57 protein-coding genes, 1 other RNA gene and 1 pseudogene (1 of these 59 cut by a window edge) are annotated in these 57,671 nt (G+C 33.8%); 30 read left to right on the forward strand and 29 right to left on the reverse strand.

The features are described 5' to 3' along the window. Positions 1 to 742, reverse strand: the 5' portion of a protein-coding gene (locus tag M0214_RS00795; RefSeq protein ID WP_248723576.1) for a DUF2851 family protein. Its footprint begins 530 nt before the window's first position; 742 of the gene's 1,272 nt are visible here — the first part of the coding sequence; its start codon is at positions 740 to 742; its stop codon lies off the left edge, out of view. 53 nt (positions 743 to 795) lie between these two features. On the opposite strand from M0214_RS00795, the gene M0214_RS00800 reads away from it, so the two are divergent. After that, positions 796 to 1,191, forward strand: a complete 396-nt coding sequence (locus tag M0214_RS00800; protein WP_248724982.1) for a DUF2721 domain-containing protein — start codon at positions 796 to 798, stop codon at positions 1,189 to 1,191. Positions 1,192 to 1,201: 10 nt separating this feature from the next. Further along, the gene (locus M0214_RS00805; RefSeq protein ID WP_248723577.1) at positions 1,202 to 1,732 is read left to right on the forward strand and encodes a CIA30 family protein; all 531 of its coding nucleotides are present in this window, start codon (positions 1,202 to 1,204) and stop codon (positions 1,730 to 1,732) included. 57 nt (positions 1,733 to 1,789) lie between these two features. Here the strand turns inward: M0214_RS00805 and M0214_RS00810 are convergent, their stop codons facing one another. Further along, positions 1,790 to 3,043 (reverse strand): ABC transporter permease, encoded by a 1,254-nt coding sequence (locus tag M0214_RS00810; protein ID WP_248723578.1) that lies wholly within the window; start codon positions 3,041 to 3,043, stop codon positions 1,790 to 1,792. A gap of 20 nt (positions 3,044 to 3,063) precedes the next feature. Between M0214_RS00810 and M0214_RS00815 the strand changes: the two genes are divergently transcribed. Next, the gene (locus tag M0214_RS00815) at positions 3,064 to 4,314 is read left to right on the forward strand and encodes an exo-beta-N-acetylmuramidase NamZ domain-containing protein (RefSeq protein ID WP_248723579.1); all 1,251 of its coding nucleotides are present in this window, start codon (positions 3,064 to 3,066) and stop codon (positions 4,312 to 4,314) included. A gap of 31 nt (positions 4,315 to 4,345) precedes the next feature. On the opposite strand, the gene M0214_RS00820 is transcribed toward M0214_RS00815, so the two are convergent. From M0214_RS00820 to M0214_RS00835, 4 genes are all read right to left on the reverse strand, one after another. Further along, positions 4,346 to 5,170: a glycerophosphodiester phosphodiesterase family protein gene (locus tag M0214_RS00820; protein WP_248723580.1), complete on the reverse strand. Its 825-nt coding sequence runs from the start codon at positions 5,168 to 5,170 to the stop codon at positions 4,346 to 4,348. A 24-nt stretch (positions 5,171 to 5,194) separates the two neighbouring features. Further along, positions 5,195 to 5,632, reverse strand: a complete 438-nt coding sequence (locus tag M0214_RS00825; protein ID WP_248723581.1) for a hypothetical protein — start codon at positions 5,630 to 5,632, stop codon at positions 5,195 to 5,197. A gap of 7 nt (positions 5,633 to 5,639) precedes the next feature. Next, on the reverse strand, positions 5,640 to 6,476 hold the full coding sequence (locus tag M0214_RS00830) for a sterol desaturase family protein (protein WP_248723582.1): 837 nt from the start codon (positions 6,474 to 6,476) through the stop codon (positions 5,640 to 5,642). 66 nt (positions 6,477 to 6,542) lie between these two features. After that, positions 6,543 to 7,034 carry a YkgJ family cysteine cluster protein gene (locus tag M0214_RS00835; protein ID WP_248723583.1) on the reverse strand — a complete coding sequence of 164 codons (492 nt, stop codon included), beginning with the start codon at positions 7,032 to 7,034 and terminating at the stop codon, positions 6,543 to 6,545. A 126-nt stretch (positions 7,035 to 7,160) separates the two neighbouring features. On the opposite strand from M0214_RS00835, the gene M0214_RS00840 reads away from it, so the two are divergent. Further along, positions 7,161 to 7,859, forward strand: coding sequence for a bifunctional 2-polyprenyl-6-hydroxyphenol methylase/3-demethylubiquinol 3-O-methyltransferase UbiG (locus M0214_RS00840; protein WP_248723584.1), 699 nt, complete (start codon positions 7,161 to 7,163; stop codon positions 7,857 to 7,859). Positions 7,860 to 8,859: 1,000 nt separating this feature from the next. Here the strand turns inward: M0214_RS00840 and M0214_RS00845 are convergent. Next, positions 8,860 to 10,590 carry a TonB-dependent receptor gene (locus M0214_RS00845; RefSeq protein ID WP_248723585.1) on the reverse strand — a complete coding sequence of 577 codons (1,731 nt, stop codon included), beginning with the start codon at positions 10,588 to 10,590 and terminating at the stop codon, positions 8,860 to 8,862. Between the two features lie 160 nt (positions 10,591 to 10,750). Then, positions 10,751 to 13,780, reverse strand: coding sequence for a tetratricopeptide repeat protein (locus M0214_RS00850; protein ID WP_248723586.1), 3,030 nt, complete (start codon positions 13,778 to 13,780; stop codon positions 10,751 to 10,753). 226 nt (positions 13,781 to 14,006) lie between these two features. Between M0214_RS00850 and M0214_RS00855 the strand changes: the two genes are divergently transcribed. The 5 genes from M0214_RS00855 (at position 14,007) to M0214_RS00875 (ending at position 18,413) form a co-directional block, all read left to right on the forward strand. Continuing rightward, the gene (locus tag M0214_RS00855) at positions 14,007 to 14,690 is read left to right on the forward strand and encodes a cell division ATP-binding protein FtsE (RefSeq protein ID WP_248723587.1); all 684 of its coding nucleotides are present in this window, start codon (positions 14,007 to 14,009) and stop codon (positions 14,688 to 14,690) included. A gap of 177 nt (positions 14,691 to 14,867) precedes the next feature. Continuing rightward, complete coding sequence (locus tag M0214_RS00860) at positions 14,868 to 15,437, forward strand: class I SAM-dependent methyltransferase (RefSeq protein WP_248723588.1); 570 nt, start codon at positions 14,868 to 14,870, stop codon at positions 15,435 to 15,437. Beyond that, positions 15,434 to 16,402: a class I SAM-dependent methyltransferase gene (locus M0214_RS00865; RefSeq protein WP_248723589.1), complete on the forward strand. Its 969-nt coding sequence runs from the start codon at positions 15,434 to 15,436 to the stop codon at positions 16,400 to 16,402. Before M0214_RS00860 ends, M0214_RS00865 begins: the two co-directional genes overlap by 4 nt. 182 nt (positions 16,403 to 16,584) lie before the next feature. Beyond that, positions 16,585 to 17,478, forward strand: coding sequence for a glycosyltransferase (locus M0214_RS00870; RefSeq protein WP_248723590.1), 894 nt, complete (start codon positions 16,585 to 16,587; stop codon positions 17,476 to 17,478). Continuing rightward, positions 17,478 to 18,413 (forward strand): glycosyltransferase family 2 protein, encoded by a 936-nt coding sequence (locus tag M0214_RS00875; protein WP_248723591.1) that lies wholly within the window; start codon positions 17,478 to 17,480, stop codon positions 18,411 to 18,413. The genes M0214_RS00870 and M0214_RS00875 overlap by 1 nt, the downstream gene beginning before the upstream one ends. Here the strand turns inward: M0214_RS00875 and M0214_RS00880 are convergent. Then, positions 18,375 to 18,797: an FdtA/QdtA family cupin domain-containing protein gene (locus M0214_RS00880; RefSeq protein ID WP_248723592.1), complete on the reverse strand. Its 423-nt coding sequence runs from the start codon at positions 18,795 to 18,797 to the stop codon at positions 18,375 to 18,377. The two genes, M0214_RS00875 and M0214_RS00880, sit on opposite strands and share 39 nt — an antisense overlap. A 19-nt stretch (positions 18,798 to 18,816) precedes the next feature. Next, entirely contained in the window at positions 18,817 to 19,662 is an 846-nt protein-coding gene (locus M0214_RS00885) for a glycosyltransferase family 2 protein (RefSeq protein ID WP_248723593.1), read from the reverse strand. Positions 19,663 to 19,697: 35 nt separating this feature from the next. On the opposite strand from M0214_RS00885, the gene M0214_RS00890 reads away from it, so the two are divergent. After that, the gene (locus M0214_RS00890; RefSeq protein WP_248723594.1) at positions 19,698 to 20,846 is read left to right on the forward strand and encodes a glycosyltransferase; all 1,149 of its coding nucleotides are present in this window, start codon (positions 19,698 to 19,700) and stop codon (positions 20,844 to 20,846) included. 2 nt (positions 20,847 to 20,848) lie between these two features. On the opposite strand, the gene M0214_RS00895 is transcribed toward M0214_RS00890, so the two are convergent. From M0214_RS00895 to typA, 6 genes are all read right to left on the reverse strand, one after another. Then, positions 20,849 to 21,367: an acyltransferase gene (locus tag M0214_RS00895; RefSeq protein WP_248723595.1), complete on the reverse strand. Its 519-nt coding sequence runs from the start codon at positions 21,365 to 21,367 to the stop codon at positions 20,849 to 20,851. Between the two features lie 56 nt (positions 21,368 to 21,423). Beyond that, positions 21,424 to 22,704 (reverse strand): O-antigen translocase, encoded by a 1,281-nt coding sequence (locus M0214_RS00900; protein WP_248723596.1) that lies wholly within the window; start codon positions 22,702 to 22,704, stop codon positions 21,424 to 21,426. Between the two features lie 7 nt (positions 22,705 to 22,711). Next, on the reverse strand, positions 22,712 to 23,815 hold the full coding sequence (locus M0214_RS00905) for a DegT/DnrJ/EryC1/StrS aminotransferase family protein (protein ID WP_248723597.1): 1,104 nt from the start codon (positions 23,813 to 23,815) through the stop codon (positions 22,712 to 22,714). Further along, positions 23,812 to 24,786 (reverse strand): GNAT family N-acetyltransferase, encoded by a 975-nt coding sequence (locus M0214_RS00910; protein ID WP_248723598.1) that lies wholly within the window; start codon positions 24,784 to 24,786, stop codon positions 23,812 to 23,814. Before M0214_RS00910 ends, M0214_RS00905 begins: the two co-directional genes overlap by 4 nt. Positions 24,787 to 24,807: 21 nt before the next feature. After that, positions 24,808 to 26,106, reverse strand: coding sequence for an O-antigen translocase (locus M0214_RS00915; RefSeq protein WP_248723599.1), 1,299 nt, complete (start codon positions 26,104 to 26,106; stop codon positions 24,808 to 24,810). Between the two features lie 351 nt (positions 26,107 to 26,457). Continuing rightward, a complete protein-coding gene (gene typA, locus M0214_RS00925; RefSeq protein ID WP_248723601.1) occupies positions 26,458 to 28,257 on the reverse strand; it encodes a translational GTPase TypA in 1,800 nt (599 codons plus the stop codon). 91 nt (positions 28,258 to 28,348) lie between these two features. On the opposite strand from typA, the gene kdsA reads away from it, so the two are divergent. Both kdsA and M0214_RS00935 read left to right on the forward strand, forming a co-directional pair. Continuing rightward, the gene (gene kdsA, locus M0214_RS00930) at positions 28,349 to 29,167 is read left to right on the forward strand and encodes a 3-deoxy-8-phosphooctulonate synthase (protein ID WP_248723602.1); all 819 of its coding nucleotides are present in this window, start codon (positions 28,349 to 28,351) and stop codon (positions 29,165 to 29,167) included. 72 nt (positions 29,168 to 29,239) lie between these two features. Further along, positions 29,240 to 30,082, forward strand: coding sequence for a hypothetical protein (locus M0214_RS00935; protein ID WP_248723603.1), 843 nt, complete (start codon positions 29,240 to 29,242; stop codon positions 30,080 to 30,082). Positions 30,083 to 30,084: 2 nt separating this feature from the next. Here the strand turns inward: M0214_RS00935 and M0214_RS00940 are convergent, their stop codons facing one another. Next, complete coding sequence (locus tag M0214_RS00940; protein ID WP_248723604.1) at positions 30,085 to 30,462, reverse strand: DUF1801 domain-containing protein; 378 nt, start codon at positions 30,460 to 30,462, stop codon at positions 30,085 to 30,087. A gap of 96 nt (positions 30,463 to 30,558) precedes the next feature. Here M0214_RS00940 and M0214_RS00945 point away from each other — a divergent pair, with 96 nt between their 5' ends. From M0214_RS00945 to M0214_RS00975, 7 genes are all read left to right on the forward strand, one after another. After that, positions 30,559 to 31,167, forward strand: a complete 609-nt coding sequence (locus M0214_RS00945) for a hypothetical protein (RefSeq protein WP_248723605.1) — start codon at positions 30,559 to 30,561, stop codon at positions 31,165 to 31,167. Between the two features lie 274 nt (positions 31,168 to 31,441). Continuing rightward, complete coding sequence (locus M0214_RS00950; RefSeq protein ID WP_248723606.1) at positions 31,442 to 31,738, forward strand: transcriptional regulator; 297 nt, start codon at positions 31,442 to 31,444, stop codon at positions 31,736 to 31,738. 50 nt (positions 31,739 to 31,788) lie between these two features. Then, positions 31,789 to 33,171, forward strand: coding sequence for a DUF4153 domain-containing protein (locus tag M0214_RS00955; RefSeq protein ID WP_248723607.1), 1,383 nt, complete (start codon positions 31,789 to 31,791; stop codon positions 33,169 to 33,171). Then, positions 33,172 to 33,462: a hypothetical protein gene (locus M0214_RS00960; protein ID WP_248723608.1), complete on the forward strand. Its 291-nt coding sequence runs from the start codon at positions 33,172 to 33,174 to the stop codon at positions 33,460 to 33,462. Positions 33,463 to 33,544: 82 nt separating this feature from the next. Then, a complete protein-coding gene (locus M0214_RS00965) occupies positions 33,545 to 34,174 on the forward strand; it encodes a vancomycin high temperature exclusion protein (RefSeq protein WP_248723609.1) in 630 nt (209 codons plus the stop codon). After that, positions 34,171 to 34,545 (forward strand): DUF2809 domain-containing protein, encoded by a 375-nt coding sequence (locus tag M0214_RS00970; RefSeq protein ID WP_248723610.1) that lies wholly within the window; start codon positions 34,171 to 34,173, stop codon positions 34,543 to 34,545. The genes M0214_RS00965 and M0214_RS00970 overlap by 4 nt, the downstream gene beginning before the upstream one ends. Beyond that, complete coding sequence (locus M0214_RS00975; protein WP_248723611.1) at positions 34,538 to 35,194, forward strand: DUF1361 domain-containing protein; 657 nt, start codon at positions 34,538 to 34,540, stop codon at positions 35,192 to 35,194. Before M0214_RS00970 ends, M0214_RS00975 begins: the two co-directional genes overlap by 8 nt. Positions 35,195 to 35,260: 66 nt before the next feature. Here the strand turns inward: M0214_RS00975 and M0214_RS00980 are convergent, their stop codons facing one another. Further along, positions 35,261 to 35,770 carry a hypothetical protein gene (locus M0214_RS00980; RefSeq protein ID WP_248723612.1) on the reverse strand — a complete coding sequence of 170 codons (510 nt, stop codon included), beginning with the start codon at positions 35,768 to 35,770 and terminating at the stop codon, positions 35,261 to 35,263. 244 nt (positions 35,771 to 36,014) lie between these two features. On the opposite strand from M0214_RS00980, the gene ssrA reads away from it, so the two are divergent. Then, positions 36,015 to 36,410, forward strand: a transfer-messenger RNA (tmRNA) gene (ssrA, locus tag M0214_RS00985). A gap of 41 nt (positions 36,411 to 36,451) precedes the next feature. Here the strand turns inward: ssrA and M0214_RS00990 are convergent. The 6 genes from M0214_RS00990 to M0214_RS01015 form a co-directional block, all read right to left on the reverse strand. Beyond that, positions 36,452 to 39,022, reverse strand: a complete 2,571-nt coding sequence (locus M0214_RS00990; RefSeq protein ID WP_248723613.1) for a hypothetical protein — start codon at positions 39,020 to 39,022, stop codon at positions 36,452 to 36,454. 187 nt (positions 39,023 to 39,209) lie between these two features. Beyond that, entirely contained in the window at positions 39,210 to 39,479 is a 270-nt protein-coding gene (locus M0214_RS00995; RefSeq protein ID WP_248723614.1) for a hypothetical protein, read from the reverse strand. Between the two features lie 227 nt (positions 39,480 to 39,706). Next, on the reverse strand, positions 39,707 to 40,108 hold the full coding sequence (locus M0214_RS01000; protein WP_248723615.1) for a rhodanese-like domain-containing protein: 402 nt from the start codon (positions 40,106 to 40,108) through the stop codon (positions 39,707 to 39,709). Between the two features lie 2 nt (positions 40,109 to 40,110). Beyond that, positions 40,111 to 40,428, reverse strand: coding sequence for a rhodanese-like domain-containing protein (locus tag M0214_RS01005; RefSeq protein WP_248723616.1), 318 nt, complete (start codon positions 40,426 to 40,428; stop codon positions 40,111 to 40,113). Positions 40,429 to 40,536: 108 nt separating this feature from the next. Beyond that, positions 40,537 to 41,157 (reverse strand): thioredoxin family protein, encoded by a 621-nt coding sequence (locus M0214_RS01010; RefSeq protein WP_248723617.1) that lies wholly within the window; start codon positions 41,155 to 41,157, stop codon positions 40,537 to 40,539. Between the two features lie 6 nt (positions 41,158 to 41,163). Further along, positions 41,164 to 41,736, reverse strand: coding sequence for a TlpA family protein disulfide reductase (locus tag M0214_RS01015; protein WP_248723618.1), 573 nt, complete (start codon positions 41,734 to 41,736; stop codon positions 41,164 to 41,166). 229 nt (positions 41,737 to 41,965) lie between these two features. Between M0214_RS01015 and M0214_RS01020 the strand changes: the two genes are divergently transcribed. From M0214_RS01020 to M0214_RS01060, 9 genes and pseudogenes are all read left to right on the forward strand, one after another. After that, a complete protein-coding gene (locus tag M0214_RS01020; RefSeq protein ID WP_248723619.1) occupies positions 41,966 to 43,372 on the forward strand; it encodes an anthranilate synthase component I family protein in 1,407 nt (468 codons plus the stop codon). A gap of 308 nt (positions 43,373 to 43,680) precedes the next feature. Further along, complete coding sequence (locus M0214_RS01025; RefSeq protein ID WP_248723620.1) at positions 43,681 to 44,247, forward strand: aminodeoxychorismate/anthranilate synthase component II; 567 nt, start codon at positions 43,681 to 43,683, stop codon at positions 44,245 to 44,247. 333 nt (positions 44,248 to 44,580) lie between these two features. Further along, positions 44,581 to 45,573: an anthranilate phosphoribosyltransferase gene (trpD, locus tag M0214_RS01030; RefSeq protein WP_248723621.1), complete on the forward strand. Its 993-nt coding sequence runs from the start codon at positions 44,581 to 44,583 to the stop codon at positions 45,571 to 45,573. Between the two features lie 53 nt (positions 45,574 to 45,626). Beyond that, entirely contained in the window at positions 45,627 to 46,412 is a 786-nt protein-coding gene (gene trpC, locus M0214_RS01035; protein ID WP_248723622.1) for an indole-3-glycerol phosphate synthase TrpC, read from the forward strand. A 17-nt stretch (positions 46,413 to 46,429) separates the two neighbouring features. After that, positions 46,430 to 47,017, forward strand: a pseudogene (locus tag M0214_RS01040) (phosphoribosylanthranilate isomerase); the annotation flags it as partial. Between the two features lie 33 nt (positions 47,018 to 47,050). Further along, on the forward strand, positions 47,051 to 48,235 hold the full coding sequence (gene trpB / locus M0214_RS01045; protein ID WP_248724916.1) for a tryptophan synthase subunit beta: 1,185 nt from the start codon (positions 47,051 to 47,053) through the stop codon (positions 48,233 to 48,235). A 404-nt stretch (positions 48,236 to 48,639) separates the two neighbouring features. Then, entirely contained in the window at positions 48,640 to 49,404 is a 765-nt protein-coding gene (gene trpA, locus M0214_RS01050) for a tryptophan synthase subunit alpha (protein WP_248723623.1), read from the forward strand. 54 nt (positions 49,405 to 49,458) lie between these two features. Next, positions 49,459 to 50,544, forward strand: a complete 1,086-nt coding sequence (locus M0214_RS01055; RefSeq protein ID WP_248723624.1) for a T9SS type A sorting domain-containing protein — start codon at positions 49,459 to 49,461, stop codon at positions 50,542 to 50,544. Between the two features lie 51 nt (positions 50,545 to 50,595). Further along, positions 50,596 to 51,885, forward strand: coding sequence for a deoxyribodipyrimidine photo-lyase (locus M0214_RS01060; RefSeq protein ID WP_248723625.1), 1,290 nt, complete (start codon positions 50,596 to 50,598; stop codon positions 51,883 to 51,885). A 1-nt stretch (position 51,886) separates the two neighbouring features. Here M0214_RS01060 and M0214_RS01065 read toward each other — a convergent pair whose 3' ends face one another. The 4 genes from M0214_RS01065 to M0214_RS01080 all read right to left on the reverse strand — a co-directional run bounded on the left by M0214_RS01065 (position 51,887) and on the right by M0214_RS01080 (position 55,674). Continuing rightward, complete coding sequence (locus M0214_RS01065) at positions 51,887 to 52,798, reverse strand: TIGR01777 family oxidoreductase (protein WP_248723626.1); 912 nt, start codon at positions 52,796 to 52,798, stop codon at positions 51,887 to 51,889. A 110-nt stretch (positions 52,799 to 52,908) separates the two neighbouring features. After that, complete coding sequence (gene mnmD / locus M0214_RS01070) at positions 52,909 to 53,640, reverse strand: tRNA (5-methylaminomethyl-2-thiouridine)(34)-methyltransferase MnmD (RefSeq protein ID WP_248723627.1); 732 nt, start codon at positions 53,638 to 53,640, stop codon at positions 52,909 to 52,911. Positions 53,641 to 53,642: 2 nt separating this feature from the next. Beyond that, complete coding sequence (locus M0214_RS01075; RefSeq protein WP_248723628.1) at positions 53,643 to 54,137, reverse strand: DUF4920 domain-containing protein; 495 nt, start codon at positions 54,135 to 54,137, stop codon at positions 53,643 to 53,645. Positions 54,138 to 54,336: 199 nt separating this feature from the next. Further along, positions 54,337 to 55,674 (reverse strand): hypothetical protein, encoded by a 1,338-nt coding sequence (locus M0214_RS01080; RefSeq protein WP_248723629.1) that lies wholly within the window; start codon positions 55,672 to 55,674, stop codon positions 54,337 to 54,339. A 327-nt stretch (positions 55,675 to 56,001) separates the two neighbouring features. On the opposite strand from M0214_RS01080, the gene M0214_RS01085 reads away from it, so the two are divergent. Further along, positions 56,002 to 57,066 carry a branched-chain amino acid aminotransferase gene (locus M0214_RS01085; RefSeq protein ID WP_248723630.1) on the forward strand — a complete coding sequence of 355 codons (1,065 nt, stop codon included), beginning with the start codon at positions 56,002 to 56,004 and terminating at the stop codon, positions 57,064 to 57,066. Between the two features lie 139 nt (positions 57,067 to 57,205). Here M0214_RS01085 and M0214_RS01090 read toward each other — a convergent pair whose 3' ends face one another. Further along, a complete protein-coding gene (locus M0214_RS01090) occupies positions 57,206 to 57,592 on the reverse strand; it encodes a nucleoside triphosphate pyrophosphohydrolase family protein (protein WP_248723631.1) in 387 nt (128 codons plus the stop codon). Between the last annotated feature and the right edge of the window lie 79 nt (positions 57,593 to 57,671).

Consider the following 57,671-nt stretch of genomic DNA (forward strand, 5'->3'; position numbering starts at 1 on the left):
GAAACTTGTATTCACTTTGTAAAGTCTTGAAATATGAGGTTTCTAAGTCTGATTCCAATAATCCTGCCTGACCAAACAGCAATGCTTCCAAGCTTGTTAAATTAGATTGTGTTTTCCTAATAACAGAAAAGTCAACCGACTTGGCTAAACTTAAAAATGCTTCACCATTAACCTTTAACCCAAAATTTTTGGCCAACATTTTAAACAGAACTGCCTCCCAATCGTTTCTAGATTCTTTTAGTAATTGGTTTATGGTTTCAGATTTCTGCTCTAACCTCTCAAAATACAATCGCTCTAACCAATTATCAATAACGAAATCGTCTACCTGGTCAAAACTAGCTTCACAATTAATCCATTTATTATGATTGGAATACAACTTTTCGTAGTTGACTATAATATCCCTCTCTATCAATTGCTTCAACTCTAATGCTGGAATAACCGAATTATCGCTTCTGTAAATTTCAGAATCATCTTCCCAAACCACATGTAGAATAACATTATCGTAGGACGCATCTGTTTCATGATTGTGCAGAAACCAGTCTGATGACTTAACATGCACCTCTACATTTCCCGCCCACAATTGTTCTCCAATAACAATTTTTGCATTAAAAAAATCGGGTCCAGAATCTTGATTGTGATGCCCAACAGACTGAATATCTACAAGCTCATTTTGAGTAGTCTTTAAATTGTTAAGCCGAAATTTTTTATACTTCCAGATGTAATGTAAGAATTCTTCTTGCATGCGCCTAAAATAGAAAAAGTTACATAACTTTGAAATACATTATAAACTTAGTTATGGAATCTTTAACACTTACCACACCGGCTTTACTATTCTCTGCAATTTCGCTTATTATGCTAGCCTACACCAATAGGTTTCTTGCTTATGCAGCGACCATTAGGAGTTTGCATGGTAAATATCTTAAAAACAAAGACGGTATTCTTATGGCACAAATACAGAATATAAAACGAAGACTGTATCTAACTCGTACTATGCAAATACTAGGTATTTCGAGTTTATTGCTATGTGTACTTACCATGTTTTTAATATATATAGAACAGCAAGTTTTTGCTATTTGGGTATTTGGCTTAGCACTTCTACTATTAATTGCCTCATTGGCTTTTTTGATTTTAGAAATACAAATTTCTGTAAAGGCACTGGAGCTTCATATTAGTGATATAGAGGGAAACTAATTTTAAAAAAATGAAAGTATCGATACTTTTAATCAGCTTAATGATATTTCAAAATCAAATGACAATATTCGATTCTAATAAAAATAGTAATAACAGCAACTGGCGTATTGTTGATGATGTGGTTATGGGAGGCCAATCTAATGGAACTTTTTATATAACCGATGCCGGCAAGGGAATCTTTTCTGGTAATATATCGCTTGAGAATAACGGTGGGTTTTCTATGGTACAGTATGCATTTGAAACGAAAAACATTTCTAGTTTCTCCAAGGTATCGATTTATCTGAAAGGCGATGGAAAAACGTATCAGTTTCGGGTTAAATCCAGCATTGATGATAGTTATTCATACGTAATCTCTTTTGAAACCTCTGGAGCGTGGGAGACCATCGAAATACCTTTCAATACCATGTATCCTTCATTTCGGGGGCGCAAACTAGATAAAGCAAACTATCCGGGGCAACAACTTGAAATGGTTGCATTTTTAATTGGTAACAAAAAAGAAGAACGTTTTAAATTAGAAATCGATTCGATTGTTTTAAAGTAAGTTTTCTAAAGAACTCAACTTATAAGAGTTTATGAACAGCTCCTAACCGCAATAGAATTAATCAAACCTAATTGCTTTAACAGGAGAAATCTTCGTGATGATATAGGACGGCACCAAAAGCATCAATAAACACAATACCAATGTACCAATGTTTAAAGCTATTATATAACCAGCACTAATATAAACTGGAGCCTCGGTAACATAATACACACTTGGGTCTAACGGAAAAAGTTTAAAATACTTTTGAGCAAATAGAAGCCCTAGCCCTAAAATATTTCCCCAAACCAAACCTAAAATGATTAGGTAGGAAGCGTTGTATATAAACAGTTTTCTTATGCTCCAATTATTACTTCCTAGTGCTTTTAAAATGCCTATCATTTGGGTACGTTCTAGGATTAGAACGAGCAGCGCCGTTATCATATTAATTCCAGCCACTAAAATCATAATACCAATAATTCCATAAATATTGGTATCAAATATTTTAATCCATTCAAATATAGAACTATACTTGTTTGTGATGGTCTTGGTGTTTAATACCGATGGTGTATTATCATAAATTTCATAACCCTTTTGTTCTAGTTTATCATAGTCCTCTATAAACACCTCAAAATTTCCCACCTCCGTAAAATGGCCTTCTTCATCTTTTTTCCATTTATTGATGCGCTGAATATGACGCATATTCCCTATGATAAACTGAGCATCTAAATCCTGAAAACCAGATTCATAAATCCCCACGACTTTACACTTAAGTCGGCTGGGTATTTTTTCTGGGTCGTCTTTAGAAAATAACATTTGAAATGTGTCATCCAACTGCAGTTCTAACCTATTTGCCAAATATTTGGAAATTAAAACGTCTTCACTCCATTTTTTGGAATAATCGGGCAATCTTCCTTCAACTAAAAATTCATTGAAATATTTCCAGTCATAATCCATCCCAACCCCTTTGAGGTAAGCAGCTTCAAAATCGGTATCGGTCATAATCACACCATATTTCGAAGCTACAGCTTGTATATGCGCAATACCATCTACCGTTTTAAATTCCGGATAAAATTCCTGATTTATTGAAATTGGAGTTATACTTTCTTCAGAATTGTTACTATCGTAATTCGTAATAAGTACATGTCCATTAAATGCGACCACTTTATCTCGTATTTTTTGTTGCAAACCAATACCAGTTGCAATAGCGATCATCATCACTACCATACCTATAGCAATAGCCGCGATACCAATTTTTATAATTGGAGCCGAAACACTACTTTTATACGACTTACTACTAATAATGCGTTTAGCTATAAAATACTCGTAATTCAATTTTTATAAGCGGTTTATCTATGTTCAAAAATACTGTTTTATTATTTGTTATTGTACTTATTTCTTGTGCTTCTAAAGTGAAAAAAGAGAATGAAAAAATTGATGAGACCCTGAAACAAGTTCAGGGTGATAAAGACATTGTAGTTGGTGCTAATCAAACTGAAATGTATTTGCCAATGTTAGAAGGAAAACGCGTTGGGATTGTGGCGAATCAAACCAGTGTAATATTTAAAGAAGAGATTACCACGTCGCTCAATGCTCCTCGTAATGACAGATATACCCATATGGTTGACTCCTTACTTACATTAAACATTGCTATTAAAAAAGTATTTGCCCCAGAACACGGCTTTAGAGGAAAAGCAGATGCTGGTGAGCATGTTGAAGATGGCTTCGATACCAAAACAAATTTGCCCATTGTGTCCCTTCATGGAAAAAATAGAAAACCCACGCAAGAACAACTTCAGGATTTAGATGTTGTTATTTTCGATATTCAAGATGTTGGCGTTCGGTTTTACACCTATATTTCAACGCTTCACAACGTTATGGAAGCCTGTGCTGAAGTTAATGTACCTGTCCTCATTTTTGATAGACCAAACCCCAACGGACATTATGTTGACGGGCCAACTTTAAACATTGAAAACCAAAGTTTTTTGGGAATGCACCCAATTCCTTTGGTTCATGGTATGACCATTGGCGAATATGCTCAAATGATTAATGGAGAAAAATGGTTAGCTAACGGTTTACAATGCAACATTAGCATAATTCCAGTAAAAAACTATAATCATAATACGCCTTATAGTTTACCGATACGCCCTTCCCCAAATCTTCCAAATGACCAATCCATAAAGCTATACCCCAGTTTAGGTCTTTTTGAAGGCACCAACATTAATGCCGGAAGAGGTACTGAACATCAATTCCAACGCTATGGAGCACCATTTTTAGACAAGAAAAATATGAGTTTTACTTACACGCCCGTCGCTAATTTTGGAGCTAAATACCCCAAACATCAAAACGTGTTATGCTACGGAGAAGATTTAAGAAGCGAAGAAATTGATGGCAAAATGACCTTGAAATGGATTATCAAGGCTTATCAAAACTCAACAGATAAATCAAAGTTCTTTAATACTGATAATTTTACTAAACACGCAGGCACAAATCAACTCCAAAAGCAAATTGAATCTGGTTTGAGCGAGGCTGACATCAAGGCTACTTGGCAAGAGGATTTAGAAGCTTTTAAAAAGACTAGAGCAAAATATTTACTCTATGATTAATAGATTCCTGCCTTCGCAGGAATGACAAGCATTACCTTATGAGTTTAATTAACCTATCTGGATAATCGGTAATGATACCATCAACTCCAAAATCTATCATTCGCTGTAGATTCTCATTTTTATTTACAGTCCAAGGAATTACTTTAAAATTTTTAGCTTGAAGACTTCTCACGGTTTTGGCATCTAATAATTTAAAATAAGGGCTTATAATCTCTGGAGCATAAGACATTTTTACCAGCTTATCCTTAATGTTTTCGTTTTCGTCAACTAATAAAGCCACAACCATATGGGGAGATTGATTTTTTATTTCTTCTAAAATTCTCAAATCAAAACATTGTAAATTAGTTTCATAAAAAGCGTCATTTTTATTTACAACCTCTAAAACCAATTGAACAAACTCTTTCGGAATAGGTGTATAAATAGTATCATATGCTGGTCGAGCCTTCAACTCTATATTGAATTTTATTTTAGGATTTTTTCCTTTAGTCACCTTAATAACTTCATCTAAGGATGGTTTATAAGTCCTTAGTTTTTTCTGTTCTGGAAACTTAGGGTAGACTTTACTCCCACAATCAAACTGCTTGATACTATCAAATGTCATTTGATACAAATTGAATGCCTTATCTAAACCCTTTGATATGTCATTTCCAGTTAAATCAAAACAATATTTTCTACTTATAAATGGTTCATGGGATACTACCACAACACTATCTTTTGAAACCACAACATCTAGCTCCAAAGTATGCACACCTAAATCAATAGCTTTATCAAAAGCCTGTATAGTATTCTCTGGCATAAGCCCTCGACAACCTCGATGGCCTTGAATATCTATAGTTTTTAATGAACTATAATTCATAACTAAAGTACTTTTTCCTTATTTCTAATCAAATGATATTCTTAACGGACTACTGTACATGAAACTAAACCCAGAGCTTTTAACTTCAATATCAAAGTCTCTTTTTAATATATACATGTGTTCTGGAGCAACTGCGATAAGAATCACAATTATTGAAAACATCACACTAATAGGAATTAATACCAAGGCTAAAGTTTTTGATGGCTTAATTGTTATAAACCTATTTATACCCAGTATTACTAAAAGCCAAAAAATAAAATACAAGCTAAAGTCAACCAAGAACTCTAATACGAATATTTGCAATGACATGGATGTATGCCAACCTTCGCTTATAAATGCTAACGGAAAACCGTACAGAACTGTATTAGGTGCATCTACTACCTCTGCATACCAAAACTTTGTAAATACAAAGAATGAAATAATTGTAAGTGGCAATACAACTTTTAAAATAAGTTTTTTCATGCTTCAATCAGCTATCTGGAGTAATCGTAGGTTTTTCATATTTCTGAAAAGGTTGTTTTAATAACGCACCAATATGGGCATTCCTACGCTCATCTGGAAATACATCGACACCATATATCAATTTGTCTCTATCCAATTCCATATACGTGCCCAAGAGCCGGTCCCAAACCGAAAAAATATTACCATAATTAGAATCAGTGTAAGGTAACCTGTAATGATGATGCACTTTGTGCATATCTGGAGATACCAAAACATAACTAATGGCCTTGTCAACACGTTTGGGCAATTTTATATTCGCATGATTAAATTGTGTTGCTACAACAGAAAGTGTTTGATAAAGCATTACCAGCGCTATTGGCGTACCAATAATAAAAATACCTGCCAAGGTAAACACATAGCGCACCAAACTTTCTAGAGGATGGTGGCGATTGGCAGTAGTTGTATCTACATGATGATCTGTATGATGTACCAAATGGACCATCCAAAGGGGTTTTACTTTATGCTCAATAAAATGCGGTAGATAAGCTCCAATAAAATCAATTAAAAATATACCAATTACCGCATAAAGCCACAAAGGCATTTCGGGCAACCAATTCAAAATCCCAAAATTATTTTCCACGACCCAATTAGACGATTTTAGAAACAGAAAAGCCAAGGGCATATTTATTAAAATAGTTGTTATGGTAAAGAAAATATTGGGTACGGCATGCTTCCATTTTTTATAAGGCTTGCCAAATAAGGGCAACATCCCTTCTATTAACCAGAAAAGCGTTAAGCCACCAACTATAATAATGCCCCTATGAAGCGATGGAATATCTTCGAAATAGTTTAAAATCTCCTGCATAATACATTTAGTTTGTTCTAAATATACAACACTTCAATAAATTATGCACGCATAACTGTTTTACAACTACTTGATTTGCTGCTTCATGGCCTCTACTATATTGAAAGCCGCCGGACAAATAGCCACATTTTTTAAGGTAAGATTGGAGATTTGCTGAAACTTTTTCCTGTCGGTATGCGGAAATTCTCGGCAAGCCTTGGGTCTAACCTCATAGATCGAACAGTAATTATCGGCGCCTAAAAAGGTACAAGGCACACTTTGTAACACATAATCGTTTTCTTCATCAATTCTTAAATATTGTGCAATGAATTGTTGCGGTTTTAATCTGAAAAATTTTGAGATACGCTCAATATCTTTATCTGTAAACAATGGCCCAGTAGTTTTACAACAATTAGCACATGCTAAACAATCGGTTCGTTCAAATTCATCATCATGCAATTCCTGCATGATATAATCTAGATTTTTTGGTGGCTTCTTTTTGAGCTTCTGAAAGAACTTTTTGTTCTCGTTATGTTTATCTTTGGCCTGCTTTGGAAGATTATCTATTATGTCTTGCATAGCGCAAAAATAAACAAACCTGTCATTCTGAACGAAGTGAAGAATCTTAATAATTATTAAGATGTTTCGACTGCGCCCAACGTGACCAATTTAGATTCCCGCCTTCGCGGGAATGACAAAAACAATATGCGAGACATTTTTGGCAAAGCATTATTAGAGTATCAAAACGGAGCTTACACCGAAGACATCATAACCTCAACAAGTATTTCTAATGATGATGTTTTACCACTTCCCTATTTATTTAGAAGTTTTTTAGAGATGCCAAAATTGGAACAAAAGGCCTTGCAACTTGCCAAAGGAGAAGTTCTTGATGTTGGTTGTGGCTCTGGAAGCCATAGTTTGTATTTACAGAAAAAAGGCTTAAATGTAAAAGCTATTGATATATCTAAGGGCGCTATTGAAGTGGCTAAGCTTAGAGGCATTAAAAATGCCGAGGTTTTAAATATTCTAGATGAAACCGAAACTTATGACACTATTCTTTTACTAATGAATGGTACCGGCATCTTCCAAAAATTAAATCTGGTTGCTAAGTATTTAAAACACTTGAAAAGCCTGTTGAAACCAAACGGACAGATTTTAATCGATTCTTCTGATATTCAATACATGTACGAAGATGACGATGGCGGAATTTGGATGGACACCAACGCCGAATACTACGGCGAAATAGACTATTTTATTACCTATAAAGGTGAAAAGGAAGTGCCCATGACATGGCTCTATTTAGATTTTAACACTTTAAAATTAGCCTGTGAAACGGTGGGACTGAAATGCGAATTGATTACGGAAGGTGAGCATTTTGATTATTTGGCTAGGTTACATAAATAAGGCCTAATAATACATTTCTTCCGAATACCTAATTTGACTTTGTAATATTTTTCTACTACCTTCGTTTAGCATTGAATATAAGACATTGAAACGTCGCATATCCACAAGTTACCATACATTTGAAAAATGACGAACACATTGAAATATTTAGGTCTAATTATAATATTTTCCATTATCGGATTTATAATTCGAGATTTGTTTTTTGACTTTTCGCATTCTCAAATAACCAACGAAACTATAATTATTGGAAACAGAACCGCTAGCGGACAATTTTACTCTCATATTTTATTCGCATTATCAATCGGAATTATTCCACTATTCTATCTGATTATAAAAAAAATTACGAAAATTAACTTTTTGAATAAAGGTTTAATTTCGTTTGGAATAATCGTTATTTGTGGAGTTTCACTATGGTTATTCAGAACATTTCAGTTAAAAAACAGATTTCAAAATATATCTGATTTTTATAATGGAAGTGAAATTAAAACAGAACTCAATTTTAGCACTATGAGTTTGAATAGTCTGAATTTTGGACTTTACTTATTCTTAGGTTTTATAATCGGAACAATATTGAGTATTTTGATTTTCAAGAATAAAAACAAAACAACAGTAGTATAAAAAACGTATGGTAACAAAGTGTAAAAATAATTGCTTGGTTCTTGCCTACTCGGAAAATCCTGCAGATTTTCCTCTGGTTCGTTCCTTTTTTGCTAAGTTAGTTGCTTAACCACGCAACTATCCTTACACAAACCGTTAAACGAACCTCTAAAAAAACAAATAACTTTCTAATAATAGTATTGCTAGCAAATAAGTGCGTTAAGGATTGAGGCATTTGTTGAAGCTCCTCGACGCAGGAGAGAGCGACTGCCGAAAGCCTGACCCGATAGGGGAACGCCCAAATAAAAATGAGACCCTGAAACGAGACTTCGACTGCGCTCAGTCTGACAGTTCGGGAAGAGAGGTTCCCGCCTTCATGGGTGGGAATAACAAAAAAGGTGTATTAAAAATCAAACTTAAAAGTAGCTCCAGCTAAAAACTGGATACTTTGTACCGGGAAATTTTGCCAGCGTTGGTAAGTGTTATTCGCTATGTTATTCGCTTTGGCAAACACCGAAATCTTTTCATTAACATGATATCCTAAATGCGCATTGGCATCAAAATAACTATCCAATACCACCGTAAACGGAGACGCTACTGTAATACCATCATTTAAAAAGAATTGATCCTTTCTTTCCCCCACATAAAATAAATTGGCTCCCGTAAACCAGTGTTCATCAATTTGGTAATCCATAAATAACGCCCCTATAAAATCTGGCAAGTTCCAAGCTTCGGCTTCATTATCGGTAGAATAACTAAAGTATTCGGCTTTAACGCCTAGCTTAAAGTTTCGGTTTACATCGACGTTAATTTCTCCAGCTACTCCAAATGTATCGACATTATCGTAGGCTATCCCAAATGAATTCCCATAAGAATAGGCCTGATCGGTCATTAAAGTAATGTCATTATTCTTAAACAGGGCTTTATTTCTATCGGCTTTATAGAGTCCGTTAATATTATAGCTCATATTACTGGATAGCTTCCCTTTTAAACCAATATAAGCGTTGTATTGTTGGTCTGTTGGCATCACCAATAACGTTGGTGACACAAAAGGATTTTCCGATGCAAAATCGAAATACGAGTTTTGGATGAGTCCGCCTTCAATACCACCGTAGGCAATCAGGACATCATTAACCAATCTGTAGGTTGCCGTTACATTCGGATAGATATAAAACTTGCTTTCCTTAGATTCTGAATCTCTTAAATAAGCTGCAGTAACACCCACGTTTACGGTTAAATCGTCTTGTTTCATTTCATAGGTGGGAGCAGCGCTTACTATAAAATTTCCATAATTCAGTTCTTCATTGAGTTCATAACTTCTATCGAACGTGCCTTTCAAATAATCGAATTTAAAAGAGGTTGAAATCTCTTCTCTATCTATCGGAATGTCAATTTTTGTACTAACCAAAAACCTATTTTCTCCAGAACCTTGGTTGTCCCCAAAACGTCTAAAAAAGAAATTCCCGGAGTTAATATAAGTATCTTCAAAAGTTATATCACCTCCAAAATAGGCATCGTAAAAGGCGTGTTCCTCATCAATAGCATCATTCATGGCTGTATCAACAAAAGAGGGCGCAACACCATACCAATTATACATTTGGTGCTTAAAACCGGCTTCAACGTTCCATGATAAATCCCGTAACCTGGTTGAATAATTGACATTCACCTTCGAGATTGAAAAATCATCATCAAAAGACACCCCATCGATACCACCTTGCGACGAATTATGACTTACGTAACCACCAATACTTTCGTTTCTGCTAATGGCATGATTTAAATAAACTTCGCCTAAAATAGTGGTATAAGTCCCAACGCCAATGGTAGCATAATTGTCAAACAGTTTTGTTGGTTTTCGTTTCTCAACCACGGCCGCTTTACCTTTGGCAGGAGTGAATGTTGAAGCTACTGGAAACGAAAATATATTATACTTCACGTCCTTTTTATGCGCTGTAGTTTCATCTTCTAAACTCGGAATTTCTTTCACTTTAAAGGCATCTGAAATGGATGGCGTATAAGGTTTCACTACATCGATAACACCTGTGTTAATGGTGTCTTTGTCCCTTTTCTGAGCAGAAATAAAGGTGACACTTAAAATAGTAATGATGCTTAATATATGTTTTATCTGCTTGCGCATATTTTTTAATTTTCTATTGACGATTGATAATTGACTATTTTTCTCGCAAAGGCGCTATGACGCAAAGTTTCAAAGTTTATACTGCTTACTGTTGACCAAAAACTGCTTACTGCATGTGATTGCTTGTAACTGCTTACTGAAAACTGCGACTGCATACTAATTATTCAGGTTGAATGGATGAATTGGTTTTCGCTTCTTCTGCTTTTATTTTGCTTAATGCTTCTTTGGCTTCATCTACCACATCTTCAAACTCAGCAAAATTTTCAATGACACTTTCCAAAATATAAGTAGCTTGAAAGGCGTCATTTAAAGCATAAAAGTTCTTGGCCATAATTAACAAACCTTTGGCACTGTAGTACTTATATCCTGAATAGTCTTTGGCCAGCTTCTGAACCGATTTATTAGAGTCTTCGTGCTTACCCTCTTTGTTTTTGAAATAAGCGTTGTAATAAAGCGCTTCGGCTGCAGTTTCTCCAGAAGCTACTTTTTCTACTTGTGCATAAGCCGATTTTGCTTTGTCTTCATCACCCGTTTTAATTGCCGAACGCGCTATAATTATATAGGCATCGCTCTTAATTTTATTATCAATTTTTGAACTATTCAAAACTTTTTCGGCATATGAAACAGCTTCAGCATAATTTTCTAACTGATAGTTTGCTTTCATCAAATTAGATTGTGCAAAAACTACATTTTGTGGAAAATTTGCCTCCTCCTCTAAACGTTGTAACAACGGAATGGCTTGTTTCCAAACTTTTTCTTCCAAATAATATTGCGATAAACGAGACAGTGCTTCTTCGGAATATTCATTTTGAGATGTTTCAACAATGTACTTATAGTGCGGAGCGGCATTAGCAACCAAACCTTTCTTGTAGTATAATTGTCCTAAATAAAAATGCGATTGAAGAATATGTAATCCGTTAGGAAACTCATTCACATAGTTGTTAAACTGCTTAATGGCTCTATCTGTATTGCCATCTAAATATTGCTTTTCTGCAGCCGTATAAGAGGCATTATCTAACTCAGAATCTGTAACTTCAACATAATCCAAGGTCCTCACCCAATTGGCATAATCATCAACACGACCTAAATCGATATAAATCAATTTAGCAGTAGAGACGGCCTGAACTGCTTCTGGAGTACCCGGATAATTTCCCGCAACTTTTTTGAATTTGGTTAGGGCTCTTTCGTTTTCATTACCGTTGTAATACACCAAACCTTGCCTTAATAAAGCCTTAGGTACAAAGCTGCTCATTTTATATTCTGAACTTAAACGGTCGTAAACCTTCATGGCTTTATTCGTTTCATTGGCCTTTACATAAGCATTACCCAATTCGTACATGGCATCATCACGAAGTTTAGATTTTGGATAATCTGAAATAAACTCTTCCAGCTCCTTAATCTTTTTTGATGATTGTCCCAAATAACCAACACTAATAGCCTTTTGGAATGCGGGATAATCTGAATCTATTTCACCCACTTTTATAGCATTGCTATAGGCTTTTATGGCTAAACTGTAGTTACTGCTTACAAAGTGTGCGTCGCCCAAACGCAAGTAAGCATCATTCAATCTGACTTTGTCATCCTTTTTGTTAGAAATAAACTGATTAAAATGTTCAGTCGCTTTGGCATAGTTCTTCAACTTAAAATAAGTATATGCCAAATTATAGTCTAGATTCTCCATTTCTGGAGTGTTAGCCCCTGCTAATTGAAATTCCTTAAACCCAACCAATGCATCATCGTAATTGGTTAAGTTATAATCGGCTTCAGCTTTCCAAAATGTGGCTCTCGAAGTAAATTTATCATCTCGTGGTTCTTTTAGAGATTCATCGAACATCGATTCTGCTTCCAAATATTGGTTGTCATTGTACAACTCTATACCTCTGTAAAAAGCCACTTTTTGATAAGCCACTTTGTTTTCAAAACTCTTTTTACCTTCTAATAATTTCAGAGCTTCCTTATAATTTTTAGAAGTTATGTAAGAGTCTATCAATAGTGTTTCGATTTCTTCTTTATATTGAGTATCCGGATATTTTTCTAAATAACCTGCCAATACTTGTGGCGCCGATTGGTAAGGATTTCCTATTTCATAACTAATCTTGGCGTAATTTAACCAAGCATCCTCCTGTATTTTTAAATCGTAATCCATTTGAGAAGCATATCTAAAGGCATTCAAGGCTTCTTGTTTTTTGCCTAAATTGATATAGCTTTCTCCTAAATGATAGTAAGCATTTTGGGCAATACCATTATTGCCTCCTATTATTTTATTGAATTCTGAAATCGCTTTTTCATAATCCTTTTGTTTGTAATGCGCATAGCCCAATTGGTAGAAATCGGTATTATTCCACTTTGCTGTTCTATCACGTTTACCTTTTTTGCCTTTATAGGCTGTTAGATATGGAATTGCAGCCGCGTATTCTTCTAGATTGAAATAACTCTCGCCAATAATTTTAGACAGTTCCGAAATTTCTTCTTCATTACTTTCCGGCAATCGCTCTTTGGCTAACGCTATGGCTTTCTCAAAATTCCCAAGTTTGAAATTTAAATCGGCTTGATAATAAGATAGTTTCTCTTTGTAGCGTTCCTGGTTACTTACTTGGTCAAAGTATTCGTTTGCCTTATCGTAATCGTCACCTTCATAGGCCATAAAACCAATGTAATATTTAGCTTGAGAACCATATTCCTGTGAACTTTCAACTCTCGATAAATATTTCTTGGCATCTCTGTACTGCTTGGTAGAAAAAGCCGAATAACCATTATTGAAATTGAATTTTTCTTTCTCCTTTCTAGCCAAGGCATTTTCATCTACTTTATTATACCACTTTCGAGCATGAGCATATTTTGAGTTCTCGAAATAATAATCGGCTACGTCAACAAAAGCCGTATTTCGCTTGGTGCTAGTGGGGTATTCTTTAACAAAATCTTCTACTAACTGGTCAGCATTTTGCTGATTCAGCCTAACTGCACAATTGGCTATATAATAGGCACAGTCAGATTGTAAAATGGGGACCTCTGCAGTTTTTTGAACATTCCCAAACAACGATTGAGCTGCTAAATATTGCTGGTTATTATAAAGCGACAAAGCCTTTTGATAATCAACCATATTATTGGTGTAAGCTGCTGATTGCTGTGCTAAAAGAGGAAGACCAAAACAGATAGCTACTAGAAGTGAAACGATACTTTTTTTAGTCATTGACTATTCGTTTTTTAATTTGGAATCAAAGATAAATTAATACAAACCCTATAACGAAATAATCGTGCCATAATTATAAACCGAGTTATTAAATGTGAAAAAGACCTAAGATAAAAGTGTCTTTTTAAGTAGTTGAAACCTCCAAAACATATTTTTGAGATTTGGAGTTTGGGTTTTGATTTTTTTAACAATACATTTACCAAACTATAAACCACTTTTTAATTATATGTCAAATCCTATTTTACAATTGAAAGACGCTTCTATTTATCAAGGAGATAGCTTAGTGCTTTCTAATGTCAATGTTGAAATAAACAAAGGCGAATTTGTGTATTTAATAGGAAAAACGGGAACAGGAAAAAGTAGTTTTATGAAAACACTTTATGGTGACTTGCCCCTAAAAGAAGGCGAAGGCCATATCGTTGATTATAACTTGAAACAATTAAAGGAAAAAGACATTCCTTTTTTAAGGCGAAAACTTGGGGTCGTTTTTCAAGACTTCAAATTACTAACAGATAGAACGGTTAACGACAACCTGCTTTTTGTACTAAAAGCTACGGGCTGGAAAGACAGGGATAAAATGAATACGCGTGTCGCAGAAGTTCTTGAAAAAGTGGATATGAAAACTAAAGGTTTTAAATTCCCTCATGAGCTCTCAGGTGGTGAGCAACAACGTATAGCTATAGCAAGAGCTTTGTTAAATAACCCTGAGCTCATTCTTGCCGATGAACCTACAGGAAATTTAGACCCTCAAACAAGTGTAGAAGTCATGAAAGTTCTTCAAGATTTAAATAAAAATGGCAACACTATTTTAATGGCAACTCACGATTATGCACTTTTATTAAAATATCCGAGCAAAACCTTAAAGTGCGATGACAATCAGGTTTATGAAGTTGTGCAGAAGAAAGGTTAGTTCATTATGTATGCTACCTTAAAAAAATATCTCAAATTTATAATTCCTCATAAATTCCTTTTTAAAAACGAAATCTTCTTTCGATATTTTTATAGTATCTTTTTTTGGGGAAATAAACACCAGTGCAATGTCTGCAACAAAAAACTACGTAAGTTCATTACATTAAAAAATTCTGATTTGTTATGTCTATCTTGTGGAAGTCTTTCAAGAAATAGGCGGTTATGGAACCTACTAAATACTGAAAATTCAATTAATGGTAACATTCTTCATTTTTCACCTTCTAGAAGTCTATTTAGAAAACTAAAAAAAGACAAAAACATTCACTATTATGCTACAGATTTTGAAAATGAATTTTTAGCTGATTACAAGTTCGACATTACCAATATCGACCAACCAGACGAGAAATTCGATACCATAATTTGCTTTCATATTTTAGAACATATTGTTGAAGACAAAAAAGCCATAAAAGAACTATATCGGGTTTTAAAACCAAATGGAGCAATATACATCCAAACTCCATTTAAAGAGGGTGATATCTATGAGGATTACAGTATAACATCCCCAAGAGAACGAGAAATTAATTTTGGGCAATGGGATCATGTTAGAATCTATTCAGCCGATGGATTAAAAAAACGTTTGGAACAACAGGGTTTTAATGTAATCATAAAAGAACATAAATCGGATGAGATGGATTGGCATCATGGATTTAAGTCTCCTGAAACTATATTAATAGCTACAAAAAAATGAGAATTATTACCTTAGATGATTTTATTGACACTTATGCCAAATTAAAACAAAGGGGCCTAGGTTTTATCTCTTCAAAATTCAAAATCAGTAAAATTAAAAGAGCTAAGACAGCATTTAATCATAAAGACATAAATTCTTCCAATTGGTGGATTATTCCTGAAATAAGAAAAAGATGGAATAAAATGGTTACCGGAAAAGAGAATATTGATTTTGTGAATTTTGTAATGGCAAATCACCTTAAAGATCAAAGTAATTTAAGAATGCTTTCTCTTGGGAGCGGAAATTGTGCTACAGAATTACAATTTGCCTCATTTAATAATTTCCAAGAGATTATTTGCTGTGATATCTCAGATATCCTTTTAAAAAATGCCGAAAAAGAAGCTCATGCCAATCAATTCAACAACATAAAATTTATAATTCAAGATGCCAACACTTATGTATTCGACGACAATTACTTCGATATCGTATATTTTAGAGCCTCATTACACCACTTTAAACAGGTAGACCAACTAATTGGTAAACGTGTAAAAAACGGATTAAAGGATAACGGACTTCTGATTATTGACGAATACGTTGGACCAAATAGAATTCAATTTCCTAAACATCAAATTAAGGCTATAAATAAAGCTCTAAATATCATACCAAAAAGATACAGAAGACGCTTTATGCTCAATGCTCATAAAAATAGGGTTTTCGGTTCTGGTATTATAAGAATGAAAATAGCCGATCCATCTGAATGTATTGAGTCTGAAAGAATCATTCCTGTTATACATAAGAATTTTGAAAAAGTATTCGAGGCCCCTTATGGAGGCAATATTCTAATGACTACACTAAAAGACATTTCACATCATTTCATTGAACTAGATACTGAAAAAGAAAAGGTATTGAAATCTCTCTTTGAATTAGAGGATGATTATCTGGTTACGAACGATAGTGATTTCATTTTTGGTATCTATCAAAAATAAAAGATTATTCTTTTAATTAAAACACATATAGTAGCCTAATAAATTTCACTAGATTGTTAATCAATAATATTCAAATTAAGTACTTTACAGCTAATCAAAAAAAGACAACTAATTTGAAATGGGAACACAAGATAATCTTCCAACTAAAAAAGAGTAGTTTTATATTTTAAGTTTATTTAGTAATGATATCCATTTTAATACCAACATATAACTACAGTGTTTTCTCTCTTGCAAATGAACTATGCAAACAGGCCATTGCATGCAAAGTGAACTTTGAATTAATTTGTGTTGATGATGGTTCGCAATCTGAAATAAATAGTGAAAATAAACAGATTAATAATCTAGATCATTGTAGATTTATTGAAAGTGATAAAAATATTGGCCTAAGTAACAATAGAAATTATTTAGCTGAGCTATCCGCTTATGAAAATTTACTTTTTATAGATGGTGACTCAATAATACCAAGCCCTGACTTTATAAACAGGTATATACAGACCCTTAAAGAGTGGGATGCTGATGTTATTTATGGAGGAAGAAAACACCCAAAATCAACAGACGCCAATAGACGGTTACGATGGAAATATGGTGTGTACAGAGAAGATACAGACGCTAAAAAAAGAAAAAAAAATCCCTATAAATGCACCTTATTCAATAATACTTTAATTAGGAGAGAAACCTTCAATAAAATTGGTTTCGAAAAAAGTATTACCAAATATGGCCACGAGGATACTCTTTTTGCTTATCATTTGTTGAACATAGAAGCTAAAATCAAGCATATTGACAACCCTGTTGAACACGGTGATGTAGATTTGAATAGCGTGTTTTTCGACAAGACACACAAATCGATACAAAACCTGAAATACATATACGACAAACAACTTATATCGAATGAATTTGTGACATTCCTGCGTATTTATGAAAAGATAAAGCGCTTAAAGATAAATTACCCTATTGCTTTTTGCTATGTGCTGTTAAAACCATTTTTTAGGTTTCAATTAACCTCTAAGCACCCCTCTATTTGGTTCTTTGATATATTTAGACTTAGTTATTTTTGTTACCTAAACACAAAAAAATAATGCCTTTCTTCTCAATTATCATCCCTCTATTTAATAAAGAAAAATATATTGGCTCCTCATTAAACAGTGCCTTAAGCCAAACATTTCAGGATTTTGAGGTTATAATAGTAGATGACGGAAGTACTGACAATAGCTTAAAAATTGTTAAGGACATAAAAGATGAGAGAATTGAAATAATTAAACAAAAGAACAAAGGTGCAGCTAGTGCCAGAAACCTTGGTATTGCTAATTCCAGAGGTAAATATATAGCGCTTTTAGATGCCGATGATATTTGGTCTGAGATACATTTAAACGAACTACATAAACAAATTAAGTTACATTCTAGCGCAGCTTTATTTTGCAACAACTACCAGATACGCTATGTAAATGATAATGTACGCAATCCAAATTTCAATATGGAATTAGGACAAAAACCTATCATCATCGATGATTATTTTAAGGCCAGTACGGTAAATAATATAGCATGGACTTCTGCTGTTTGCTTTGAGAAAAAAAAATTTGACACCCTTGGAGGATTTAATGTAAAACTTGAAATTGCTGAGGACCTGGATTTATGGAATAGATTTGCTTTAAATTATCCGGTAAGTTTTAACCCTACGATAACGATGACTTACAATTTCCAAGTGGAGGATAGTTTGTCTAAAAAAGAGAATAACCAAATTAGATATGACTTTATAAACAGTTATACCAATCTTGAGAAATCCAACAACTCCCTAAAAAAATATTTGGACGTAAACCGCTATGCCGTTGCCCTGAGATGTAAAATAAACAGGGATAGGGATTTATACAAAAAACTTAAAGGAGAGATTAATCCAAAAAACTTAAACTTCAAACAAAAATTAATATTGAACTCTCCCCTCTGGCTTATAAAACTAGTAAAGAACTTTCAAAAATTCTTACTCAAATTTGGTGTTTACATTACTGCTTACAAATGATGTAAAATCTTCGTATTCCCTTATATAATCTTCTTCATCAAACTCTCCCGAAGAAAGCACAAGACATACTGCTCCCGAAGAAAAGTTATCCAATTCCCTCCATGTGCCTGTTGAAATTAATAAACCTTTATTAGGCTTATTTAATGTAATGCTTTTTTTGGTGTTCCCATCATCTAAAATCACATCGAAACTACCACTAACAGCCACTAAAAATTCGAGTTGTTCTATATGGGCATGCCCACCGCGATAGGCACTACTAGGAACATCATATAAGTAATAAACACGATTAATTTTAAAAGGTATACATTCTTTTTCTATTACAGATAAACTTCCCCTTCCCTTTTCATCAACAATTTTTGGAATTTCTATAATATAAGATTTCATTGTGTTTTTCATTTCCATATTAGCTATTTCTAATTTCCAAACCTTGTTTTACCAAACTTCTATATTTATTAATACCAGAGAGTCCAACAAAATACTTCCGTGGTATTTCACTAGCTCTTAAATCTCTATTTTTCAATAATAAGAATAAATGCCAAATTAACTTAATGTAAGTTAAAATGCCATTGTACTTATAAAAAACAGCACTTCTAGCAAAAATAATTTTATCTTCAGACACAGATTTTCCTGAACTATAAAATGGATGACTTAAAATTACATGAGGATGAAAATACAACTTCAAATTTGATTTAATTGCACTTCTTAAAAAAACATACTCATCAGCAGTTTCAAAAATAGAACCTAATCCAAAATGCTCATTAAAATAAACGCCACTACCAATAACCGGCTCTCTTTTTACTGCAATAACAACAGAGTTTGCTGTCCTTAACGTTCTTCTGTTATGTAATACAATGTTTGGATAATTATCGTACGGCCTCCCTTGATTATCTTCCATTTTAAAAGTAACAATGTCAGCCGAATTATACTTAGCAAAAGCCTCTTGGATGGTCTTTATAAAATCTCCCTTATATACAATATCATCATCTGCAAACAGGCAAATGTCTTTTTCAGCATTATTTAAGGCTACATTCCTACTTCTTGCGAGTCCTTTATCATAAGAATTAATAACACGAATATTATCAAAACTTGACGTTAAAAGTCTATTCTTGTCTGTTTGATTTACTATTAAAATGTCAAGATTAGAATAATCTGTTTGAGAAAACATTTTATCAAGAAACGATAACGATGTTCTGTTCATAGTAGAAATAAGTATTTCAATACTTTTAATATTCCTTCTATCATTACCCATTTAAAACTATATTTGAAACAAATGTATTAAATAAAATGAAAGTTTTATTAGTTGGTGAGTATAGCAGGCTTCATAACTCCTTAAAGGAAGGACTCATTGAAAAAGGGCATGATGTTGTTATAGTTTCCTCTGGAGATGGCTTTAAAGGGTATCCCGCAGATTTGGAAATTTCTACCTTAATAGAGAAATTTTCAATTTTACATTTTATAGTAAAGGGTATTTACAAACTTCTTAAGATAGATTTATTAAAAATTGAAATAGCGCTTCGTCTTTATTTTATTACCCCAAAGTTAAAGGATTTTGATATTGTGCAATTAGTAAACGAAAATAGTACAAGAGCTTCTACTAAAACGGAAAAATGGTTTATTGGTAAACTAAAAAAACAGAATGAAAAATTGTTCTTACTATCTTGTGGAACAGATTATACCAGTGTTTCTTATGCAAGAAATGAAGGTTTTAAATATTCTATCTTAACACCTTTTGAAAATAATTCGAAATTCAGAAAACAATTAAACCAAATCCTAAAATACACAACAAAACCTTATTACAGATTACACTCTTATATTTTTAATAATATAGAAGGCGTTATTGCTTCAGATATCGATTACCATATTCCGCTAAAAGGACATCCCAAATATTTAGGCCTAATTCCAAATCCGATCAATACCGATTCACTTAAGTGGTCTGGACCTAATATAAACGATAGAATCATTATTTTTCATGGTATTAACAGCTTAAATTATACTAAGAAGGGAAACGTTTATTTTGAAGAGGCTTTGAAAATTATAGATAAAAAGTACCATGAAAAAGTAAAAATCACATCATCTAGAGATATACCATATCAAGATTACATTAAACTATACGAAGAATGCCACATACTCTTAGACCAAGTATATGCTTATGATCAAGGATACAATGCTCTGGAGGCTATGGCAAAGGGCAAAGTTGTATTTACTGGCGCTGAACAAGAATGGCTTGATTATTATGGATTAAAAGAAGATACAGTTGCCATTAACGCCCTTCCTGATACCGAGCATATCGTAAAAAAACTTGAATGGCTAATTCTAAACCCCAAAAAGATTGTTGAAATTTCTAAAGAAGCCAGAGCATTTATCGAAAAAGAGCACCATTATAAAGATATAGCCTCTAAATATCTTGAAACATGGGCACAAACCAAAGCCTAAATTTATAAATCCCTAATTATTTTGGCTGGGACACCAGCAATAACTACATTTTTGGGAAAAGATTTCGTTACTATAGCTCCATTAGCAACAACTGAATTCTCTCCAATATTAACACCTTTTAAAATCGTTACATTGTTTCCTATAAAAACATTTTCCCCAATAACGACCTCTTCTGGTTTTGGATCTGTTTCTAATCTTTTTTCTGCATCAAGATTATGAAAAACACTATCCATAATCTGACAGTTTACCCCAATTAGTACGTTATCATTAATAACAATTTTCTTTTCAGAAATAACAGAAAAACCATTATTGATATGGATATTATTGCCAAAGGACAACACCGAGTGTTTGGTTCTAGCCTCTAAATAAGCATAGCTATTTAAAAAAAAAGGAGAATCAACGACTCCAAAGTTAACATTAGAGCCAAAAACAACATCACCTAGTCCCTTAATAACAACAGGCTGATTTGAAACAAAAGACCCGGTAATTTTTTTGTTGTTTGAAAAAAAAGAGTAAACCATCTTCCTTTTAAATAAAAACAACTTTGAAACAATATTTTTTAACACCTGTCCTTGAATTAATTTTTACTCCTTCTAAAATAACTTTTAATCAAATAACTAACAATTACTAAAATAATAAGATTTCTAATAAAATGTGCTATAACTACACCTTCTGTACCATAAACACCCACAAATTTTATAGATAAAAAATAGAATAGCGACAAAGAAATCAATTCTGTAAACACAAAGCTTTTAACCATTTTTTTTGCTAAAAACTGATGCGCCATAACCAGTGAGGCCAACCTAATAAAATCACCTAACAATTGCCATTTAAACAATTGAGGCAATCCATGAAAATTGGGATAAACCACAGCTACAATTTGTGCTCTAAATAAATATACCAAAAGCATTCCCACTCCAAAAAGTGGCAAAATTGTTTTGTATATCGATACTACCTCTTTGAAAAAAAATTTTTCTTCACCTATCCTAGCAAATTTAGGAATCACATATAAAGTGAACAGACCAGAGGAAAATACCATGTAATTTTTTGAAATGAAATTCATTGCGGTCCAATAACCAGCTTCGTTTATATTGATTTTATTGGTAATTATAGTCCTAATATCTAGCTCAATATAATTCAAGAGTCCAGTAGAGACAAAAGACATTAAAGTGAAAGCCAAAAGTTCTTTAGCCATAGGCACTTTAAACTTTATATGCTTGCGTTCTAAAAATTTTTTTAAAGTACTTCCAAAAACTAGTATTATTATAAAAAATTGAATTATTGGAGTTAGTATAATTGAATAAAAAACACCTTTTAACCCATAAAAATTAAGCAAGACTAGAAGACTTAATGCAGATATAATGTATGAGATTAAGTCAATTTTAGCGAACTTTTTATATTCGGACAAACCATTTATTATAGCTTGAAAGATTCTATTGACGCCAATTACAGGTGGTAACAAAGCCAATATTTTTATCACCAAGGTATATTTCGAAGAAGCGAATAATAAGATTGAAATATTTGATGCTAAGAAGAAAATTATTATGGATGTTAGAATGGAGCCAATAAAAACAAATACAAAAGTTGTAGTAAAAAGCTTTTGTAATTTATCATGCTCTTCTCGCCATTGTGCCACATATTTTACAACGCCATTAAATATACCCATCGAAGAGGTACTGGTAGTAATTTGAACTAGGTTTCTTAACTGCCCTATCTTGGCTATACCTATTTCACCAACACTAACAGCAAGTATTCTTTGAACAACAAGTGATATTACCAGCCTGATACAGATTACCACAGCGTTTAAAGATGTAATCTTTAAAAGTAAATTTTGTTTAAACCTTTCTTTAAAATCCACTTAGTTATTATGAGAACCTATTTATTAAACTAATAATTTTTTCAACATCTTCGGAAGATAATACAGGATTAATAGGTATACTAAGAACTTCTTTGTGAATTACTTCCGTAATTGGGAAACTTAAATTTCCCAACTCCTCAAAAGCGTTTTGTTTGTGAATTGGTATTGGATAATGAATTGTTGTTTCCACAACATTTTTTAGAAGATATTCTTTAAGCATATCTCTTTTTTTACTCCTTATAATAAATTGATGATAAACATGTTGCTTATTAATATCACCCTCTGGCAATACTATACTTTTATTATTGATGCCTTTTAAGTATGTTTTTGCTATTTGTAGTCTCTTATCATTATCTCTGTCTAGCCATTTTAGTTTAACCCGTAAAAAAGCGGCCTGTATTTCATCTAATCGACAATTAAAGCCTTTGTAATCATTTTTGTAAGTTGAAGCTCTTCCATAATTACGAAGTTTAATAGCGATATCTGCTAATTCTTTATTGTTGGTAGTTATAGCTCCTGCTTCGCCTAGAGCTCCTAAATTCTTTGTAGGATAAAAACTAAAAGCAGCCGCATCTGATACATTCCCTGCTTTTAACCCATCTTGATTAACAGCTCCATGGGCTTGGGCTGCATCCTCAATAAGCAATAACCCATTATCTTTAGCAATCTTCTTCAAAGCCTCAACCTCATATAGTCTTCCATATAAGTGCACACCCAAAATGGCTTTTGTCTTTGCGGTTATGGCTTTCTCTATTTCGTTGGGGTTAATATTAAAAGTCTTTGGATCTGGTTCAACTAAAATAGGTTTCAACCCTTTATGACTAACGGCCAAAACTGTAGCTATGTAGGTATTGGCAGGGACTATTATTTCATCTCCATCAGATAGTAAACCCAACAGTTTATAACTTTCTAAAATTAAATGAAGTGCATCTAAACCGGAACTAACCCCAATACAATATTTAGTTCCACAATAATTGGCATATTCTTCTTCAAAGGCGCTCACTTCATTTCCCAACACATAATAGCCCGAATTGAGAAAGTCCTGAAACTTTAATTGTAATTCTGTTTCAAAACGACTATTTAGTTTATGTAAATCTAAAAACTTTATCATACAAGCACGTTACCTAATAACGCATAATTTTCAACTTCAATTTTATAAAAATTTTGAACAATCGTTCTAGCTCCTAAACCTTCCTTCCAATATTGTAGACCTTTGTTTATTTGCATTCCATCACTCAGGTTAGAAGAGCCTAAATCGAAAAACACATTATCCTTAAACCTATCTAACAGATTAACAAATAAATAATCGATACTTCCTAATGTATTGTTTTTTGAATTACCAGAAATATATTGGGCCTTAACTGTGTTATCTGTAATGAACAATGTAGTTCCTGCAACTATATCACCTTCATGAAAAACGTTAAATTGTTTAATGTTTTCAGGAAACATATCTTTTAACATTCTTATTTCATCTAGAGTATGTACAGGCTTTACAGAATGCTTATTTAGTAGATTAGGAATTAAAATAGACTCCCAAAAAAGACGTAAACTGTCGTCTTCCTTTATCTTCAAGTTACTTTTATTCCCTCTCCTGAATCCTTCCATTCTGTTGGCATCAATTTTTAAAGAATGGTTTAGGTTTATTACTGAAAGTGATTCTTGTTTTGTCAATTTAGCTTTCAACAAAAACATTAAATAGGTTATCTCGTCATTGGGCGTCTTAGAATAAATACTCGGCAAGGTTTTTAATTCTAAATGAGGTATTTTTTTTTCAAATAAAAACCTTAATAAACTTTCGAATATTTCGATAATCTTATTCAGTTTTAATTCATTTTTAAAAACAAGACCGCCATAACTTAAACCCTGGTGAGAATATATAGTATCACCTACTATATTAGCTGGTAAAACAGCTAATAATTTTTTGTCCTTAAAAATCATCAAAGAAAAGTCCTGGAAACGATCTTTATGATACTCAATAAAATTTCTGTGAAATAAGAATGTGCCGTTTTTAGCTTTCAAAATAAAATCATTCCATTCCTGGAAATACTCCGAAGAATATCTAATAATTTTATAATCCTGCATGAATAAAAACAAATAGTTAAACTATGCCTTTCTTCCAGAGCTAAAGAGAGACCTTCCAAAAATAGTCAAAATAATAGCGTAATATATTAAATAACTAATAAAATGAGCGAATACAGCACCTTTTACACCATCAAAATATTCGATAAAATATACACTGCTGAAATATAGAAGAACTATGAGTGTGGCCTCTGTTAAGATATAGTGCCAAAACATCTTTTTTGCAATAAACTGATAAGCAATTACCATGGAAAGCACCTTAATAAAATCACCTAATAACTGCCATAAAAACAGTCCTTCTACAGGTTCAAACTCTTCTGTAAACACTACCGAAACTACAATATTCCTAAGAAAATAAATCACCGCAAACCCTAAAATTAAAAAAGGAAGTACCGTTTTATAAAAACCAAAAACTTCTTCTTTAAACGCTTTTGTTGTTTTTATCTCTATAAATCTAGGAAGAATATAAAGTGTCATTAAAGAGGTTACGAACATTAAATAGTACTTAGAAATCCTGGTCATAGCTTCCCAAAAACCAGCATCTTTGTATCCTATGTTTTCAATAATATAAGATCGAATGGCTATCGCAACCAGAGGTAAAATTACTGCTGAAAATAGAGCCATTATAGAATACTTTCCCATTTTCCTTAGAAAGGGAAAACTAAAGCTGCTTGCTTTCAACAAAGGCACCATACTTTTCCTGTTTATTATACCTACCAAAGTGATTAAGAATATTAAAGACTCTGCAATGGCTACAGATATTAATGCTCCTTTTAACTCCTCTTGGTATATAAGTAGCAATGCCACGGAAACACTTAAAATCTGTCCGATGATATTGATAATTATCAATATTTTATACTTAGAAAACCCATTCATTATTGAAAAGGAAAACATGTTTAAAGCATAAAAAGGAAGTACTATTGCGAAAACTTTAATCGCTAGTGTATAATTATTATAACTCGGAAATATAATATCTTTAATGAGTTCTGCATTGAAATAACAGACTACAGAGACCAAAACTGTTGAAAAAAAACCAGCATAGAAAATTGTGGAAAGTGTTTTTCCAAGTTCTAATATATTGTCTTTGGCTTTTGAAATATGATTGACAGCCCCTTTGTAAAACCCCAGAATAGAGATTGATTGAAAAGAGTTTACAAAATTCTGAAAGTTACCAATTAAAGCTAGTCCTTCTGCTCCAATAAAAACCGCAATAGCTTTTGACGTTAATAAACCAGCTATTATTCTTGTTATTACAGAAGCTATTTGTAACGACGCTATTTTAACTAGAACATGCTTGTTTATATAATCAATTAAATTTCTCAATTACTGCTGAATTTCTACGCTAACTATCCCTGATTAAACAATGAAACCAAATATACAAAATCAATATACGTTTAAACTTACATAATAGCTTTTATAGATAAAGTGCACCACAATTTCTTTATTTGGTTCTTTTCAACAAATAATAGAAATTAATAAACAGTATTGCAGTATTGGTCAAAATGATTGGTTTTGACAGTGGGCTGAGCAAAAAACCATAAACAATAAACAGTAAACACCCAATGGCGTTTACCAACCTGAGTGTAACGATAGATTTCATTAGAAAGGATAACAGTACTGTAGCCATAGCTGCATAGCCAACCCATTCAACTAATGAAATACCAAAAAGTTCCATTAAATGGCTTTATTTCTTTTGCGCTCTACTTCTTTGAGAAGAATTTTTCTTAATCTTAGGTGATTAGGTGTTACCTCTACGTATTCATCCTTTTGTATGTACTCTAAAGCTTCTTCAAGAGAAAACTTAATTGCTGGAACAATTTTAGCTTTATCATCTGCTCCTGCAGAACGTACGTTCGATAATTTTTTGGTCTTCGTAACATTAACCGTCATGTCATCACCACGAGAGTTTTCACCAATTACCTGACCTTCATAAATATCTTCTCCTGGATCGATAAAGAACTTACCGCGCTCTTGAAGTTTATCAATGGAATAAGGAATAGCAGTACCATTTTCCATAGATACCAAACTACCGTTCTGACGTTCTGGAATACCACCTTTTACCGGTTGAAACTCCTTGAACCTATGCGCCATTATAGCTTCTCCTGCGGTTGCAGTCAATAACTGATTTCTAAGACCAATAATACCTCTCGATGGCACTATAAACTCACATACCATACGATCTCCTTTGGCTTCCATGCTCAACATTTCACCTTTTCTCATGGTCACCATTTCAATGGCTTTTCCAGAAACTTCTTCTGGTAAGTCAATAGTCATTTCCTCAACCGGCTCGCATTTTACACCATCAATCTCTTTGATTATAACTTGCGGCTGACCAATCTGCAACTCATACCCTTCTCTACGCATGGTTTCTATCAACACAGAGAGGTGCAATACACCACGACCAAACACCATGAATTTATCGGCACTATCGGTATCTTCTACTCGTAACGCTAAGTTCTTTTCTAGCTCTTTAGTTAAACGGTCTTTAATGTGACGCGATGTTACATATTTTCCATCTTTTCCGAAGAAAGGCGAATCATTAATAGTGAATAACATACTCATTGTAGGTTCATCTATCGCTATAGTTTTTAACCCTTCTGGGGCTTCAAAATCAGCTACAGTATCTCCAATCTCGAAACCTTCAAGTCCAACAATAGCACAAATATCTCCAGCTTGAACTTCTTCAACTTTCTTTCTTCCTAAACCTTCAAAAACATGAAGTTCCTTAATTCTGGATTTCACAACACTACCATCTCTTTTTACTAAAGAAATATTCTGATTTACCTTCAGCTCTCCTCTAGTTAAACGTCCAATAGCAATTCTTCCTGTAAAAGAAGAGAAATCTAAGGAAGTTATTAGCATTTGAGTTGTTCCCACTTCAATTTTCGGTTCGGGAATATGCTCAATTACCATATCTAACAAAGGCTCAATATTTTCGGTTTGCTTTTGCCAATCTTCGCTCATCCAATTGTTTTTGGCCGAACCATAAACCGTTGGGAAATCTAATTGCCACTCCTCTGCTCCAAGCTCAAACATTAAGTCGAATACTTTTTCATGAACCTCATCTGGCGTACAATTTTCCTTATCGACTTTATTAACTACCACACATGGTTTTAGACCTAAATCAATGGCTTTTTGTAACACGAAACGAGTTTGCGGCATCGGTCCTTCAAAAGCATCTACTAATAATAAAACACCATCTGCCATATTAAGTACACGCTCAACTTCTCCTCCAAAATCGGCGTGACCAGGCGTATCAATAATATTAATTTTAGTCCCTTTATAAGTAACCGAAACGTTTTTAGAAGTTATCGTAATTCCACGCTCTCTTTCTAAGTCATTATTATCAAGGATTAAATCTCCTGTGTTCTCGTTTTCACGAAATAACTGACAATGATACATGATTTTATCAACCAAGGTTGTTTTTCCGTGGTCAACGTGGGCTATAATAGCAATATTTTTAATTGTGTCCATACCGAGCTCCTTAATTTAAGCGTGCAAAGTTACGTTTATTTATGTACATAAAACATTATCTTTACAGCTTTATTTAGTAAATGATAGCTTTATGAATCTTCAAGAAATCCCAAAACTAAAACATACCAATTCCAACAACTTTTTCCTGCTATGTGGACCATGTGCCATTGAAGGTGAAGATATGGCACTGAGGATTGCTGAAAAAGTGATTTCGATAACCGATAAATTGGAAATTCCTTATGTTTTTAAAGGCAGCTTTAAAAAGGCTAACCGAAGTAGAATTGATAGTTTTACAGGAATTGGAGATGAAAAGGCGTTGAAGATTCTAAAAAAGGTTTCTGATACTTTTGATGTTCCAACAGTTACCGATATTCACGAAGTTTCTGATGCTGAACTTGCAGCACAATATGTTGATGTTTTACAGATTCCTGCTTTTTTGGTACGTCAAACCGATTTGGTAGTAGCTGCAGCAAAAACAGGTAAAGTTGTAAACTTAAAAAAAGGGCAGTTTATGAGTCCCGAAGCCATGAAACATGCTGTACAAAAGGTAAAGGATTCTGGTAGTGATAAAGCATGGATAACAGACCGTGGCACCATGTTTGGTTACCAAGATATGATTGTTGATTTTAGAGGCATCCCAACCATGAGGCAATATGCACCAACCGTTTTAGATGTTACACATTCCTTACAACAACCCAACCAAAGCGCTGGTGTTACCGGTGGCAGACCAGACATGATTGAAACGATTGCCCGTGCTGGTGTTGTAAACAATGTTGATGGCCTATTTATCGAAACTCATTATGACCCTGCCAATGCCAAAAGCGATGGGGCGAATATGTTACATTTGGATAATCTGCAAAACCTTTTGAGTAATTTAGTATCCATAAGAAAAACCATTAACAATCTATAAAGTTACCAATCTGTAGACTTTTAGAATTAATAGCCTCTCTCCCTTATAATTTTGAAAATAGTTATTATTTCTATGCCCATAAAGTTTAAAATATTTTTTTTCAGTTTGTTTTTAAGTGTTTTTTCTTTGGCTCAAGAAAAATCTAAACAGACTACTTTTCCTAATAAAAAAGGCAAATTTTATTTAAGTTGGGGTTGGAATAGAGCCAATTACTCAAAAAGCGATATTGCATTTTCTGGTCCAGATCATGATTTTGTATTAAAAGATGTCGTTGCTAGTGATGAGCCTGAAGAAAACTTCGGTTTTAAAAGTCATCTTAATCCATTTAGAATAACCGTGCCTCAAACAAATTTTAAACTTGGGTATTTTCTTAATGAAACCTACAGCATTTCTATTGGTTTCGACCATATGAAATACGTTGTTAACAGTCCCCAAACTGTAATAATTAATGGCAGCATTAGCGATAATAGCGCTTACGATGGTACTTATTTAAACCAGCCCATAACCATTGAAGAAGGCTTTTTGGAATATGAATATACAGACGGCTTAAACTATGTAAATATTGAACTCAATAGGTTTGATAATATGAAGTTTATTAAAACCAATCCTGATAAAATCTATTTTAGCTCTGTTATTGGTGTTGGCTCTGGTATTATTTTCCCAAGAACAGATGCTACATTACTCGACCGACCCAACAGTGACAATTACCATGTCTCTGGATTCGGGCTATCTACCAACCTAGGACTTAATATTACATTTTTAAAACACTTTTTTGCTCAAGGAGAACTAAAAGGTGGATATATAAATATGTTTAACAGTAAGACAACAAATCGTAATAGTGACAGAGCCAAGCATCATTTTTTCTTTTTTCAAAGAGTTTTGGTATTTGGAGCAAGATTTAATCTTTTCAACTAAATTTATATATGCCAAGGCCGTTTACTTTCCCTAACAATCTTGGCTGCAGCCAACAATAGATGCTCAAAATTTTCTTGGTCTAGATCCTCTAGAGATTTTAGCTGAAGGGAACGCACTTGTTTTCTATTATTATCATTTTTTAAAATAGGAAAGACTTTTTCCAAAAATACGCCATGAACAAAAGCGACATCTACATAATCCTTTCCTTTTAAAATATTTAAATACAACATGGGCTTTTTTTCAATATTATAAAATGGAATACGGTAACTGTAGCGTTCTGTAATATCAGGAAGCGTTCTTAAAACGATGCTTCTCACATAAAGCATAATGGATTGATAAGGCTCTTTTTGATTGAAGAAGTATTCGTCTACAGGTTTCAACTTTAGAATAAAATTTATTGGTATTCAAACTTAACAAAAATTTATGATGCTGTTTTCAGAAATATTCATTTACTTTGTATTTCAAAGTACTTTTATATGGAATCTAAAGATTATCTAAAAGACATCAGCGAAATAAAGGATTTAATGAATAAGTCCTCTCGTTTTATTTCCTTAAGTGGTCTGTCTGGAGTTTTGGCTGGCTCTTATGCTTTAATTGGAGCTTTTATTGCCTATTGGTTGGTTACAACTTATAGCAATGGTGTTTTAATTTTAGATGGGTGGGTTTTTGAGTCATGTCTTCTCACACTTGCCTTAGTTGGTTTTTTTAGTGTTGCTACTGGTATTTTGTTAACTACTAAAAAAGCTAAAAATAACGGGGCGAAAATTTGGGATAACACCTCTAGACGTTTGGTTTTTAATTTTTTAATTCCTTTAGTTGTCGGTGGACTGTATATCCTTATAATTTTAAGTCAGGGTAAATATGGACAATCTGGTGGTCTTATGCTTATTTTTTATGGATTAGCGTTAGTTAACGCTTCAAAATATAGTATTGGAGACATAAGGTATTTGGGTTATATTCAAATTACATTGGGATTAATTGGAGCTTGGGAACCTGGTTACGGGTTCTGGTTATGGGTAATTGGCTTTGGTATTATGCACATTATCTACGGTACTTGGATGCATTTTAAATATGATAGAAAATAATTCATGGATTATATTTATTATTTACTTTATGTTATTGGTAGTCAAATTGTGTTTTTTTCAATTCCAACAATATTATCATACCTGACTTTAAAAATATTTCAGAGGTACACTTTTAGGTTGAAATTTTATTTTTTAGCTATAATTCCAACCCTAATTTTTTCATTTGTTCTAGGTGCCAGTGTTCTCTACTATTTTATTAATGCAATTATTTTTACGTTATTATTATATTCTGAAAACCATAAAAAGATAAACTCCTTCTTTCTTAGGAAATAATATGAGCATAATTACCAACATAAATAAACTGTTTGACCATAGGATAAGGCTGGGTATCATGTCTATTTTAATGGTTAACGAATATGCCGATTTTAATACACTTAAAGAACTTTTAGGCGCCACCGATGGTAATTTGGCAAGCCATACAAAAGCATTAGAAAAAGCAGAGTATATTAAAATAGAAAAACAATTTATTGGTAGAAAACCAAATACACGCTACTCTACTACCAAAATGGGGAGAGCGGCCTTTAAGAAACACATTGAAGCATTGGAAGCAATAATAAACAAGCAAAAATAATTTTTTTACCATTATACTTTGAAATACAAAGTACTTTAAAACCATAAATCATGAAGAAAACAGCTTTACTAATCGGTTCAATAGCATTCAGTACGATGTTCTACAGTCAAGGACTTGGATTAAACTTAAGTATATTTAGTCTTGTAGTCATTTCTGTTCTAGTTATCTACAATCAGAATGCATTTAATCGGAAAAGCACCATAGCTTTTAGTGCCGTTTATTTAATAACATCTATTAGTTTTTTCATTTTCAATTCCACCTTATCATTAATTGCAAACATAGTTACCTTCATTACTTTGGTGGGTCATGTTTCTGAAAAAGATTCTTCTATATACGTTAATTGGTTAAACGGATTTTATACATGTATTGCAGCTTTTTTCCATAAAAACTTCAATGTTATGGATGAAGAAGAAAAAGTAAAACTCAAAAAGAAAATCGATTATCTGCATTGGTTAAAAATCATTGGAATCCCTCTAATAATAACCGTCATATTCATTGCACTTTACAAGAATGGAAATCCAGTTTTTGAAAATTTAATTAACAAAATAGACTTTAGTTTTATCAATATGCAATGGATTTTATTTACTGCATTAGGTTATTATTTTCTGTATAATATCTCAGAACCAATACCCGTTAACCCCGCAACCGAACTAGATGTAAAAACCGATAATATCTTAATGCCAAAGGACTCTTTTTCTAATGACTCTACCGCAAAAGAAAATCAGCTTGGTGTGGTTTTAATATCTATACTTAACCTACTTATCGTGTTTTTCCTTATTACGGACTTCTCCTTTTTGCTTTCAACCAGAGAATTAAGAGCTTCTGAGTTTTCAAGTCAGGTACACAGTGGTATTAATGCATTAATTGCCTCAATAATTATCGCTATTGTAATCATTCTGTATTTCTTCCGTGGAAACCTTAACTTTTTTAAAGGAAACCAAAACTTAAAACGACTGGCTTACACTTGGATCATACTAAACAGTATCCTTGTTATAAATACTGTTATTAAAGATTGTCAATATATCTACTACTTCGGGTTTACCTATAAGAGAATTGGGGTCTTAGTATATCTTTTACTCACTATAATCGGCCTTTCAACTACAGCAATTAAAGTCAATAAAATAAAGAATTTCTGGTATCTATTTAGGATTAACTCGCTTATAGCCTTTACAATTTTAATCATTTCGTGTACCATAAATTGGGATAAACACATTACTTATTACAATTTATACCATACTAAATCTATGGATTTTAAATACCTCGTGAATCTTTCTAATAACAACACGCTTTTATTGAAAAAATATAGCGATGACAATAATTTAATAGGTGACAGGAAAAGACAAGTGGCTATTAAATACCATGACTACTTAAAGACATTAAATGAAAATAACTGGCAGGAGTTTACATACGATAATCTAAAAATAAACAGATAAATGAGAATTGGGAATACCATCGGAAAAGCCACATTACTTGCAACTGTAATCTTTTGGTTAATCATTTTTAGTAAGGTTTATGAACCCGAAATGTTTTTATACCTCCTACTATCAATGGTTCCAATTTGTATTTGTTGTGCGATAACGGTAACCTTAACTATAGCACCATTCTTTTGGTATGAAGGAAAACCAAGAAAAACAGAAAAAAAATTTTTAAACACTTTTTTCCCGTTTATGCCATTGTTGTTTTTTGTTTATGTTTTTATGGGCTGTTGTGGAGCAGCGATTTAACTTGCTTTTGGGTTTCTGCTTTCTTTACATCATTACAATCTTGGGTTTGGTTAGCAAAGGATAACGAAAAACCATCTCAAATATGAAATACTTAAAAAGAACCATACAGTTTTTTCTTTTTGCTTTGTTGCTAATAACATCAATAAACGCATGGATAAGCATTCAGGCAAAAAACTTGATTTATGATAACGTACACTCAATTCCTAAGAACAAAGTAGGATTGGTTTTAGGGGCTGGAAAACTTACCGCAAATGGTAGAATTAACCTTTATTATTTATATAGACTAGAGGCAGCCATTACACTATACAAATCTGGTAAGATAGATTACATTTTGGTAAGTGGTGACAACAGCCGAAAAGATTATGACGAACCTACCGATTTTAAAAACGACTTAATTGAGCGAGGAATTCCCGAAGATAAAATATATCTAGATTACGCAGGTTTTAGAACTCTAGATTCTGTAATTAGAGCTAAAGAAATATTTGGTCAAACATCCTTAACAATCATCTCCCAGAAGTTCCATAACGAACGCGCCTTGTATCTAGCAAAATATAAAAACATTAAAGCCATTGCATATAATGCTAAAGACATTAAAGGGCGTTACGGAACAAAAACAAGGTTGCGAGAGTATCTTGCAAGAACAAAAGCTTCACTGGATTTATTGTTTAATATTCAACCAAAATTTTTAGGTAAAAAAATTGAGATTTCATGACAAATCAATTCAATAGAACATATTTAGTTTTAACACTTCTAATTTTAATAACAGAAATACTAATCGCCATCTATATAAAAACAGGCTTTGTTAGACATACATTGGGAGATGTTTTAGCAACAATTTTAGTTTTCTCTTTTTTTAGAAGTTTTCTTAAAGTGAACCCAATAAAGCTAGGCATTTATGTATTAATTTTTGCTTTTACCCTGGAACTCATTCAGTTTTTAAATGTTCTTGATTATTTCAATGTTCAAAATAAAATAGTAAGGATAGCTCTTGGAACGACCTTTCAAGCAACAGATCTTATAGCCTACACTTTAGGTGTAGTAATAATTGTAATTACAGACATAAAATTATTTTCCAATGAATAACATAAAACAACTCATTAACAACCAGTTTAAAACATTTGCCTTATTAACTGTTTCTATAGTTTTCAGCATGGTGCTGTTAATGATTAGAATGAAGCTAACACATTCCTTTTTTTACTTGTTTTTGGTTTGGAATTTGTTTCTGGCAGTCATACCCTTTGCCATTACGAGCTATTTGGCAAGTCTCCCCAAGCTTAATAAATTTGAGCTAATTAGTTGGTTTGGTGTATGGCTGCTTTTTTTACCTAATGCCCCTTATATTATAACAGACCTTTTGCATTTAAAAAGAAGTGATTCTCATCTATTATGGTTAGATATTCTTGTGGTTGGTTCCTTTGCCATGGTTGGTCTTATGCTTTTCTTTATTTCGATTCTAGATATGAAAAATTGTCTTGTGAAAAGGATAAAACTAAAATATGTGAATTCTTTAATCACGATTATTATTTTCCTTTGTGGCTTTGGCGTTTACTTAGGAAGGTTTTTGAGATACAACTCATGGGAAATAGTTCAAGACCCTATTTCTCTATTTAGTGATATTTTAGAAATTATATTCTACCCAGGTCAATATTCTGAAGCTTGGTTATTCACACTATTATATGGAACCTTTTTAATGGTTGGGTTTTATCTTTTCAAGGTTATTTCATCTAAATAATATTTAAAAAGAAAAAAACCACCAAAGTGCTTTTTGGTGGTTTTTTATTATTCTATTGAACAATTATTAATTTAAATATCTCATTAAACACGAAAAATCTCCGTAGCTCTGAGTATAAATAATCTTTCCATTTTCATCAAAATCATAGGACGAATACATTTTAATTTCACCAGATTTCGCTTCGGTAGAATCAGTAGCCGGCAAAGTTACTTGCCAAATACCATAATAGCGTACAGAGCCATCAGGCTGTTTTGTATCCGGATTTACTCCAGGCAATAACTGTGGAGGGCTAGTTAAAAGCTTAAAATCAAATCTTGATAAAAAGGCCTTATCATTTGCCTTTGATTCCTCACTATGAACCAATACTGTATCTACCTTGGCTCCAAAAACAGTACTCAATCCTATTGCATTTTCAGCAAAAATTGAATAATCAGGTGTTTCATTTTCCCAGTTAGAAATGTCTTTAAGTACGATTTCAGAATTTTTCGCAAACAACTCTTGAGCTGAATTGTCTGGTTCTGTTTTACAACTTGTCAATAAAATGGCAATTAAAAAGATTGAAAAAATAGTTTTCATAAAAATTAGTTTTGGTTAATTAATACTTAAATAAAATGCATTTAATTGTATATTAAATACTTACACTTTTTTTTAAATAGTAATTAATAGCAAAAAAGGAATAATTAATAATTATTTAGGAACAATTATTGCATGATAAATAAGAGTACATAAAGGATTATGAAACTTTTTGATACCTTTGTTTTCCTTTTTACAATCTACAGATATAGATTTCTTAAAGTATGTAAAAAGTTAAATTAATTTAGGGGTCGACTGGTTTTGACAGCGAGATTAATTGAACGGTAAGCACGTCGTGTAATGACATTGAAACACGTTAAAGGCTAGGTCAAACTTTAAACGGCGAAAATAATTACGCTTTAGCTGCTTAATAACTGAATTATAGTAAGTTCAAGCCCCGGCACACAAGGTGTGCAAGCTAAATGTCTCCAGAAAGCCTTGGTTTATGGCGTTCTTTTTAGAGGCATCGTAAATATAGACTAAGATATTATAGCGCTTTGATGTAATATCGAGATTAAAAAGCTAAGTTTTAAGTAGGTTGTTTTTAACCGGCTTATTATCGAAAACCAAGAAAAAACTAAGCGTGTAGAAAGCCCTTTGGTTACTTGTTTGGACGAGGGTTCGACTCCCTCCGACTCCACAAAATTAAAAAGCCTTCATTGTAAATATGAAGGCTTTTTTTATTTATTCAATACACTTTAACTTATCCATAAAAAATTCGGGGTAGTCAATATCAGAAAACTCTAAAACGCCTTCAGTTCCTTTTAGTGTTATTGATTTTATCGGAGAACTTTTGAGTACTACTTTTTGATTATTAGATAAACTTCCTTTGAATTCGTAATCACCACAATTGGTACCATAGGTATGATAAAATGTGATTGTTTTTTTATTTTCTAAACTTATCAAAACATAAGTTTTCTTCTTCGAATAACCACTTACACAACCTAAATTAGATGGCGAATTAATAAAAATATCTGCTTTACCTCCTTTCTTGTATAGCTCTATTGTTAGACCTTTGGCTACGGAATATGCTTTGGTTAAAATTACTTTTTCTGAGTATAGATTATCATATTCATTCATAGCATAATGACATGTCCTTCTAAACTTTTGTCTTTCTAAAGCCTTAATATCAAATTTATCTTCTTTACTCTTTTCTTTTTCCAAAGCAATACGCTTACGTTCGGCCGCTTCTACTTTAGCCATAGAATCTAACCGACGTTGCTTTCGTAAAGCCGCTTCTCGTTTGCGGGCTTGTTGTTCCTTCTCGTAGGCAATTCGTTTGCGCTCAGCTGCTTCTACTTTAGCAATAGAATCCAAACGGCGCTGTTCTCTTAAGGCTTCCTCTCGTTTGCGGGCCTGTTCCTGCTCGTAGGCAATACGTTTACGCTCAGCTGCTTCTACTTTGGCAATAGAGTCCAATCGGCGCTGTTCTTGTAAGGCCGCTTCTCGTTTGCGGGCTTGCTCCTTCTCGTAGGCAATACGTTTACGCTCAGCTGCTTCAACTTTAGCTATAGAATCCAATCGACGTTGCTCTCTTAATACTTCCTCACGTTTGCGGGCTTGTTCCTGCTCGTAGGCAATACGTTTGCGCTCAGCTGCTTCGACTTTAGCTATAGAATCCAATCGGCGCTGTTCTCTTAAAGCCGCTTCACGTTTGCGGGCCTGTTCCTGCTCATAGGCTATTCGTTTGCGCTCAGCTGCTTCTACTTTGGCTAAAGAATCCAATCGGCGCTGTTCTTGTAAGGCTGCTTCTCGTTTGCGAGCTTGTTCCTGCTCATGGGCAATACGTTTGCGCTCAGCTGCTTCTACTTTGGCTAAAGAATCCAATCGGCGTTGCTCTCTTAAGGCTTCCTCACGTTTGCGGGCCTGTTCCTGCTCGTAGGCAATACGTTTGCGCTCGGCTTCTTCTGCTTTAGCAATAGAATCCAAACGACGTTGCTCTCTTAAGGCTTCTTCACGTTTGCGGGCCTGTTCCTGCTCATAGGCAATACGTTTGCGCTCTGCTGCTTCTACTTTGGCAATAGAGTCCAATTGGCGCTGTTCTCGTAAAGCCGCCTCTCGTTTGCGGGCTTCTTCCTGCTCATAGGCTATTCGTTTGCGCTCAGCTGCTTCTACTTTGGCTAAAGAATCCAATCGGCGCTGTTCTTGTAAGGCTGCTTCTCGTTTGCGAGCTTGTTCCTGCTCATGGGCAATACGTTTGCGCTCAGCTGCTTCTACTTTGGCTAAAGAATCCAATCGGCGTTGCTCTCTTAAGGCTTCTTCACGTTTGCGGGCCTGTTCCTGCTCATAGGCAATACGTTTGCGCTCTGCTGCTTCTACTTTGGCAATAGAGTCCAATTGGCGCTGTTCTCGTAAAGCCGCCTCTCGTTTGCGGGCTTCTTCCTGCTCGTAGGCAATTCGTTTACGTTCAGCTGCTTCTACTTTGGCAATAGAGTCCAATCGGCGTTGTTCTCGTAAAGCCGCCTCTCGTTTGCGGGCTTCTTCCTGCTCGTAGGCAATTCGTTTACGTTCAGCTGCTTCTACTTTGGCAATAGAGTCCAATCGGCGTTGCTCTCGTAAAGCCGCCTCTCGTTTGCGGGCTTCTTCCTGCTTGTAGGCAATTCGTTTACGTTCAGCTGCTTCTACTTTGGCAATAGAGTCCAATCGGCGTTGTTCTCGTAAAGCCGCCTCTCGTTTGCGGGCTTCTTCCTGCTTGTAGGCAATTCGTTTACGTTCAGCTGCTTCTACCTTTGATATAGAGTCCAATCGGCGTTGCTCTCGTAAAGCCGCTTCTCGTTTGCGGGCCTGTTCCTGCTCATATGCGATTCGTTTGCGCTCAGCTGCTTCTGCATTAGCTATGGAGTCCAATCGGCGTTGTTCAGCTTTTTCTTTTTCAATTTTTTCTTTATTGACAATCTGATATATTTTTTTCCTTCTCTCAGCTTCTTCCTTCTTTCGGAGTTCTCGCTCTCTGTCCTGAAAGTCATAATAAAGATCTTCTAATTCGTCGTTAACTATAAGGTCTTCTATGGTGACTATACCTATCCAATCCTTAAATTTAACCTTGTAGTTGTCATTTCCTAAATAACCAATTACAGTACACTTTTGGTTCTCCTTAAATTCTGTGATTGGCTTAATTAACTCATTAATACTTTTATCTATACTAGTGTATAAAGTACCTTCCTGAGAAAAACGAGTGGATATACTTGCTTCCTGTGCAGAAATACCAGAACAGAAAACAATAAAAAAAATGTAAAAACAAAATTTATTGACCATAATACGAAAGTACCATAGAACGGCACCACAGTTAAGTTTTTAATTTATTAGAATTTAGGGCTATAAAATTAAAAATATAAACTACTTAAATATAAGTGTTTAACTCTAAAATAAAACTTTTTTTATAAAAAAACCCATAAACAATATATGGGTAATAAATTCTTATTTGAAAAAAGCTAATCATGTATTAGCTAACTTTCTGTTTTTGTTTCATTTTTTCCAACAACAAAAGCTCTTTTTGAATTTCTTCTTTACGTTCATTGAACTTGCGAAGCTTTTCATCTCTTATCTCTTGGTTTCTGATACGCTGCTTTCTTTTTTGCTCCTCTTTCTCTAACTCTCGCTTTTGAGCTCTTCTTTGCTTAATCTTTTCCATTGCTACAGAGAAGTATGCAAATCCATACATACTTAAAAACAACAAAGTAATGATACCTAATATTATATAACCGTTATCCATGTGCTATTGCTATTAATTTGTTTTACAGGATTTTAATCTAAAAAAAACCTAATTATTGTTAAAGATAAAAAAAACAGACTTCTCGAATAAAATAAAAAAGGTGAAGTACTGAAAAAGTAGTTATAACGTATAACAACCCTGGATAACCTTTTCTAAAAAAGCCAATCTAAACATACAATTGTTTAGGTCTAAATTAAAAGAAAAGCAACAAACTTGATATTCTAATTTTATTCTGTAGAAATAGTAAAATCCTTTTCTTTCCAACTTAAAAAACCACCTTTAAGGTCATAGATTTTTTTAAAACCAAGTGTTTTGAACACCTTTACACTTTTAGCACTTCGTTTACCAGAACGACAATAAATGTAAACTGGTTTTTCCTTATCTAAACGCTTTTCTATTAGACTTCTAAAATTAGTAGAAAAAAAATTGATATTAATGCTTCCTGCTATATGTCCTGCTCTAAATTCCTTTGAAGTTCTAACATCCACCAATTGTATATCTTCATTGTTGATGATATCGTTTAAATCCTTTGGTGAAATCTTTATAACACCGTCATCATATGAGGATTGTTTACACCCTGTTGTGGAAAAACTGAAAAGCGAACAAATCAAAACTAGTAGCTGTTTCATGGTTATTCCATATCAACAACTTCTCCGGTCCAATCTAACATTCCTCCCTCGAGGTTATAAGCATTCTCAAACCCTAATTCTTCCATAATAACACATGCTTGACCGCTCCTGTTCCCCGAGCGACAATAAACATAGTAATTCTTACTTTTATCTAACTCGTCAATCTTATCAACAAACTCATCTCCTAGATAAAAATCAATATGTATTGCATTGGGTATAATACCTTCGGTTACTTCCGCATCGGTTCTTACATCAAGAACAACCGCTTTATCGTCAGCCGCTAATTGTTCTGCCCATTCTTCTTGTGTTAAATCTTCCATATATTTATGTGAATTAATTATGAATACAAAATTAGTACTTCTTATTCTATAGACGAAAAAAAACTGAAGCATTACACTTCAGTTTTCAATAATGTTTAATTGTTTTATTTATACTTTAATAGAGCACCCAATAGCTTTAGTTTCTTTTTCAGGAACTTCTTTACCATCTATTAGAGCATCTACGGCATTTTCAACATACTTTGTAGTAACCGCAGAGGCATCTTTATAATTATTATCAATAGCTCCAATATACTTTACAAATAAACTACCATCAATTTTAGACAAAACAAAGACATGTGGTGTTTTAGTCGCTCCGAACTTCGGAAAAACAGTTTGTCCCTCATCTATCAAGTAAGGAAATGTAAACCCTTTATCTTGGGCTCTTTGTTTCATAGCCTCTAAATTGTCTCCTGGCTTTATACTCGTATTATTAGGCATAATGGCAATTACAGGATATCCTTTTGATGCATATTTCTTGTCTAACTCAATAATACGATCTTCGTACATAACAGCATACGGACAGGTATTACATGTGAAGGTTACAATAAAACCTTTGGCATCTTTGTAATCTGATAAAGAAACCATATTTCCGTCTATGTTTCTAAGAGAAAAATCTTCTGCGACATCCCCTATCTTATAACCAGTATCCAAATCATTATTTGGAGCGGTAAATGCAGTAACTAAAATGGCCACAAAAGCCACTGTAAATAATTTAATTGTTTTGCTCATTTTATTTTAGTTTAAAAATTTCTTTAAAGCTTCTTCCAACTCGGTATAGTTGAATGACTGTTCATAAAAACTACTTTTTTCATCGTTGATAATAATCGTTGCTGGAATAGAACCAGACCAATCCTGATTTATTTGAGGTATCCAACGATTTGAATCTGGATCATCTAATACCAACACTTTAGATTTTAAATCTCTTTCTTTAATAAACGGTTTTAATTTAGATTCGTATTGGTGTGGAAAGTCTAAGCTAACCAGTAAAACCTCAACATTTTTGTCTTTATATTTTGCTCCCAATTGTTCAAAATAAGGTAATTCTTTTACACAAGGCTTACACCATGTAGCCCAAAAATTAATCACGTGTATCTTTCCATCGTTCTTTGATAATAGAGGTTTTAATCCATCATAATCATAAATCTCTAATTCAACATCATTATAAATAGCTTTATTTTCAGGTAATGCTTCGCTTGTTACTTGTTTAACTGTATCTTTCTTCTGGTTGTTACAACTTAATAGTGTAAGAACCGCAATGAATACTAACTTTAACTTCATAAGCATAAAAATAATGATTCCTTCTTTCAACTAAACATATTTAACAATCTTTTAGACAAAAAAGACAATAAACTATTGCTTAATTATTTTTTCATTTTTATATTTGTGCTTCGAAGATTAAAATCAATGAAAAACAATTTAAATAATACTTGGTGGTGGTGCTCTCGAAACTAAAATTCGTGAAGTAAAATCCTAGTATATTTAAAATCTAAAATATCAAAAGGCTTGTCATTCACGACAAGCCTTTTTTATGTTAACAATGGAAAAATTTAGCCTTTATACACACCATAAACGCATTTTAACAGACACCATCACACCTGTTTCAGTGTATTACAAAATTAGAGACAAATACCCTAATAGTATTCTATTAGAAAGTGGGGACTACCACAGAAATCACAAGAATTTCTCATACATCTGTTTTAACCCTATAGCAACAATAAAAATTGAAAATGAGGTTATAGAACAGACCTTCCCCGACGGTAGTTCATCAACATTAGAGATTACACCCGAAGTAGATGTTGTGGATGAAATATACAAGTTTACCAAACGTTTTGATGTGTCTTCTGAAGAAAATTTCAAGTTCATCAACAATGGAATTTTTGGTTATACTGCCTACGATGCTGTTAGATATTTTGAAGATATTGAAATTGGGAAAAAGGAAAATTCAATTAATATTCCAGATGTCTATTATGCGGTTTATCAAAATATCATCGCTATAAATCATTTTAAAAATGAGGCGTACATATTTGCCCATTGTTTTGATGGCGTAGAAAGTAACATTGATGTAATAGATAAACTTATAAACATACAAAACTTTGCGTCGTTTAATTTTAATGCTAAAGGAGACATTACTTCTAATTTAACGGATGAAGAGTTTCTTCAGCACGTAGATTATGCAAAAAAACACTGTGCAAGAGGCGATGTTTTTCAATTGGTGCTATCGAGAAGTTTTTCTCAAGAGTTTACCGGTGATGATTTTAATGTATACAGAGCCCTAAGGAGTATAAACCCTTCTCCCTACCTGTTCTATTTTGATTATGGCAACTTTAAAATCATGGGAAGTTCTCCTGAAGCCCAACTTATAGTTAGTGACGGTTTAGCAGAAATTCATCCCATTGCTGGAACATTTAGACGTACAGGTGATGATGATAAAGATGCCATCTTAGCTGATAAATTAGTTAAAGACGAAAAGGAAAATGCAGAGCATGTAATGCTTGTGGACCTTGCAAGAAATGATTTAAGCCGCCATGGTAGCAATGTAAAAGTTGAAACCTACAGAGAGGTTCAGTTTTTCTCTCATGTAATTCATTTGGTTAGTAAAGTAACCGGACATAAACATGATACAACTTCAACTATGCAAGTTGTAGCCGATACATTTCCAGCGGGAACATTAAGTGGAGCTCCTAAACATAGAGCCATGCAACTTATTGAACAATATGAAAAAACAAGTAGAGGGTTTTATGGTGGTGCTATAGGTTTTATGGATTTTGAGGGCAATTTTAACCATGCCATCATGATTAGAACTTTTTTAAGTAAAGATTATAAACTTAATTGGCAGGCAGGCGCAGGACTGGTTTCGAAATCAAATCCTGAAAGCGAAAGACAAGAAGTTTTCAACAAATTAGGAGCGTTAAACAAAGCAATTCAATTAGCAGAAGATATATAAAGTTAGAAGTTAGAAAGTTGAGAATCAGGCTTGACATAAAAAATAAATAAGCAGAAAATCATGTCCCATATTCCGACAAAGTCGGAAGTATCAATCTGCAGAAATAATGAACGAAGGAATGGAGATGCTAAGCGAAGCTTTGAGCGCGAGATTCCGAAAGGGAATGTTCCGAAGGAATTTCCTTAGATTGATTTGATTTCCTGCCGGCAGGCAGGTTTGGTTCGTTTTGTATCAAGACAAGATGAACAAAAATAAAATAAGAAAACAACTAAATATAGATTCCTGCATTCGCAGGAATGACAAATGAAATGAAAAGAGTTTTAGTAATAGATAACTACGATAGTTTCACATATAATCTGGTTCATTATTTAGAAGATTTAAATTGTGACGTAACAGTATATAGGAATGATAAATTAGAACTTGAAGATGTTGAGGCTTTTGACAAAATAGTTTTGTCTCCAGGGCCAGGAATTCCAGATGAGGCCGGTTTATTAAAAGCCATTATAGAAAAATATGCTCCTACTAAAAGTATTTTAGGAGTTTGTTTAGGTCAACAAGCTATTGGCGAAGTTTTTGGAGGTACTTTAGTAAACCTTGATGAAGTCTATCATGGTGTTGCTACAAAAGTTGAAATTAGTGTAGATGATGAATCGATTTTCAATGGATTAGACAAAGAAATTGAAGTAGGCCGTTATCACTCTTGGGTTGTAAATGCCGATTTACCTGAAAGTTTGGAGGCGACCTCTTTTGATGCTAACGGACAAGTAATGTCTTTAAGACATAAACAATATGATGTAAAAGGCGTTCAATATCACCCAGAGTCTGTCCTAACCCCAGACGGAAAAAAAATATTAGAAAATTGGGTAAATAGTTAGCTGTTAGCTGTTAGCTGTTAGCTGTTAGCTGTTAGCTGTTAGCTGAAAAAGAGATAATAGTTTAAATGAAAAATAAATTTACAGAAAGTCAAATCCCAATTCAATTCGTAGAATTGATAGCCAAGGCGAAGAATAGATGAAGAAAAGCTCCGAAATCAGGAGAACAAAGTTCGACGCGGAGTTTTCAAATCGGTTTTTATCCCGAAAACCGGGATAAAAAATTCCTTGACTTGGATGTCCTTTTTTGATTCGTTTTTTGGACAAGCAAAAAATGAATGGGAAATAATAAAGTGTAATTTAAAATAGATTTCTGCCTTCGCAGGAATGACAAGAATGAAAGACATACTTAATAGATTAATAAACCATGAAACCATCTCTACCGAGGAGGCTAAACAGGTTATAGTTAACATATCAAATGATATGTATAACCCAAGTCAAATTGCTTGTTTTCTTTCGGTTTATATGATGCGAAGCATTACCATTGAAGAGTTACAGGGCTTTAGGGATGCTCTTCTTGAATTATGTGTAGCGGTTGACTTAAAAGACTTTGATGCTATTGATATTGTTGGTACTGGAGGTGATGGTAAAAACACCTTCAACATCTCTACCTTGTCATCGTTCATTACTGCAGGTGCCGGAATTAATGTCTCAAAGCATGGAAACTATGGCGTGTCTTCAACCTCTGGGTCCTCTAATGTTATGGAGAACCTAGGCGTTAAATTTTCTAATGACGAAGACTTTTTAAGACGTTGCTTGGACAAAGCAGGTATCTGTATTTTACATGCTCCTCTTTTTCATCCAGCCATGAAAAATGTTGCTCCAATAAGAAGAGAACTAGGTGTTAAGACTTTTTTTAATATGTTGGGGCCAATGGTTAACCCTTCATTTCCTAAAAGTCAATCACTAGGCGTATTTAACCTAGAAGTGTTGCGTCTTTATAGCTTTCTATATCAAAATACAGACAAAAACTACAGCATTGTTTATGCTTTAGACGGTTATGATGAGATCTCATTAACTGGAGAAGCGAAAATTGTTTCTAATCAAGCTGAAAAATTGTTTACACCAGAAGACTTAGGCCTAAATAAAATAAAACAAGAAGCCATCTATGGTGGAGACACTGTTGAAGATGCAGCCAAAATATTTCTAGATATTATTAGCGGTAAAGGAACTGATGCACAAAATAATGTTGTTTGTGCCAATGCAGGTTTGGCTATTGCTACCTCTAAACAGATTTCTCACAAAGAAGGCTTTGAAATAGCTAAAGAATCACTGTTATCAGGTAAAGCGAAACAAAGTTTGCATAAATTGATTGAATTAAGTAGATAAATAAGTAGGCCATTGGCAGTAAGATGGTTGACTGAAGACTGAAGACTGAAAAAATGAACATACTGGATAAAATAGTAATTGATAAACGCAAAGAAGTTGATTTAAGAAAAGGGTTAATACCTATTTCACAATTGGAGCAATCCGTATTATTTTCAAGAAATACGGTATCATTGGCTGAACGTTTAAAAAATAGTGCTTCTGGGATTATCGCAGAACACAAAAGACGATCTCCTTCAAAATCAATAATCAACAACAGTTTAAATACTCAAGATGTTGCGTCTGGTTATGAAAACGCAGGTGTTTGTGGAATGTCCGTTCTAACCGATGGAAAATATTTTGGTGGTTCTTTAGATGATTTATTAACCGCCCGAGCTAGTTGTGAATTGCCGTTATTAAGAAAAGAATTCATTATTGATGAATATCAAATTCTTGAAGCTAAAGCTTACGGTGCTGATGTCATTTTATTAATAGCTGCCATTTTAACCAGAGAAGAAATAAAACAGTTTTCTGAATTTGCTAAAAGCTTAAACCTCAATGTACTTTTAGAAGTACACAACGAAGAAGAATTGCAGAAGTCCATAATGCCAAGTTTGGATATGCTTGGCGTTAACAATAGAAACCTCAAGACTTTTGAAGTTAGCTTAGAAACAAGTAAATCTTTAAGTAGCATTATTCCAGATGACTTTGTAAAAGTATCAGAAAGTGGAATTAGTAATGTAAATGCTATTAAGGAGTTGCAACCTTACGGTTACAAAGGATTTCTAATTGGGGAAAACTTTATGAAAACAGATAACCCAGGGGCTAGCGCCACAGAATTTATAAAAGAACTAGAGCTATGAAAATAAAGATTTGTGGAATGAAATATCAAGATAACATTGAGCAAGTTGCTGCACTGCAACCTGATTATCTTGGTTTTATTTTTTATGAAAAAACACCTAGGCACTTTGATACTAAGATTCCTGAAATTTCTAGTGATATAAAAAAAATCGGTGTTTTTGTAAATGAAAATTTAAATACGGTCATTGAAAAAATCAATGAATTCGATTTACAAGCTGTTCAATTGCATGGAGAAGAAGCGCCTTACTATTGTAATATGCTCAGAACAACTACACTTTTATCTAAACCTGTTGAAGTCATCAAGGTGTTTTCCGTTATGGATGGTTTCAATTTTAAGGTGTTAGATGAATATGAGGATGTTTGTGATTACTATTTATTCGATACTAAAGGAAAACTTCCAGGTGGTAATGGTTATAGGTTCGACTGGAGTCTTCTAAACGATTACCCATCAACCAAACCCTTCTTTTTAAGTGGTGGTATTGGTATAGATGAAGTCGAAGACATTAAGAAATTTAAAGCCAGTGATGCTTCTAAATATTGTTATAGTCTTGATGTTAATAGCAAATTTGAATTAGAACCTGGACTTAAAAATGTTGGCGTTTTAAGAGAGTTTATAAACAAACTTAGTAATAACAAAAAAATGCAAGAATATAATGTAGACGAAAGAGGGTATTATGGTGATTTTGGAGGAGCGTTTATACCCGAAATGCTATATCCTAATGTAGAGGAATTGAGGCAAAATTACCTCAAAATCATGGCAGAACCAGACTTTAAAAAGGAGTTTGACCAACTTTTAAAAGACTATGTTGGTAGACCTTCTCCCTTGTATTTTGCCAAACGACTTTCGGAAAAGTATAACACAAAAATTTACCTTAAGCGAGAAGACCTGAATCATACGGGTGCACACAAAATCAACAATACCATTGGGCAAATCTTAATGGCAAAACGATTGGGTAAAAAGAGGATTATTGCTGAAACGGGTGCTGGACAACATGGTGTTGCCACAGCTACTGTATGCGCTTTAATGGGACTAGAGTGCATCGTTTATATGGGTGAAATTGATATTGCACGCCAGGCACCAAATGTTGCCAGAATGAAAATGTTAGGCTCTAAAGTAGTTCCTGCCCTATCAGGAAGTAGAACATTAAAAGATGCCACCAATGAAGCTATCCGTGATTGGATTAATAATCCTGTAAATACACATTATATCATTGGATCAGCCATTGGCCCTCACCCCTATCCAGATATGGTAACGAGATTTCAATCAGTTATTTCTGAAGAAATTAAATGGCAACTAAAAGAACAAGAAGGACGTGAAAATCCTGATTATGTTGCAGCTTGTATTGGAGGCGGTAGTAATGCTGCCGGTACTTACTATCATTTTCTACATGAAGAGAGTGTAAAAATTATTGCAGTTGAAGCAGCAGGTCTTGGTGTTGATTCTGGTGAAAGTGCCGCCACTTCGGTTTTAGGAAAAGAAGGTATTATTCATGGATGTAAAACCTTATTAATGCAAACTAACGACGGACAGATTACGGAACCTTATTCAATTTCAGCAGGTTTAGATTACCCCGGAGTTGGGCCGATGCATGCACATCTAGCTAAAACAGAACGTGCAGAATTCATATCTATAACAGATGATGATGCTATGAAGGCAGGATTAGAACTTTGCGAATTAGAAGGTATAATTCCCGCTATTGAAAGCTCTCATGCTTTTGCTATTTTCAAACAAAAGCAATTTAAGCCAGATGATGTTGTGGTCATGTGCCTATCAGGACGTGGCGATAAAGATTTACAGAATTATATTGATTATTTTAAGATATAGATTTATGGCGTTACTACAAGGGTCGAGCTTTCTCGAAAAGTTTTTCCTTAGCGGAGTTTAAGAGCTCTCTTTGAGTAGCTCCAATAATCGCTCAATCCCTTGCAGGCGCAAGAGTTTAGAAAATTGAAAAACAATTTAGAACTATAAAAAGTATTTAGCAAAAGGGCGAGTCCCGATTTCCGATGGAATCGGAATCATCAAAAACCAGAAATAATGAACGAAAGAGTGAAGATGCGAAGCAAAGCTTCAAGCACGAAACTCTGAAAGTGAATGATGCTATAGCAATTTCCTATTTTTGATTTGATTTTTTGGTTCGTTTTGCATCAAGGCAAAAATGAACAAAGCAAACATAAAAAAAGTATAATTTAAAATAGATTCCTGCCTCCGCAGGAATGACAGAAAAAATGAATCGTATACAAGAAAAGCTAAAGGAAGACAAAAAACTGCTTTCAATATACTTTACAGCAGGATACCCTAACTTAGATGAGACCGTTAAAATCATTCAAGATTTAGAAAAAAGTGGAGTCGACATGATAGAAATAGGCCTACCATTTAGTGACCCATTAGCAGATGGACCAACAATTCAAGATAGCTCAACACAGGCTTTGAAAAATGGTATGACCACTGAAGTTCTGTTCAATCAGCTAAAAGACATTAGGAAGTCGGTTAATATTCCTTTAATCATAATGGGATATTTTAATCCTATGTTACAATATGGTGTTGAAGATTTCTGTAAAAAATGTCAAGAGATTGGTATTGATGGTTTAATCATTCCTGATTTACCTGTAGACGTTTATCACGAGGAATATCAATCCACTTTTGAAAAATACGGGTTAATAAATGTATTCTTAATTACACCTCAAACCAGTGATGAGCGCATTAAATTTATCGATTCAGTTTCAAACGGTTTTATTTATATGGTAAGCAGTGCAAGTACAACTGGCGCAAAGTCTGGCTTTGGAGACGAGCAAACCGAATATTTTGAACGAATCGATAACCTTAATTTAAACAACCCACAAATTGTTGGTTTCGGAATCAGCAACAATAATACTTTTACAGCTGCAACCAAATACGCTAAAGGCGCTATTATTGGGAGTGCATTTGTTAAACATGTTACGAATGAGGGTACTGATAACATTCACTCTTTTGTCAAAAGTATTTTAGAATAGGTTAATTAATATTAATTGGCTATATTTGGTAAACCAATTTGGTAAACCAAATATATGTTTAGATTAAAGTTCCAATTATTTTCCTTATTGCTAGTTTTTTTTGTCTCTAAAACTTCTTATTCCCAAATAGTTTTAGATGCTGATGGACCAGGAAACACCTACGAATTAATCACTTCGGTATTAGCTCCAGGTTATAACCCTATTGAAGTCCCTGATTGTAATCACGGAACTTTTGCTAGACATATTGATGAAGTATACGACAGTGATTTAAATGATAATGTTTTCAGATTTCACATTCATGTTACAGATGATGATGACCGCTGCATTAATTTCGACCGACAAAGAAACGAGATTAAATCTTATGATAAATCTCCTGATAACCTCAAGGCTGTTGAAGGGGAAACGGTAATATATAAATGGAAGTTTAAACTAGATGCTGGATTTCAGGCTTCTCCTAACTTTACTCATTTACATCAGTTAAAATCTGTTGGAGGGCTTTATTCTAGCATGCCAATGTACACGCTTACAGCACGAAAAGCCACACCAGATAGAATAGAGTTACGTTATGCAGAAACTAACTCTCAAACGACTTTAATACAAACTGATATCGCACCTTTTAAAGGTGTATGGGTAGAAGCAACAGAGACCATAAAATTTGGTACAAACTCAAGCCCTAACGCTGGCACATATTCGCTAGAATTAAAGAAAGTTAGCAATCAAACGGTTTTGTTGTCCTATTCTGATAATGCCACAAAGAATTGGCAAACAGATGCAGATTTTGTTCGCCCTAAATGGGGTATTTATAGAAGCTTAAACAATTCGCAAGACTTAAGAGATGAAGAAGTTCTTTTTGCTAATTTCAGCATTGAAGAAGTTTCAAGTTTAAGCATCGACAACACCATTACATCTTCTTTCAAACTACATCCCAATCCAGTTAAAAACTTGTTACATATTGAAAACTTAAATGGACTAAACTTAAATTCAGTGATTATCAATGATTCACTTGGAAAGCGAGTTCTAAAGATAAATGCATATAACAAGAAACCAATAGATATTTCTAACTTCCCTGCTGGCATTTACTTTATTATCTTGAAAGCAAAAAACAATATAATTAGCAGAAAAAAAATTGTTAAAATTTAAGTTTTAAAACAATCAATCCTTAACTTCACTATTCTGTAAAAACAGAATAAAATGCCTGCTGAAAAAATTTCTATATTTTGGTTTAGAAGAGATTTAAGACTTGAGGATAACACCGCTCTAACTCACGCCTTAAATTCGGAATACCCCGTGCTACCTATTTTCATTTTTGATGATGGGATTTTAAATGAATTAGATAAAGATGATGCCAGAGTCAACTTTATCCACTCCACTTTATCTTCAATTTCTTCGAAAATAAATAAAGAATTTGGCGGTTCACTTTATGTTTTAAAAGGTACACCTTTAGAGCAATGGCAATTCCTTCTTGAAAACTATGACATACAAGGTGTTTATGCAAACGAGGATTACGAACCCTATGCCATAAAGAGAGATAGTGAAATAAAAAAACTACTGTCAACTAAAGCAATCCAACTTAATCTTTACAAAGACCAAGTTATTTTTGCCAAAAATGACGTTCTAAAAAAAGACAACACACCGTATACTGTTTTTACTCCTTTTAAAAATCAGTGGTTAAAAAAATTTGACGATAGTCTAACCTCAGAGCAAAAGAGTAAAAATATATCCAATTTCTATAAAACAGGTTTTCCATTCCCAAGTTTAACAGACATAGGTTTTACTTCATCGGCAATTGAAGTGAAGGACTATCGTATAAACGATTTAGAGAATTACGAAGCTGAAAGGAATTTTCCAGCACTTGATAAAACCAGTTACCTGTCTCCACATTTGAGATTTGGGACAGTTAGTGTTCGTAAACTAGTGAAACATTTTAAGCAAAATGCAACCTTCTTATCAGAACTTATTTGGAGAGAGTTTTTTATGCAAATCCTTTTTCATTTTCCAGATGTAGTGCAACATAATTTCAAAAGAAAATATGATCATATACCCTGGCGTAATAACGAAGAAGAATTTGAACAATGGAAACAAGGCAAAACGGGTTATCCTATGGTTGATGCAGGTATGCGCGAACTAAATGCAACAGGATACATGCATAACCGAGTGAGAATGGTTGTGGCTAGTTTTTTATGCAAACACTTATTAATTGATTGGCGATGGGGTGAAGCTTATTTTGCAAAGAAACTCCTTGATTTTGAATTATCTTCAAATAATGGTAATTGGCAGTGGGCTGCTGGAACAGGTTGCGATGCGGCGCCTTACTTTAGAGTTTTCAATCCTTCCGAACAAGTAAAGAAATTTGACAAAAACCTCAGCTATATCAACAAATGGGTTCCAGAATTAAATTCGCTTGAATACCCAGCCCCAATGGTTGATCATAAAGAAGCTCGGGAAAGGGCTATTTCTACCTATAAGAATGCCTTAAGCTAGCCTAATGCTTTCTCAGTAAATCTTCTAGAGTAGGTTTTAAATGGTGATGCTCAAAATGAAAACCTTTACTTTCTATTTTTTTAGAACTTACCCGCTGGCTATCAAACAATACCGTGTGCATTTCCCCGAGAATAAGTTTCATAACAAACTTTGGAATATTAGGCAGGAACAATGGCCTTCTTATGACCTTAGCAATGGTTCTTGTAAGCTCTTTATTTGTAACTGGGTTTGGGGCAACACCATTGTATGTTCCAGTAAGATTATTGTTAATGATATACAAAAACATATTAGCTAAATCCTTGATATGAATCCATGATTGCCACTGCTTACCACTACCAAAAGCTGCTCCTACTCCAAATTTTATTGGCTTAATCATTTGAGGTAGCGCCCCTCCTTTATCTGACATCACCAACCCAATTCTTATTCGGGAAACCGGTACATTAATATCAGAAAATCCATTAACTGCTTTTTCCCATACTTCTACAACTTCACCCAAAAAAGACTCATCAACTTCCTTAAAAGTCTCTTCGTAATAATTCACCAAAGAACTGGGATAAATACTAATCCCACTTGCAGAAACAATTTGTTTTATACTGTGAGATTCACCTTTTAAGGCGTTAATTAGTAACTCGGCACTCTTTACTCTACTCGATAAAATCTCTTTTTTATATTCGGGTGTCCAACGTTTTGAAACTGTAGCTCCAGCGAGATGGATAATGGCATCTACATTCTTAAAACATGCTTTATCTATTTCTTGGGTCACCAAGTTCCAATAAAATCCATGATAATGTTCATCAGTCTTTATTTTAGATTTATTGGTAGTAAGATAATTAACCATTATGCCTTGTTCATGACAAGATTTAACGATTTGTTGTCCTATGAGACCTGTGGCTCCTGTTATTAATACCCTCATACATTAAAATTACGAAATGGAGATTCCATTTGCTAATAAATTAAGTTAGGTTTAACAGTTGGGATAAAAGACAGGAGACCGATGACAAATAATATAGAACTGTAAACTGCTCACTGCATACTGCTAACTGAACACTTGATTGCCCTCAACATTTCACGTTTGCCAGGAGGACCAGGGAGTTTTTCCACTGAAAACCCAACGGACTGCATAGCTCTACGCACGCTTCCTTTTGCGGAATAAGTCACCAAAACACCATTGTCTTTTAAAGCATCATACATTCTTTTAAAAATCTCTTCGGTCCACAACTCTGGCTGTACCCTTGCTCCAAAGGCATCAAAATAGATAAGATTAAAAGCCTCTTTATCTTCAATCTCATCGAAAAACTTATGTTGTTTTATAAGTGAAAACTTTTCAGAAAGTTGGTGTTTTCCCTCCCAAAGTATGTTGTGAATCAATTCAAATGTTTCAACAGCTTTAGGAACATTCAATTCAGAAGCATAGTTCAAAAGTTCTATTTCATCTTTAGAAACAGGATACCCTTCAACACCTACATAATCAATTTTGGCTTTAATCTTAGCAGATTCCAAAAATGTGATTAAAGCATTAAGGCCTGTTCCAAAACCAATTTCTAGAATGGATAAATCTTTATTAGACTTCTCGACTCCGCTCGAAGTGACATCTATGGTTAATTCATTTACATTCCAAAGATGATGCAACCCATATTTTATAAATACATGATACGCTTCTTGGATAGCACCGTGCTTTGAATGGTATTGTTCATTCCACTTTGGAATATGAATGGTGGTTGAACCATCGGCAGTAATAATAATTTCCCTCTTCAAAATTATTGCGCTACTAAAACACCATCGGCCTCAAAAGAAAATGTCTTTTTCGATTCTGTTATGGCAGCAATTTCTTGTTTAGATTTTCCTGCATCTTCGGCATAATGTTTCAATTCATCAACCGGTACCTCATTAACAAAAGCTTTTCCGTTTACAATGACTTGTTTCCCTTTAATATCTTTTGGAACAAAAAAACCATAATCCTTAAATTTAACCATAGCTTCTTTTCCTTCTCCTAATTGTAATGTCATCCAACACCCTTTGGCTTGGCAAACATCTGTTACAGTAGCTATCATCTTAGAGTTAATACTATCTCTGGCATTCATATCTTGGTAATGATAAAGCATAGATGAAGCAGCTATGGCATCATCGCCAATAATCTCTTTTCCATAAGATAGGTATTCAATTTTAGGAACTTTATTTGGGGTTTCTTCTACTTTCTCTTTACAAGAATTCAGAATTAAAGTGCAAACAAACACAACGATAAGCGTCCTCATAGTGGTAAATTTTAAACGATTTAGTAAAGATACCGCTTTTTAACCTTTATGCTTTGAGTCATCCCCTTAAAACGACTAGATTAATAAATTAAAAACAACAGATCACAAGGTCTTTTCTTCAAAAAAAGATTATGCCTAGCAAACATTTTCTACCTGCACAAAAACTAGGATTAATAGGTAGGGTTCGTGGAAGGTTTGCTTAGATATTTAAACCTACATCTAAAAGAGCTATAGCATCTTTTATTTCTTTTGGAGTTCCGTAAATTATATAGACTTCATTTCTATAGGCCTCATAAACATTATCGTCTAATTGCGTTCTATTGATCATCCCTCTAATCCTATTTGAAAATCCGTATTTACTCATAGTTGGAATCCTTTTTAAATCGTAATTCAATTTGATAAGGTTTCCCCTAAAATCCTTGTAGGCTATACTATTATCGGTTTCATTAACGCCAATAATCACATTTTTGTTAACATCTGTTTTAGGTTGATATAAGCCTAAGGCCTTTCCTTCGGTTTCTGTATTAGAATCGGAAAGTATAAAAACGGTATTATCAGCATCTGGAAAACCACTACCAACACTCTCTTTGTCTGTAATAGCCCATTGTCCATTCGTTTTCCTGTAATACAAATATTTTGTAGTCCATACACTCCTGTCATGTCTAAGAGACCAAACACCAGTCATTACATTCATATCCTTATCAGAACCTGGATGTACACCACTTGGGGCCTTTATAGAAATATCTGATTGTACAGCATCTGGATTCCACAATTTTGTACCTGCACGATGTTGGTTGATACAATGCCCAGGAGGACGAATAAATGAAATTTGATAATAGTGTTTTACGATACCTATAGATATTCCGTATTGTCCTGAAATATCTTCATAGGTTCCATAATAATCAAATTCACTTTTAACCTCATCCAATTGTTTACCTTCCAACCCCTCTTCGTCAAGTCCATCTTCATCAGAATTTCCTCCGTCATTTCTATATGGGTCCTCTCCAATATTTTCCCAGCGCGTAAAATCATATTGTCCATCGCCATGCCAAAGCGCCATAGGCCTAGGCTCCACAATTAATTTTTTTCCATCTTCTGTTTGTGTAATTGCACATGGTGAACCTAAGGTTTCAAAAAAGCCGGCCTGAGTAGGGTTGTATCTACCACCATGAGATGCATCTCTAATGGCCACCTGCCCTGCTCTACCATACCTATCTGATTCTGGTCCCATAATATCTCCCAAACCAGGAATAACCACCTCGTTTATCACTCCTCCACCATTTGAGGTAATTCCTATTTGAAAACCTGATGGCCCAGATTGTAAATGATGCGTAGTAACCCTTGGGTTAGATTCAGATATGATATCAAAAGCCTCTGGTGCTTCAGGGGTTTCTTCTTTTGGTTCTTCTACTTCTTCTTCTTTTTCCTCAGGCATTTCAACTTCAGGTGCCTCTTCGATATCCCCACTTTTTTGGCAATTCAAAAATAATTGACTAACCAAAAACAAACTAAAAACTGTAAGTCTGAATAATTTCATATAATTATGTTTAATCATCATTATCATAACAAATATCGTTTAAAGACATTTAGTTTGTGTCCTGTAGTGTATGTATGCTTATTCTCTTAATAAACTATGTAGAATTATAATCTGAAGTAGTACGCTCTGCACCAAAACACATCCTAAACCAAGCTTAATTAGTTATTATTCTTTGAATTTTCCTTTTGAAAAAACCAATATTTAAGTACAAAAAAACAAAACGACTATTGGTTGAATAACTTCAAAATTTCAATTTTAAATGATTTAAGCAAAGACACCTTTTTTTAACCTTTTTATTTTAACTTTGTCCTGTAAAACAACGAGATTATGAACGCAATAATCAATAACATTGAGATTATAAAAGCAGAGTCTTCTAAGATTAATGAGGTAGACTTTGACAATTTGACGTTTGGAAGTGTGTTTTCTGACCACATGTTGGTATGTGATTATAAAGATGGTAAATGGCATGCACCAAAAATCACGCCTTATCAACCTATCACATTAGACCCTTCTGCAAAGATTTTCCATTACGGACAGTCCGTCTTTGAAGGCATGAAAGCATACAAAGATGTAGATCAAAATGTCTGGTTATTTCGTCCTTTAGATAACTTTAAGCGTTTAAATATTTCGTCTAAACGTCTATCAATTCCGGAATTGCCTGAAGCATATTTCATGGAGGGACTGAAAGCGTTATTAGAACTTGATAAAGATTGGATTCCAACAAATGATGGAAGTTCATTATATATTCGTCCGTTTGTTTTTGCATCCGGACAAGGATTTCATGCGTCTCCTGCAGATGAATATAAATTTATAATCTGTACTGCTCCTTCTGGATCTTATTTTTCCGGTGATGTAAAAGTTCTCATTGAAGAAACTTATTCTAGGTCTGCAAATGGCGGTGTTGGGTTTGCAAAAGCAGGTGGAAATTACGCTGGACAGTTTTATCCAACGCAATTAGCAAAAGCCAAAGGTTATCATCAGGTTATTTGGACCGACGATAACACACATGAATACATCGAGGAAGCTGGTGCTATGAACATTTTTGTTAGGATAAATGATACTTTGATTACAGCTCCAACAAGTGATAGGATCCTTGATGGTATTACGCGGAAAAGCATTATTGAATTAGCAGAATCTGAAGGTATCGATGTAGAAGTTAAAAAGATAACGGTAACAGAAGTTGTTGAAGCTGCAAAAAATGGAACGCTAAAAGAAATGTTTGGTGCCGGTACGGCTGCCGTAGTTTCACCGATTTCTGCGTTTGGATACAAAGGCACAGACTACGAATTACCGAAGTTAAATGATACGTATGCAAGTTTCTTAAAAAAACGTATTACAGACATTCAAACCAATAAAACCGAAGACCCTTTTGGATGGCGTTTTAAGGTATAGACATTCGTTATCCTTTCCAAAGGGAAAGAGAATCGTAACAAAAAAGAGAAGCAAAATACTTCTCTTTTTTTATATCTTCAATAAGAAACTGAATCAACATTTGTGTATTGTTCAGTTTGTTAGTTCAGGGCAAACATTCTTATTTGTTTAAAATAGCTTCAATATTTGGCTTGAAGTAATTGGGCCCTTTTAACACCTTTCCATCTTCTCTATAAATGGGCTCACCATCTTCACCCAGTTTACTCATATTACTACGTTGAATTTCTTCAAAAACTTCTTCAATTTTATATTGCATACCATGTTCAATAATAGTACCACATAAAATGTAAAGCATATCTCCAAGAGCATCGGCTACCTCAACTAAATCGCCATCGTTGGCGGCGTCTAAATACTCCTCATTCTCTTCACGCATTAATTTGTAACGCAACATATTTTTTTCTGATCCCAGATTGGCTTTAGGACTTTCTCTGTGCCCTATTTTAAATGCTGTATGGAATGCTTTGACCGCTTCAATTTTATCTTTCATAGATATTAATCTAATTATTTACTTTTGCATAAAAATAATTATATGTTTAGTAAAGGTCAAATCATTTTTGGAATTTTAT

This window comes from Seonamhaeicola sp. ML3, from assembly GCF_023273855.1.
Classification (GTDB): Bacteria; Bacteroidota; Bacteroidia; order Flavobacteriales; family Flavobacteriaceae; genus Seonamhaeicola.

What these genes read in the sequence shown, in the direction of transcription:
- M0214_RS00800 (WP_248724982.1), top strand. Translation starts at nt 796, where the DNA reads ATGGAATCTTTAACACTTACCACACCGGCTTTACTATTCTCTGCAATT.
- M0214_RS00805 (WP_248723577.1), top strand. Translation starts at nt 1,202, where the DNA reads ATGAAAGTATCGATACTTTTAATCAGCTTAATGATATTTCAAAATCAA.
- M0214_RS00815 (WP_248723579.1), top strand. Translation starts at nt 3,064, where the DNA reads ATGTTCAAAAATACTGTTTTATTATTTGTTATTGTACTTATTTCTTGT.
- M0214_RS00820 (WP_248723580.1), bottom strand. Translation starts at nt 5,170, where the DNA reads ATGAATTATAGTTCATTAAAAACTATAGATATTCAAGGCCATCGAGGT.
- M0214_RS00825 (WP_248723581.1), bottom strand. Translation starts at nt 5,632, where the DNA reads ATGAAAAAACTTATTTTAAAAGTTGTATTGCCACTTACAATTATTTCA.
- M0214_RS00830 (WP_248723582.1), bottom strand. Translation starts at nt 6,476, where the DNA reads ATGCAGGAGATTTTAAACTATTTCGAAGATATTCCATCGCTTCATAGG.
- M0214_RS00835 (WP_248723583.1), bottom strand. Translation starts at nt 7,034, where the DNA reads ATGCAAGACATAATAGATAATCTTCCAAAGCAGGCCAAAGATAAACAT.
- M0214_RS00840 (WP_248723584.1), top strand. Translation starts at nt 7,161, where the DNA reads ATGCGAGACATTTTTGGCAAAGCATTATTAGAGTATCAAAACGGAGCT.
- M0214_RS00845 (WP_248723585.1), bottom strand. Translation starts at nt 10,590, where the DNA reads ATGCGCAAGCAGATAAAACATATATTAAGCATCATTACTATTTTAAGT.
- M0214_RS00850 (WP_248723586.1), bottom strand. Translation starts at nt 13,780, where the DNA reads ATGACTAAAAAAAGTATCGTTTCACTTCTAGTAGCTATCTGTTTTGGT.
- M0214_RS00855 (WP_248723587.1), top strand. Translation starts at nt 14,007, where the DNA reads ATGTCAAATCCTATTTTACAATTGAAAGACGCTTCTATTTATCAAGGA.
- M0214_RS00865 (WP_248723589.1), top strand. Translation starts at nt 15,434, where the DNA reads ATGAGAATTATTACCTTAGATGATTTTATTGACACTTATGCCAAATTA.
- M0214_RS00870 (WP_248723590.1), top strand. Translation starts at nt 16,585, where the DNA reads ATGATATCCATTTTAATACCAACATATAACTACAGTGTTTTCTCTCTT.
- M0214_RS00875 (WP_248723591.1), top strand. Translation starts at nt 17,478, where the DNA reads ATGCCTTTCTTCTCAATTATCATCCCTCTATTTAATAAAGAAAAATAT.
- M0214_RS00880 (WP_248723592.1), bottom strand. Translation starts at nt 18,797, where the DNA reads ATGAAATCTTATATTATAGAAATTCCAAAAATTGTTGATGAAAAGGGA.
- M0214_RS00885 (WP_248723593.1), bottom strand. Translation starts at nt 19,662, where the DNA reads ATGGGTAATGATAGAAGGAATATTAAAAGTATTGAAATACTTATTTCT.
- M0214_RS00890 (WP_248723594.1), top strand. Translation starts at nt 19,698, where the DNA reads ATGAAAGTTTTATTAGTTGGTGAGTATAGCAGGCTTCATAACTCCTTA.
- M0214_RS00895 (WP_248723595.1), bottom strand. Translation starts at nt 21,367, where the DNA reads ATGGTTTACTCTTTTTTTTCAAACAACAAAAAAATTACCGGGTCTTTT.
- M0214_RS00905 (WP_248723597.1), bottom strand. Translation starts at nt 23,815, where the DNA reads ATGATAAAGTTTTTAGATTTACATAAACTAAATAGTCGTTTTGAAACA.
- M0214_RS00910 (WP_248723598.1), bottom strand. Translation starts at nt 24,786, where the DNA reads ATGCAGGATTATAAAATTATTAGATATTCTTCGGAGTATTTCCAGGAA.
- typA (WP_248723601.1), bottom strand. Translation starts at nt 28,257, where the DNA reads ATGGACACAATTAAAAATATTGCTATTATAGCCCACGTTGACCACGGA.
- kdsA (WP_248723602.1), top strand. Translation starts at nt 28,349, where the DNA reads ATGAATCTTCAAGAAATCCCAAAACTAAAACATACCAATTCCAACAAC.
- M0214_RS00935 (WP_248723603.1), top strand. Translation starts at nt 29,240, where the DNA reads ATGCCCATAAAGTTTAAAATATTTTTTTTCAGTTTGTTTTTAAGTGTT.
- M0214_RS00945 (WP_248723605.1), top strand. Translation starts at nt 30,559, where the DNA reads ATGGAATCTAAAGATTATCTAAAAGACATCAGCGAAATAAAGGATTTA.
- M0214_RS00950 (WP_248723606.1), top strand. Translation starts at nt 31,442, where the DNA reads ATGAGCATAATTACCAACATAAATAAACTGTTTGACCATAGGATAAGG.
- M0214_RS00955 (WP_248723607.1), top strand. Translation starts at nt 31,789, where the DNA reads ATGAAGAAAACAGCTTTACTAATCGGTTCAATAGCATTCAGTACGATG.
- M0214_RS00960 (WP_248723608.1), top strand. Translation starts at nt 33,172, where the DNA reads ATGAGAATTGGGAATACCATCGGAAAAGCCACATTACTTGCAACTGTA.
- M0214_RS00965 (WP_248723609.1), top strand. Translation starts at nt 33,545, where the DNA reads ATGAAATACTTAAAAAGAACCATACAGTTTTTTCTTTTTGCTTTGTTG.
- M0214_RS00970 (WP_248723610.1), top strand. Translation starts at nt 34,171, where the DNA reads ATGACAAATCAATTCAATAGAACATATTTAGTTTTAACACTTCTAATT.
- M0214_RS00975 (WP_248723611.1), top strand. Translation starts at nt 34,538, where the DNA reads ATGAATAACATAAAACAACTCATTAACAACCAGTTTAAAACATTTGCC.
- M0214_RS00980 (WP_248723612.1), bottom strand. Translation starts at nt 35,770, where the DNA reads ATGAAAACTATTTTTTCAATCTTTTTAATTGCCATTTTATTGACAAGT.
- M0214_RS00990 (WP_248723613.1), bottom strand. Translation starts at nt 39,022, where the DNA reads ATGGTCAATAAATTTTGTTTTTACATTTTTTTTATTGTTTTCTGTTCT.
- M0214_RS00995 (WP_248723614.1), bottom strand. Translation starts at nt 39,479, where the DNA reads ATGGATAACGGTTATATAATATTAGGTATCATTACTTTGTTGTTTTTA.
- M0214_RS01000 (WP_248723615.1), bottom strand. Translation starts at nt 40,108, where the DNA reads ATGAAACAGCTACTAGTTTTGATTTGTTCGCTTTTCAGTTTTTCCACA.
- M0214_RS01005 (WP_248723616.1), bottom strand. Translation starts at nt 40,428, where the DNA reads ATGGAAGATTTAACACAAGAAGAATGGGCAGAACAATTAGCGGCTGAC.
- M0214_RS01010 (WP_248723617.1), bottom strand. Translation starts at nt 41,157, where the DNA reads ATGAGCAAAACAATTAAATTATTTACAGTGGCTTTTGTGGCCATTTTA.
- M0214_RS01020 (WP_248723619.1), top strand. Translation starts at nt 41,966, where the DNA reads ATGGAAAAATTTAGCCTTTATACACACCATAAACGCATTTTAACAGAC.
- M0214_RS01025 (WP_248723620.1), top strand. Translation starts at nt 43,681, where the DNA reads ATGAAAAGAGTTTTAGTAATAGATAACTACGATAGTTTCACATATAAT.
- trpD (WP_248723621.1), top strand. Translation starts at nt 44,581, where the DNA reads ATGAAAGACATACTTAATAGATTAATAAACCATGAAACCATCTCTACC.
- trpC (WP_248723622.1), top strand. Translation starts at nt 45,627, where the DNA reads ATGAACATACTGGATAAAATAGTAATTGATAAACGCAAAGAAGTTGAT.
- trpB (WP_248724916.1), top strand. Translation starts at nt 47,051, where the DNA reads ATGCAAGAATATAATGTAGACGAAAGAGGGTATTATGGTGATTTTGGA.
- trpA (WP_248723623.1), top strand. Translation starts at nt 48,640, where the DNA reads ATGAATCGTATACAAGAAAAGCTAAAGGAAGACAAAAAACTGCTTTCA.
- M0214_RS01055 (WP_248723624.1), top strand. Translation starts at nt 49,459, where the DNA reads ATGTTTAGATTAAAGTTCCAATTATTTTCCTTATTGCTAGTTTTTTTT.
- M0214_RS01060 (WP_248723625.1), top strand. Translation starts at nt 50,596, where the DNA reads ATGCCTGCTGAAAAAATTTCTATATTTTGGTTTAGAAGAGATTTAAGA.
- M0214_RS01065 (WP_248723626.1), bottom strand. Translation starts at nt 52,798, where the DNA reads ATGAGGGTATTAATAACAGGAGCCACAGGTCTCATAGGACAACAAATC.
- M0214_RS01075 (WP_248723628.1), bottom strand. Translation starts at nt 54,137, where the DNA reads ATGAGGACGCTTATCGTTGTGTTTGTTTGCACTTTAATTCTGAATTCT.
- M0214_RS01080 (WP_248723629.1), bottom strand. Translation starts at nt 55,674, where the DNA reads ATGAAATTATTCAGACTTACAGTTTTTAGTTTGTTTTTGGTTAGTCAA.
- M0214_RS01085 (WP_248723630.1), top strand. Translation starts at nt 56,002, where the DNA reads ATGAACGCAATAATCAATAACATTGAGATTATAAAAGCAGAGTCTTCT.
- M0214_RS01090 (WP_248723631.1), bottom strand. Translation starts at nt 57,592, where the DNA reads ATGAAAGATAAAATTGAAGCGGTCAAAGCATTCCATACAGCATTTAAA.